This is a genomic window from Acinetobacter sp. ANC_7511 (genome assembly GCF_056779975.1).
Genome location: NZ_JBWYIY010000020.1, coordinates 1 through 53,121 on the forward strand (window position 1 = coordinate 1; position 53,121 = coordinate 53,121).

At 39.7% G+C, this 53,121-nt stretch carries 47 protein-coding genes and 5 tRNA genes; 16 read left to right on the forward strand and 36 right to left on the reverse strand.

The window, feature by feature from the left end:
* Position 1 precedes the first annotated feature (1 nt).
* The 6 genes from AC1M9L_RS12785 to tpiA all read right to left on the reverse strand — a co-directional run bounded on the left by AC1M9L_RS12785 (position 2) and on the right by tpiA (position 1,725).
* Positions 2-78 (reverse strand) — tRNA-Met (locus AC1M9L_RS12785).
* A 91-nt stretch (positions 79-169) separates the two neighbouring features.
* Positions 170-246 (reverse strand) — tRNA-Met (locus AC1M9L_RS12790).
* 81 nt (positions 247-327) lie between these two features.
* Positions 328-404: transfer RNA gene (locus AC1M9L_RS12795), tRNA-Met, on the reverse strand.
* A gap of 48 nt (positions 405-452) precedes the next feature.
* A tRNA-Leu gene (locus tag AC1M9L_RS12800) sits at positions 453-537 on the reverse strand.
* 53 nt (positions 538-590) lie between these two features.
* Positions 591-920 (reverse strand): preprotein translocase subunit SecG, encoded by a 330-nt coding sequence (gene secG / locus AC1M9L_RS12805; RefSeq protein ID WP_035266018.1) that lies wholly within the window; start codon positions 918-920, stop codon positions 591-593.
* Positions 921-933: 13 nt separating this feature from the next.
* Entirely contained in the window at positions 934-1,725 is a 792-nt protein-coding gene (gene tpiA / locus AC1M9L_RS12810) for a triose-phosphate isomerase (RefSeq protein ID WP_035266016.1), read from the reverse strand.
* 261 nt (positions 1,726-1,986) lie between these two features.
* Here tpiA and pilB point away from each other — a divergent pair, with 261 nt between their 5' ends.
* The 4 genes from pilB to coaE are packed head-to-tail and all read left to right on the forward strand — an operon-like array spanning position 1,987 to position 6,447.
* Positions 1,987-3,696: a type IV-A pilus assembly ATPase PilB gene (gene pilB, locus AC1M9L_RS12815; protein WP_481592346.1), complete on the forward strand. Its 1,710-nt coding sequence runs from the start codon at positions 1,987-1,989 to the stop codon at positions 3,694-3,696.
* 20 nt (positions 3,697-3,716) lie between these two features.
* Positions 3,717-4,943, forward strand: coding sequence for a type II secretion system F family protein (locus tag AC1M9L_RS12820; RefSeq protein ID WP_092766657.1), 1,227 nt, complete (start codon positions 3,717-3,719; stop codon positions 4,941-4,943).
* Complete coding sequence (locus AC1M9L_RS12825) at positions 4,943-5,803, forward strand: prepilin peptidase (protein ID WP_481592347.1); 861 nt, start codon at positions 4,943-4,945, stop codon at positions 5,801-5,803. Before AC1M9L_RS12820 ends, AC1M9L_RS12825 begins: the two co-directional genes overlap by 1 nt.
* Before the next feature lie 41 nt (positions 5,804-5,844).
* The gene (gene coaE / locus AC1M9L_RS12830) at positions 5,845-6,447 is read left to right on the forward strand and encodes a dephospho-CoA kinase (protein ID WP_481592348.1); all 603 of its coding nucleotides are present in this window, start codon (positions 5,845-5,847) and stop codon (positions 6,445-6,447) included.
* A gap of 16 nt (positions 6,448-6,463) precedes the next feature.
* On the opposite strand, the gene AC1M9L_RS12835 is transcribed toward coaE, so the two are convergent.
* The 3 genes from AC1M9L_RS12835 to ppnP all read right to left on the reverse strand — a co-directional run bounded on the left by AC1M9L_RS12835 (position 6,464) and on the right by ppnP (position 8,603).
* Complete coding sequence (locus tag AC1M9L_RS12835; RefSeq protein WP_092766655.1) at positions 6,464-7,390, reverse strand: DMT family transporter; 927 nt, start codon at positions 7,388-7,390, stop codon at positions 6,464-6,466.
* A gap of 6 nt (positions 7,391-7,396) precedes the next feature.
* Positions 7,397-8,143 carry a 23S rRNA (guanosine(2251)-2'-O)-methyltransferase RlmB gene (gene rlmB / locus AC1M9L_RS12840; RefSeq protein ID WP_035266007.1) on the reverse strand — a complete coding sequence of 249 codons (747 nt, stop codon included), beginning with the start codon at positions 8,141-8,143 and terminating at the stop codon, positions 7,397-7,399.
* 136 nt (positions 8,144-8,279) lie between these two features.
* Positions 8,280-8,603 (reverse strand): pyrimidine/purine nucleoside phosphorylase, encoded by a 324-nt coding sequence (gene ppnP / locus AC1M9L_RS12845; RefSeq protein ID WP_035266006.1) that lies wholly within the window; start codon positions 8,601-8,603, stop codon positions 8,280-8,282.
* A 316-nt stretch (positions 8,604-8,919) separates the two neighbouring features.
* On the opposite strand from ppnP, the gene recN reads away from it, so the two are divergent.
* The 3 genes from recN (at position 8,920) to ruvX (ending at position 11,659) form a co-directional block, all read left to right on the forward strand.
* Positions 8,920-10,587, forward strand: a complete 1,668-nt coding sequence (gene recN, locus AC1M9L_RS12850; RefSeq protein WP_035266004.1) for a DNA repair protein RecN — start codon at positions 8,920-8,922, stop codon at positions 10,585-10,587.
* Between the two features lie 81 nt (positions 10,588-10,668).
* The gene (locus tag AC1M9L_RS12855; protein ID WP_035266003.1) at positions 10,669-11,223 is read left to right on the forward strand and encodes a YqgE/AlgH family protein; all 555 of its coding nucleotides are present in this window, start codon (positions 10,669-10,671) and stop codon (positions 11,221-11,223) included.
* Positions 11,216-11,659, forward strand: a complete 444-nt coding sequence (gene ruvX / locus AC1M9L_RS12860; protein ID WP_035266001.1) for a Holliday junction resolvase RuvX — start codon at positions 11,216-11,218, stop codon at positions 11,657-11,659. The genes AC1M9L_RS12855 and ruvX overlap by 8 nt, the downstream gene beginning before the upstream one ends.
* A gap of 16 nt (positions 11,660-11,675) precedes the next feature.
* On the opposite strand, the gene AC1M9L_RS12865 is transcribed toward ruvX, so the two are convergent.
* A complete protein-coding gene (locus AC1M9L_RS12865; protein ID WP_481592349.1) occupies positions 11,676-12,299 on the reverse strand; it encodes an alpha-ketoglutarate-dependent dioxygenase AlkB family protein in 624 nt (207 codons plus the stop codon).
* 135 nt (positions 12,300-12,434) lie between these two features.
* Between AC1M9L_RS12865 and AC1M9L_RS12870 the strand changes: the two genes are divergently transcribed.
* Complete coding sequence (locus AC1M9L_RS12870; protein WP_481588591.1) at positions 12,435-14,237, forward strand: ABC transporter ATP-binding protein; 1,803 nt, start codon at positions 12,435-12,437, stop codon at positions 14,235-14,237.
* Positions 14,238-14,240: 3 nt separating this feature from the next.
* Here AC1M9L_RS12870 and AC1M9L_RS12875 read toward each other — a convergent pair whose 3' ends face one another.
* The 5 genes from AC1M9L_RS12875 to uvrC all read right to left on the reverse strand — a co-directional run bounded on the left by AC1M9L_RS12875 (position 14,241) and on the right by uvrC (position 18,697).
* On the reverse strand, positions 14,241-14,774 hold the full coding sequence (locus AC1M9L_RS12875) for a DUF4269 domain-containing protein (RefSeq protein WP_481592350.1): 534 nt from the start codon (positions 14,772-14,774) through the stop codon (positions 14,241-14,243).
* A 98-nt stretch (positions 14,775-14,872) separates the two neighbouring features.
* Entirely contained in the window at positions 14,873-15,241 is a 369-nt protein-coding gene (locus tag AC1M9L_RS12880; protein WP_481590108.1) for a hypothetical protein, read from the reverse strand.
* Positions 15,242-15,296: 55 nt separating this feature from the next.
* On the reverse strand, positions 15,297-15,884 hold the full coding sequence (pgsA, locus tag AC1M9L_RS12885) for a CDP-diacylglycerol--glycerol-3-phosphate 3-phosphatidyltransferase (RefSeq protein ID WP_035265993.1): 588 nt from the start codon (positions 15,882-15,884) through the stop codon (positions 15,297-15,299).
* Between the two features lie 103 nt (positions 15,885-15,987).
* Positions 15,988-16,782 (reverse strand): thioesterase family protein, encoded by a 795-nt coding sequence (locus AC1M9L_RS12890; RefSeq protein WP_481590109.1) that lies wholly within the window; start codon positions 16,780-16,782, stop codon positions 15,988-15,990.
* A 115-nt stretch (positions 16,783-16,897) separates the two neighbouring features.
* Positions 16,898-18,697, reverse strand: coding sequence for an excinuclease ABC subunit UvrC (gene uvrC, locus AC1M9L_RS12895; RefSeq protein ID WP_180028652.1), 1,800 nt, complete (start codon positions 18,695-18,697; stop codon positions 16,898-16,900).
* Between the two features lie 228 nt (positions 18,698-18,925).
* On the opposite strand from uvrC, the gene AC1M9L_RS12900 reads away from it, so the two are divergent.
* On the forward strand, positions 18,926-19,975 hold the full coding sequence (locus AC1M9L_RS12900) for an AAA family ATPase (RefSeq protein WP_481592351.1): 1,050 nt from the start codon (positions 18,926-18,928) through the stop codon (positions 19,973-19,975).
* A 32-nt stretch (positions 19,976-20,007) separates the two neighbouring features.
* Here AC1M9L_RS12900 and AC1M9L_RS12905 read toward each other — a convergent pair whose 3' ends face one another.
* Both AC1M9L_RS12905 and lpxO read right to left on the reverse strand, forming a co-directional pair.
* Positions 20,008-20,961, reverse strand: coding sequence for a hypothetical protein (locus AC1M9L_RS12905; protein WP_035265985.1), 954 nt, complete (start codon positions 20,959-20,961; stop codon positions 20,008-20,010).
* 129 nt (positions 20,962-21,090) lie between these two features.
* The gene (gene lpxO, locus AC1M9L_RS12910; protein ID WP_035265982.1) at positions 21,091-22,005 is read right to left on the reverse strand and encodes a lipid A hydroxylase LpxO; all 915 of its coding nucleotides are present in this window, start codon (positions 22,003-22,005) and stop codon (positions 21,091-21,093) included.
* Positions 22,006-22,510: 505 nt separating this feature from the next.
* Here lpxO and fadB point away from each other — a divergent pair.
* The 3 genes from fadB to drt2 all read left to right on the forward strand — a co-directional run bounded on the left by fadB (position 22,511) and on the right by drt2 (position 27,630).
* Positions 22,511-24,664, forward strand: a complete 2,154-nt coding sequence (gene fadB / locus AC1M9L_RS12915) for a fatty acid oxidation complex subunit alpha FadB (protein ID WP_092766638.1) — start codon at positions 22,511-22,513, stop codon at positions 24,662-24,664.
* Between the two features lie 12 nt (positions 24,665-24,676).
* On the forward strand, positions 24,677-25,849 hold the full coding sequence (gene fadA, locus AC1M9L_RS12920; protein WP_481592352.1) for an acetyl-CoA C-acyltransferase FadA: 1,173 nt from the start codon (positions 24,677-24,679) through the stop codon (positions 25,847-25,849).
* A 416-nt stretch (positions 25,850-26,265) separates the two neighbouring features.
* A complete protein-coding gene (drt2, locus tag AC1M9L_RS12925; protein WP_481592353.1) occupies positions 26,266-27,630 on the forward strand; it encodes an antiviral reverse transcriptase Drt2 in 1,365 nt (454 codons plus the stop codon).
* 241 nt (positions 27,631-27,871) lie between these two features.
* Here drt2 and AC1M9L_RS12930 read toward each other — a convergent pair whose 3' ends face one another.
* Positions 27,872-28,384, reverse strand: a complete 513-nt coding sequence (locus AC1M9L_RS12930) for a hypothetical protein (protein WP_481592354.1) — start codon at positions 28,382-28,384, stop codon at positions 27,872-27,874.
* 256 nt (positions 28,385-28,640) lie between these two features.
* Between AC1M9L_RS12930 and AC1M9L_RS12935 the strand changes: the two genes are divergently transcribed.
* Positions 28,641-29,636, forward strand: a complete 996-nt coding sequence (locus AC1M9L_RS12935; protein WP_481592355.1) for an Lnb N-terminal periplasmic domain-containing protein — start codon at positions 28,641-28,643, stop codon at positions 29,634-29,636.
* Between the two features lie 54 nt (positions 29,637-29,690).
* Here the strand turns inward: AC1M9L_RS12935 and AC1M9L_RS12940 are convergent, their stop codons facing one another.
* A complete protein-coding gene (locus AC1M9L_RS12940; protein WP_481592356.1) occupies positions 29,691-30,485 on the reverse strand; it encodes a hypothetical protein in 795 nt (264 codons plus the stop codon).
* Between the two features lie 299 nt (positions 30,486-30,784).
* Here AC1M9L_RS12940 and AC1M9L_RS12945 point away from each other — a divergent pair, with 299 nt between their 5' ends.
* Both AC1M9L_RS12945 and AC1M9L_RS12950 read left to right on the forward strand, forming a co-directional pair.
* Complete coding sequence (locus AC1M9L_RS12945) at positions 30,785-31,498, forward strand: DsbA family oxidoreductase (protein ID WP_035265969.1); 714 nt, start codon at positions 30,785-30,787, stop codon at positions 31,496-31,498.
* 428 nt (positions 31,499-31,926) lie between these two features.
* Entirely contained in the window at positions 31,927-33,123 is a 1,197-nt protein-coding gene (locus tag AC1M9L_RS12950) for a hypothetical protein (RefSeq protein ID WP_481592357.1), read from the forward strand.
* Between the two features lie 61 nt (positions 33,124-33,184).
* On the opposite strand, the gene AC1M9L_RS12955 is transcribed toward AC1M9L_RS12950, so the two are convergent.
* The 6 genes from AC1M9L_RS12955 to AC1M9L_RS12980 form a co-directional block, all read right to left on the reverse strand.
* On the reverse strand, positions 33,185-33,466 hold the full coding sequence (locus tag AC1M9L_RS12955; RefSeq protein WP_481592358.1) for a hypothetical protein: 282 nt from the start codon (positions 33,464-33,466) through the stop codon (positions 33,185-33,187).
* A gap of 220 nt (positions 33,467-33,686) precedes the next feature.
* The gene (gene htpG, locus AC1M9L_RS12960; RefSeq protein WP_180028982.1) at positions 33,687-35,606 is read right to left on the reverse strand and encodes a molecular chaperone HtpG; all 1,920 of its coding nucleotides are present in this window, start codon (positions 35,604-35,606) and stop codon (positions 33,687-33,689) included.
* Between the two features lie 92 nt (positions 35,607-35,698).
* Positions 35,699-36,046 carry a lysozyme inhibitor LprI family protein gene (locus tag AC1M9L_RS12965; protein ID WP_481587405.1) on the reverse strand — a complete coding sequence of 116 codons (348 nt, stop codon included), beginning with the start codon at positions 36,044-36,046 and terminating at the stop codon, positions 35,699-35,701.
* A gap of 131 nt (positions 36,047-36,177) precedes the next feature.
* Positions 36,178-36,762 carry an OmpW/AlkL family protein gene (locus tag AC1M9L_RS12970; RefSeq protein ID WP_481592359.1) on the reverse strand — a complete coding sequence of 195 codons (585 nt, stop codon included), beginning with the start codon at positions 36,760-36,762 and terminating at the stop codon, positions 36,178-36,180.
* 309 nt (positions 36,763-37,071) lie between these two features.
* Positions 37,072-38,442, reverse strand: a complete 1,371-nt coding sequence (locus AC1M9L_RS12975; RefSeq protein ID WP_179998816.1) for a Na+/H+ antiporter family protein — start codon at positions 38,440-38,442, stop codon at positions 37,072-37,074.
* A gap of 92 nt (positions 38,443-38,534) precedes the next feature.
* A complete protein-coding gene (locus tag AC1M9L_RS12980) occupies positions 38,535-39,413 on the reverse strand; it encodes an alpha/beta fold hydrolase (RefSeq protein WP_481592360.1) in 879 nt (292 codons plus the stop codon).
* Between the two features lie 124 nt (positions 39,414-39,537).
* On the opposite strand from AC1M9L_RS12980, the gene AC1M9L_RS12985 reads away from it, so the two are divergent.
* Positions 39,538-40,026, forward strand: coding sequence for a DUF4442 domain-containing protein (locus tag AC1M9L_RS12985; RefSeq protein WP_481592361.1), 489 nt, complete (start codon positions 39,538-39,540; stop codon positions 40,024-40,026).
* Positions 40,027-40,088: 62 nt separating this feature from the next.
* Here AC1M9L_RS12985 and AC1M9L_RS12990 read toward each other — a convergent pair whose 3' ends face one another.
* From AC1M9L_RS12990 to AC1M9L_RS13040, 11 genes are all read right to left on the reverse strand, one after another.
* Positions 40,089-40,445 carry a DNA transfer protein p32 gene (locus AC1M9L_RS12990; protein ID WP_481592362.1) on the reverse strand — a complete coding sequence of 119 codons (357 nt, stop codon included), beginning with the start codon at positions 40,443-40,445 and terminating at the stop codon, positions 40,089-40,091.
* A gap of 197 nt (positions 40,446-40,642) precedes the next feature.
* Complete coding sequence (gene rpoC, locus AC1M9L_RS12995; RefSeq protein WP_035265945.1) at positions 40,643-44,836, reverse strand: DNA-directed RNA polymerase subunit beta'; 4,194 nt, start codon at positions 44,834-44,836, stop codon at positions 40,643-40,645.
* Between the two features lie 144 nt (positions 44,837-44,980).
* Entirely contained in the window at positions 44,981-49,069 is a 4,089-nt protein-coding gene (rpoB, locus tag AC1M9L_RS13000) for a DNA-directed RNA polymerase subunit beta (RefSeq protein ID WP_481590119.1), read from the reverse strand.
* Between the two features lie 305 nt (positions 49,070-49,374).
* Complete coding sequence (gene rplL / locus AC1M9L_RS13005; RefSeq protein WP_035265942.1) at positions 49,375-49,746, reverse strand: 50S ribosomal protein L7/L12; 372 nt, start codon at positions 49,744-49,746, stop codon at positions 49,375-49,377.
* Positions 49,747-49,797: 51 nt separating this feature from the next.
* A complete protein-coding gene (rplJ, locus tag AC1M9L_RS13010) occupies positions 49,798-50,304 on the reverse strand; it encodes a 50S ribosomal protein L10 (RefSeq protein WP_035265941.1) in 507 nt (168 codons plus the stop codon).
* Between the two features lie 301 nt (positions 50,305-50,605).
* A complete protein-coding gene (rplA, locus tag AC1M9L_RS13015; RefSeq protein ID WP_035265940.1) occupies positions 50,606-51,301 on the reverse strand; it encodes a 50S ribosomal protein L1 in 696 nt (231 codons plus the stop codon).
* Between the two features lie 3 nt (positions 51,302-51,304).
* Positions 51,305-51,733: a 50S ribosomal protein L11 gene (rplK, locus tag AC1M9L_RS13020; protein ID WP_004813566.1), complete on the reverse strand. Its 429-nt coding sequence runs from the start codon at positions 51,731-51,733 to the stop codon at positions 51,305-51,307.
* A gap of 115 nt (positions 51,734-51,848) precedes the next feature.
* Positions 51,849-52,382: a transcription termination/antitermination protein NusG gene (nusG, locus tag AC1M9L_RS13025; protein WP_035265938.1), complete on the reverse strand. Its 534-nt coding sequence runs from the start codon at positions 52,380-52,382 to the stop codon at positions 51,849-51,851.
* A 7-nt stretch (positions 52,383-52,389) separates the two neighbouring features.
* On the reverse strand, positions 52,390-52,830 hold the full coding sequence (gene secE / locus AC1M9L_RS13030; protein WP_035265936.1) for a preprotein translocase subunit SecE: 441 nt from the start codon (positions 52,828-52,830) through the stop codon (positions 52,390-52,392).
* A 77-nt stretch (positions 52,831-52,907) separates the two neighbouring features.
* Positions 52,908-52,983 (reverse strand) — tRNA-Trp (locus tag AC1M9L_RS13035).
* Positions 52,984-53,030: 47 nt separating this feature from the next.
* A partial coding sequence (locus AC1M9L_RS13040; RefSeq protein ID WP_019509660.1) for an EF-Tu C-terminal domain-related protein occupies positions 53,031-53,121 on the reverse strand: 91 nt, incomplete at its 5' end.

Genomic DNA, 53,121 nt, shown 5'->3' on the forward strand with positions numbered 1-53,121 from the left:
TTGGTAGCGGGAGCTGGATTTGAACCAACGACCTTCGGGTTATGAGCCCGACGAGCTACCAGACTGCTCCATCCCGCATCAACGTGCAAAATTATATCTAAATTTGAATCATTTTTCAATCAGAAAAATTTTCTAATTAGACTTGATTAAGTTGCACCTTAATCAAAAGTGGTAGCGGGAGCTGGATTTGAACCAACGACCTTCGGGTTATGAGCCCGACGAGCTACCAGACTGCTCCATCCCGCATCAACGTGCAAAAAGTATATCTCAACTCAAACCTTGTTTAAGTTGCCTATCTTAAGTTTGCATCTTAATTATAGGATTGATTGGTAGCGGGAGCTGGATTTGAACCAACGACCTTCGGGTTATGAGCCCGACGAGCTACCAGACTGCTCCATCCCGCATCAACAGATTTTGCTGCAAACACCAACTTAAACTTCTGGATTATAAGTTGGTGCGGAAGGGGGGACTTGAACCCCCACGCCCGAAAGCACTACCACCTCAAGGTAGCGTGTCTACCAATTCCACCACCACCGCAGCTGTGACGCATTCTAGTGGTTTCAATGAAAAATTGAAAGCGAAATATTCAATTATTCAGCTGGTTTTGGTGCAGTTGATGAAGTTTCAGGCGATTTTTGATCAACTTGCTCAGTTGTGTTAATCGTTTTCAAACCATAAGCATCTGTCGTTTGCTGCTTCGCAAAGTAAGCCAAGCTAATACTTGTGATAAAGAATAAAGCAGTAAGTATCCCGGTTAAACGAGTTAAGAAGTTACCAGAACCAGAAGCGCCGAATACAGTCGCTGCACCGCCACCGCCAAAAGACGCACCTGCATCTGCACCTTTACCATGCTGTACTAGAATTAAAATAATCATCAATAACGCTAAAATGATGTGTAGCACCAGTACAAAAGATTGCATGATGAACTCCTAATTATTTTGATTGGGCAAATGCTTGCGCAATTTGAACAAATGATTCTGCATTGAGTGATGCACCGCCTACGAGGGCACCATTGATATCAGGGCATGCTGCCAATTCAACAGCATTCTCAGGTTTTACACTACCACCATAAAGAATTGCTATGTTTTGACCTTCAGGTGTAATTTGACTCAATCCTTCACGAATTTTAGCATGCATTGCTTGTGCATCATCCGGGGAAGCTGTTTTACCAGTTCCAATTGCCCAAATTGGCTCGTAGGCGACGGTAATATGCACCCATTGCTCTGGATTCACAACACCTGCAATGTCACAAATTTGTTGTAACACCACTTGCTCAGCTTGCCCACTTTCACGCTGTTCAAGGCTTTCACCCACACAATAGATGATATGTAAGTTAGCAGCTAAAGCATTTTTTATTTTTTCATTAAGAATCGCAGGCGTGTCATTAAATATTTCACGACGTTCAGAATGTCCAATTAATACATAATCGACTTGGCTATCCTTTAAAAGATCTGCGCTAACTTCACCTGTAAATGCACCAGTACCCGCAATACGTGATACATCTTGAGCGACCACAAACACTTCATGAGCATCTGTTGCAAGTTCATTTTTTACTTGGAGTAAAGCCAATAAAGTTGGCGCAACACCAATTTTACAAACATCATGAGCGATTGAAGCTTGCTCAAGCTGTTGTTTCAAATCAGCTAAAAGCTGTTGCGTGTTAGCCTGCATTGGGTTCATTTTCCAATTGCCTACAACCCACGGAGTAATTGTCGAACCCGACATAGATCTAACCTTCTATCAAAAATGCGCACATTCTACACGGATTTTAAAAAATTAACGTAAAAATTCAATGGATACAGATTCAGCACCTAGAATTCTTTAAAAAAAGACAACATAAGACACAATACCCAACAGAATAAGTGAAAAAATTCAATTTTTTCATAGTTTTCGGATAATATTAATGATTTTAAGTATAGAATTTTCTACTTATAACCGTATAATTTTAATATTCGAATTATAAAATGAATTTAAGGCGTATTGGGGATGACTTTAGATCAAAGTGGGCCAAAATTTTCTGGGTTAAGTCGTCGTTTGGTTGATGAAGGCATTTTGACCTCCCAGCAAATGCAAAATGCTATTATTAATTCAAAAAAATCTCATCAAAAATTAGTACCTTACCTCGTTGAACATCTCAAAATACGAGCAAGTACGATTGCTGAAATGGTTGCTCAAGAGTTTGGGGAGCCATTGTTCGATTTAGATGCATATAATGTTGAGTTACTACCCAAAGATATCGTTGCAGAAAATCTTGTTACAAAACACTTAATCTTACCTTTATATCAACGAGGTATATCTTTATTTGTAGCGACGAGTGATCCTACAGATATCGAAGCATTGGAAGCAATTCGATTTAATAGTAAATTAAACGTCGTTCCTATTACTGTAGAACATAATAAACTTGAAAAACTGATCGAAAAGCATTTTTCTGAAAATGAGAATTTCAATTTCGGTGATGAAGATCTTGACGTTAACGTGGTCGAGAACGATACACCGCAAAATAATAACGATGATGGTCCTTCAGGTGATGATTCCCCGATTGTTAAGTACATCAACAAGCTTTTGGTTGACGCCATTCGCATGGGTGCATCAGATTTACACTTCGAACCTTATGAAAAAACGTACCGAGTTCGATACCGCGTTGATGGTGTTTTAAGAACTATTGCAAATCCACCATTGCAACTCGCGAATCGATTAGCTTCACGCTTGAAAGTTATGTCTCAAATGGATATTTCAGAAAAGCGTATTCCGCAAGATGGCCGTATTAAGCTTAAATTATCTCGTACTAAAGCGATTGATTTTCGTGTGAACTCATTACCAACCTTATTTGGTGAAAAAATCGTATTACGTATTTTGGATCCTTCTAGTGCAATGCTTGGTATTGATGCATTAGGTTATGAAGAAGATCAGAAAGCTTTATTTCTTGAGGCACTTGAGAAGCCTCAAGGAATGTTACTGATTACGGGCCCAACAGGTTCTGGTAAAACAGTATCGCTTTATACAGGATTGAATATTTTAAATACTGAAAATGCCAACATCTCTACAGCAGAAGATCCCGTAGAAATTAACTTAGAAGGCATTAATCAGGTCAACGTCAATTATAAAGTGGGCTTAAGCTTCTCAGTCGCATTGAAATCATTCCTGCGTCAAGATCCTGATATTATTATGGTCGGGGAGATTCGAGATCTCGAAACAGCTGAAATTGCAATTAAGGCAGCACAAACAGGCCACATGGTGATGTCTACACTTCATACCAATAGTGCTCCTGAAACCTTAACCCGGTTGCGCAATATGGGGGTTCCCTCTTTTAATATTGCAACTTCGGTGAATCTCGTCATTGCTCAACGACTTGCTAGACGACTGTGTGTGCACTGCAAAGTACCTGCTGATATTCCTAAACCAAGTTTGTTAGAAATGGGATTCACAGAACAGGATTTAGCAGATCCAGATTTTAAAATTTATCAACCTGTCGGTTGTCCTGAGTGTCGTGATGGTTATAAAGGACGTGTCGGTATTTATGAAGTCATGAAAGTGACACCTGAAATTTCGAAGATTATTATGGATGATGGCAATGCATTAGAGATTGCAGCTGCATCTGAAAGACTGGGGTTTAAGAATCTTCGACGTTCGGGCTTAATTAAGGTCATGAACGGACTCACTTCTTTACAAGAAGTGAATCGTGTGACCAGTGAATAATTAAAAATAAGGAAATCATTATGGCGGTGAAAAAAGCACAGATGATGCCAACGTTTGTATATGACGGCGTGGATCGCAAGGGTACCAAAGTTAAAGGTGAAATGCCTGCGCGTAATATTCAACTTGCAAAAGTCATGCTCCGCAAACAAGGCATTACGGTGCGTAGTATCCGCGAGAAGCGCAAGAATATTCTTGAAGGCTTAATGAAGAAGAAAGTGTCTACTTTGGACATCACCATCTTTACGCGTCAGCTTGCCACCATGATGAAAGCAGGTGTACCACTTGTTCAAAGCTTTGAAATTGTTGCAGAAGGCCTAGATAATCCTGCAATGCGTGAAGTGGTTTTGGGTATTAAAACTGAGGTCGAAGGTGGTAATACTTTTGCAGGTGCACTACGCAAATATCCTCAGCATTTTGATCAGTTATTCTGCTCATTGGTAGAATCAGGTGAGCAATCAGGTGCGCTTGAAACCATGCTCGATCGAGTTGCGATTTATAAAGAAAAAAGTGAAGTTCTCAAACAAAAAATTAAAAAAGCGATGAAGTATCCAATTACTGTCATTGTGGTTGCAATTATTGTGACCATTATTTTGATGGTCAAAGTGGTTCCTGTCTTCTCTGAGATGTTTAGCTCATTTGGCGCAGACTTACCTGCGTTCACGCAACTCGTAGTGGCAATGTCTGAGTGGGTGCAAAAATATTGGTTTATTTTAATTATTGGTATCGCGCTGACCATTATCGGCTTTATTGAAGCCAAAAAACGTAGTCAAAAATTTGCGGATGCATTAGATCGCACGGCTTTAAGGCTGCCTATTTTTGGTGATTTGGTTTATAAAGCAATTATCGCACGTTATAGCCGTACACTTTCAACCACATTTGCTGCCGGCGTCCCTTTAATCGATGCACTCCAATCAACAGCTGGCGCAACGAATAACGTGGTATACGAGCAAGCAGTTATGCGTATTCGTGACGACGTTGCGACTGGTCAACAACTTCATTTCGCTATGCGCTCGACCAATTTATTCCCATCTATGGCTGTGCAAATGGTAGCGATTGGTGAAGAATCGGGTTCACTCGATGCTATGCTAGATAAGGTTGCAACCCATTATGAAAGTGAAGTCGACAATGCTGTCGATGGCTTAACCTCCATGATGGAGCCTTTGATTATGGCCATTCTAGGTGTCTTGGTCGGCGGCTTAGTCATCGCAATGTATCTTCCAATTTTTCAAATGGGTTCTGTGGTGTAATGAACGAAATAATTGCGTATTTAATTCAATCGCCTACAGCACTCTATTTAACTGTAGGAATCATCAGCTTATGTGTCGGCAGTTTTTTAAATGTTGTCATTTACCGCACACCTAAAATGATGGAGCAAGAATGGCGTCAAGACTGTCAGATGTTTTTACATCCCGACCAAGCCATAATTGATGAAGATAAACTCACGCTAAGTAAACCTGCATCGACCTGCCCAAAATGTAAAACACCTATTCGTTGGTATCAAAATATCCCAGTGATAAGTTGGTTATTTTTACGTGGAAAATGTGGTGAATGTGAAAATCCGATCAGCATTCGTTATCCACTAGTAGAAGTTTTAACTGCTGTTTGCTCATTAGTGGTCGTCGCGGTATTTGGTCCAAGCCTACAAATGCTTTTTGGCTTAATTTTAACGTGGACACTGATCGCACTCACATTCATCGACTTCGATACACAACTTTTACCCGATCGATATACTCTCCCCTTGGCTGCACTTGGTTTAGCGGTAAATAGCTATGCACTCTACACCTCACCTACCTCCGCAATTTGGGGATATTTGATTGGTTTCCTCTGTTTATGGGTGGTGTACTATTTATTTAAAATCGTGACAGGCAAAGAAGGAATGGGATATGGCGACTTCAAATTACTGGCCGCGCTTGGTGCATGGATGGGTCCATTTTTATTACCGCTCATTGTCCTACTTTCATCCTTAGTCGGTGCAATCATCGGCATCATTTTGATGAAAGTCAAAAAAGAAAATCAGCCCTTTGCTTTTGGACCTTACATTGCGATTGCTGGATGGATTGCATTCTTATGGGGTAACGAAATTATGAAGGTTTATTTAGGGGGTTAAGCTAAAATAAGCCCCATTATGATAATTACAAGGTTTTTTACATGCGCTTTATTTTGGGCTTAACAGGTGGTATTGGTAGTGGAAAAACTGCTGCAAGTCAGTGGTTTGAAAAACAAGGTATTACTGTTGTTGATGCAGATATCGTAGCACGTGAAGTGGTTGAAATTGGAAAACCTGCACTACAAAAAATTAAAGATCATTTTGGGGATTGGGTGCTATTGGAAGATGGCGCACTCGACCGCAGAGCGTTAAGAGACCATATTTTTAAACATCCTGAAGCTAGAAAGATATTAGAAAATATTACGCATCCTGCAATTCGCCTATCGATTATTGAACAACTACAACGGGCGACCAGTCCTTATGCCATTTTAGTTTCCCCACTCTTATTTGAAACCAATCAACACCAACTTACTCAACGTACTTTACTGATCGATGCATCCACAGAATTACAAATCTTGCGTGCTTCGCAACGTGATCATCAAGACATTGAGCAAATTAAAAAAATAATGAGTGCGCAAATGTCTCGTGAAGAAAAATTAAAACGTGCAGACGATGTTGTTATTAATGATGGTGAACTTGATCATCTCTATCAACAACTCGCAGTAAAACACCAATATTATCTCGATATTGCACAACAAGCTTAGATTTTAAAAAAGCAGTCTAAGAAGACTGCTTTTTTTGTTGCTCAAGTTTTTGGCTTAGTGCATCTTGGCGACCCAGCCATCGCCATGGTTGTAATGCGCCTATCGCCATACCCAACAACCCAAATAACATCGCAATACTTAAAGGTTCATTTAACAAAGGCACTGCCAAAATTGCAGCTAAAAAAGGCGCTAAATTGGTAATGCTCCCTGCTTTAAAAGCCCCGAGTCTTTTAATCGCTTCCACATAAGTTAAAGTTGCAATAATGACCACGAATATGCCATGAAATATTGTCTGAAACAGTAAATGCTGAGGCTCAGGAGTACTAAGATCTTTGGGCAAAAATAACACGTAAATGGGTACATAAATCACGGCTGACCAGATGGCAACTCCACACATCGCCTGCCATGCACTCAGTTGGAATTTACGCAGTAATACGGTAAATATTGCCCAAAAAATGGCGCTCAAGAAGAATAATCCATCACCAGCACCAAAAGGAATGCCTGATTCACGATACATCAGGAGACTCATAATACCGAGCACGGTGATCATAATGAGCAAACTTGCCCATGTATGACGATCAAAAGCCTGCTTCATCAATATAAAAGCCACGATGGCAGTACAAATAGGAATACAACCATTGAGAAAAATTGCAGCATGCGCAGTCGGTGCATAGTGAAATGCGCTATAAGCCAACAAACAATAGATCACACCACCAATCATTGCCAAAATAAATGGTTCTTTTTTAAGTAAAAAAGAGGCTTCTCTACGATAAAGTAAAATCGGCATTAAGATCAAAAAAGCCAGTGAAAAACGCAGTGCCACAATGTCCCACGTATTGATGTGCCATAGCGCATTTAATCGTGCAGTGAGGGTAAATCCCCCCCAGATGCACATGGTAGTAATAAGAAAAAAATAGCCTTGGGCTCGATCTGAAAGTGCCATCTCAAATTAGGCTTGACGTTGTCTACACGCTTCGTAAAGTGCCATGCCTGTCGCCACACTCACATTCAAACTTTGTAAATTGCCACTCATTGGAATATAAACTTTGTGATCGCATTGCGCCTGAGTAATCGGTCTTAAACCAGTATCTTCAGCACCCATAATCACTGCGACAGGACCAGTCAAATCACATTCGTGAATAGGTAGAGCATGCTCATCTAACATCGTGCCAATCACTCGAACATTAAAATCATCTTTGATTTTAGCTAAAGTACGAGCCAAATTCGTCACTTGGATAAATTTAACTTTCTCTGCACCACCAGCAGCAACCTTACGAGCCGTTGGTGTTAAGCTCGCAGAACGATCACGAGGAACAACAACCGCGTGTACGCCCATGGCTGCCGCAGTTCGAATACACGCACCCAAATTATGCGGGTCCGTCACTTGGTCAAGCGCCAGTAAAAAAACATTGTCTGTACTTTTGATTAATTGCTCAAGATCATTTTCATTCAGCGTTGGATGAGGACGAACTGCAGCAACGACACCTTGATGAAAAGGTTGTCCAGCCAGTTTTTCAAGGCTGTCTCGGCTCGCTTTTTGAATACTAATTCCGAAAGGTTCAGCCAACTCAAAAATACGTTTTAAACGTTGATCTTCACGACCTTTTAGTGCAAATAGAGTCAAAACGCGTTCAGGTTCTAACTCCAACAATGACTCCACAGAATGAACGCCATAATAATATTCGGGTTTAGCCATGAACGACCTCAACTCACTAAGACAATACAATAATATAGAAAAGAAAAATCCCGCAAAGCCAACTTTACAGGATTTTATATAGCGAATAGTTTAACCGATTTGACCATTGAATGTTGGTCAAATTTTTTTTGGGTAATTAGCCTTCGAAATGACAAACGTAGTCTAATACGTCATCTGTTTCGATTTTGAAACGGCTCTCACCAGGCACGTAAAACGACTGCCCTGCACGGAAAAGCTCATGTTCTTCATTGTCTGCAATTGTGACACGACATTCACCAGAAATAATTTCCATACGCTCTGGTACATGTGTTTCAAAAATAAGCGGTTGTTCCGTCGGTAGAATAACCCCAAGTGTTTTTTTCGTACCGTCTTCAAATTGAACAGTGTGGCTAATACACGTCCCGCCAAAATAAACATTTGATTTTTTTACAACAGATACATGATCAAATTGTGATGACATGCGTATTCTCCAAATAATGCGCATTTTATAAATTTTAATTGCCGTAGTTTAATTGCGCTCGAGCAACTAATCAATCAGTGTTTTGCAATGGTTTTTATAAGCAACTTTTGTTCCCTAATGATGAAATTTAAAGATTTTTTTGATTTCTTCTATATATCTTTTGTACACAGGTAAAAGAATATATTCAGTCACTAGTAATCAACCTAATTTCAGTTAAAATGCAAACTAAAAGTTCTCATATTCAAATGTCGTGACTTGAGACTAAAACAAAATTTCTCTATCTTAGAATCCACACTTTCGCAGCTCGGATGCGTTTATGCTGACACACCTTAATCTGATCAACTTTGCTTTAGCCGATAACTTAGCCATTGATATTGATCAAGGTTTCAATGTTCTTACGGGTGAAACTGGTGCAGGTAAATCTTTATTACTCGATGCATTATCAGCGTGTTTAGGCGAGCGTACTGATACGAATTACGTTCGTTATGGTTCAGATAAGGCTGATGTTACAGCCGTATTTAGTTATCAAGATCAAAGTCCTGAAGCTGAATGGTTAAGCACTCATGAGCTGGCAGATGAATCGGGTGAAATTCATCTAAGACGGGTAATATTTGCTACAGGTCGTAGTAAAGCTTGGATCAATGGACGTCCAAGTAGTCTGTCAGAATTAAAGGAAATAGGCAGACTCTTAGTCCAACTTTACAGCCAGCATAGTCAGCAACAACTGTTAGAACCGCCCTATCCAAAACATTGGTTAGATCGTTACAGCAACTTTGGTCAACATACGCTTGCTGTCAAAGACAGTTATAACACATGGCAAAAAAATATCCGACAGCATCAAGCTGCGCTTGATGCACAGACCACCCGCCTTCAACGCATTGAGACACTTAATCTTCAATTAGAAGAATTAGAAGAAGTGGTTCGACTTGACTATAAAGAAATTGAACAAGAGTTCGATCGCTTAAGTCATCATGAACACATCATGCAAGATTGTAGTTATGCAATCAACGTTTTAGATGAGTCTGATCAAAATATCACTCAGGAAATTTCAAGTATTATTCGCAAGCTTGAATCTCATGCAGGTCGTAGTGATTTACTCTCTGAAATTTATAACTCATTATTAAATGCGCAAAGTGAACTCGATGATGCCAGTGCGAATTTAAAACAATTCATTGACCGTCAGAGTTTTGATCCTGAACGAATGGAAGAGTTAAACACACAACTGGAAATATTCCATCGTTTAGCGCGCAAATATCGAGTACAACCCGAAGATTTAAAATCAGAATACGAACATTGGCAGGCAGAGCTAGAACAATTACATCAGCTTGAAGATCCAGAGACTTTGGCTGAACAAGTTGAAATTTCACATCAACAGTTTATAGAGAAAGCTCAATATCTGGATGATATCCGTCGTAAAGCAGCAGAACCCTTAGCCAAACTCTTAACAGAACAAGTCAAGCAACTGGCTTTACCAGAAGCTCATTTTGAATTCCGTTTTGATCCTCTGGAGCAACCTTCATCTGAAGGGTTTAGTTTTATTCAATTATTGTTCACAGCAAACAAAGGGATTCCACCTCAACCACTTGCGAAGGTTGCGTCTGGTGGTGAATTGTCACGTATTGCATTGGTCATGCAAGTCATGAATGCAGAAAAAACTGAAGCTGAAGTACTCGTTTTTGACGAAATTGATGTGGGCATCAGCGGTGGAACAGCTGAGATTGTCGGTCGCTTATTGGCTGGATTAGGTCAACATGTTCAAATTCTATGTATTACACATCAAGCCCAAGTTGCAGCGCAATCGGACCAACATTTGTTAGTGAAAAAACTGCAAACAGACCCTGCTAGCAGCACTATCGTTGAGCTTGATGAAGATCAACGGATATTAGAGCTTGCTCGCATGACTGGTGGTGTCGAAATTAGCGAGACCACCCTTCAACATGCAAAACAATTAAGGCAATTAAAGTTTCAGACCAGCACATCTTGATTATTTTAAAAGGATTGTTGAAAACCCATAAGTCTAGTATGTTGAAGTAAAGTGATACTCAAACATAGGAGAAGCCATTAGGTGAGTAAACAATTTCTAACGCACCGTTGCCTGATTGCCCCACCTGATTTAGCAGATGATTTCTTCGCAAATAGTGTGGTCTATATTGCTCGTCATGATCATGAAGGTGCGCAGGGAATTATGATCAATCGTCCAGCTGGGATTCAGGTTAAAGAACTCTTAACAGATCTTGATATCGTTGCAGATCATGTTCACCCACATGATGTCTTACAAGGTGGTCCTTTACGACCAGAAGCTGGTTTTGTACTTCATACGGGTCAACCTACTTGGCATGCGTCCATCGCTGTAGGTGAAAATCTCTGTTTAACAACTTCAAAGGATATTCTTGATGCAATCGCACACAATGAAGGTGTTGGTCGCTATCAAATTGCTTTAGGCTATGCAAGTTGGAGTAAAAACCAGTTGGAGCAAGAAATCGCTCGAGGTGACTGGCTCATTTGTGACTCTGATATGGATTTGATTTTTAACTTACCCTATGACGATCGCTGGGACGCTGCCTATAGAAAAATGGGGGTCGATCGTACATGGCTTTCATCTGAGATTGGACATGCCTGATTCAACTACCGCTCAACTCATTATGGCCTTTGACTTTGGCACACAAAAAACAGGAATGGCTGTAGGATCGTCCATTATTGAAAGTGCTACGCCACTTTCACTTTTACCGATGAAAGATGGCATTCCCAATTGGGATGATCTACTCAAAATTGTAAAACAGCATTCTCCAAATCTGTTTTTAGTCGGGCTACCACTGAATATGGATGATAGCGAATCGGAACTATCAACACGAGCACGTAAATTTGCTCGTCGTTTAAGACACCAAACCAATATAGAAACATGGATGGTGGATGAGCGATTAACAACTCGCGAAGCGCGTGATGAACTCGATCATTATCAGGCGCAAGGGCGTGGAAAAAAGTTGTCCGCAGACAGCTTGGCAGCCGCTTTATTTATTGAAAGTTGGTATCGTAATCCTCAAGGTATTCAACCTTAATAGAATATTTGCCACTTCATCTAGGATAAAAATAGCGAAAGGTTAAATTGATTCTAGGCTCTAATACTTTGGTTGATTTCGCTAAAGTGTGTTTCCAAAAACGCTGTGTTTGACCTTTCATCACAATCAACTGTCCTGATTGTAGATACATTTCAGCAGTATGAGTTTTATCACGATGTTTAAATCTAAATTTTCGGGTTGCGCCGAGACTCAGTGAAGCAATGACGGTCTCGCCATGTTCAGGATCTCTTAATGCAGCCTCATCATCACTATGCCATCCTACACCTTGAGTTCCATCTTCATACAAATTAGCCAAACAAGAATTAAATTGAACTCCTGTTATAAGTTCAATTTTTTGCTTGAGTGCTAATAATTTCAAATCCCAAATCTGTGCTTGTTTATCCATCCCTGAATAGTGATATTGATAGTTTTGGTCACCATACCATACGACTTTACGACCCGTCTTAAAATATTGGCCGTATAAAATCACTTCATCCTGTTTCCAAGCCAAAGCTTCTGAAAAATAATCGAAATAATCCTGTGATTCAGCATGAGTAAGTATAAGGCCGTAATCTTCTACAATCCCATCACAAGGTAGGAGATTTGAATTGGGTTCGGGTGCAAACAGCTCGAAGTTCATAACCAATTTGCCATGAAAATATAACCTTATATTAGCTGAATATTTCAACTGACAAATTGAAACATTGTGAACGCTTGTGACACTGGACAATCAAGCTTAGACTGGCATAAATCTAGACAATAAAAACAATCGCTTATGAATTTATGGCAACTTTTTCTAAAACTTAAACCTTTCGTTCGACCTTATCGCTTTTTAGTGATTGCCACTCTCTTTCTTACGCTCATCGGCTCTTTCACAGCTCAAGTGAATGCACTCACTTTGCAGTATGCAGTTGATGAAATTAATGCGCTGGTTGAGAATGGTTTTGGCTTAGCTGAAGGCTGGAATATCCTGATTACCATTACAGCGATATTATTGGGTAAAGAAGTAATTAATGCTTTTGTGCAATTCGGACAAAAGTTTTATGGTGAAAAACTTAGAATTTTTATTTCACAAGATCTAGCACAAGGCATCATTGAAAAATTTCTGACCTATAGATTAGCTTTTTTCAACGAAGAGAATAATCAGGCGGGCAAATTACAAACACGAATCGATCGTGGTATTGGCTCTCTGACTCGTCTAGTTCAAATATTCTTTATTGACATTTTGCCGTTATTTACCAGTGCGATCGTGGCTTTAGGATTAATGTACTACGCCAACTTTTATGTTGGCTTAGTGGCGACCACTATCGTTCCAATCTACTTCTGGTTAACTTATAAACAAGCACAAAAACTCGGAGGCTGGCGTCGGAATTTACGTGATGGTCGAGAAAAGAAAAGCCAAGGTATCCTCGGAATTATTAATTCAATTACGGTTATCAAATCTTTCAACCGCGAGTCAATAGAATCAACCAAACAACTCAAACTACAAAAAGAACTCACAGATAATCAAATGCAAACCCGTCAGGTCAGCTTTTTATTTGATGGGTTAAAAACCTTTATTGAACAAATAGGTATTGTTTTAATCATCATCCTAACTGCGTATTTTGTGCTTGATGGTCAGATGAGCATCGGTATGATCATGTTTCATGTACTGTTGTTCAATAATGTATCCGCGCCAATTCGCTCCTTACATCGTATATATGATGAAGTGAATGATGCCATGATCTATTCAGAAAGCTTCTTTAAAATTTTAGAAGCAGATGATCAAATTGAACCTACAGGTCAACTCAAACCGCAAATTCAAGGAAAATTTACGCTGAAAAATGTTGAATTCTTTTATCCAAACGGTCACCACGCACTAAAGAATATCAATATGGAGATTCGACCCAATAAAATTACTGCATTAGTTGGCTTATCAGGCGCGGGAAAATCAACCTTAATCAGTCTTTTAGATAAATTTTATGAACCTAATCAGGGGTGTATCGAACTCGATGGCATCGATCTCAATCAAATTGATACACAATATTTGAGAGATCATATTGGATTAGTCCTACAAAAAAATCATATTTTCCAAGGGACTATTCTTGAAAATATTCGCTATGGTAAAACAGATGCTACTGAAGAAGACGTGATCATTGCTGCTAAAAAAGCATCCATTCATGAGCAAATTTTACAACTTCCTGATGGCTATCATTCCGATGCATTGCAACTCTCTGGAGGACAACAACAGCGTATTGCGATTGCTCGTATGTTCTTGAAAAATCCACCGATTATCTTTTTAGATGAACCGACAGCGAGTTTGGATGCCATTGCTTCGGAACAAATTAAACAAAGCCTTGATGAGATTAAACAAGGACGTACTGTCATTATTATCTCGCACAGCCTGTCGCAAATTATTGATGCGGATTACACCTATGTCATGAAAGAAGGCGAAATTGCCGAGCATGGAGAACATGATGCTCTTTACCATCAAGACGGTGTATATAAACAAATTTTTGATGCGATGGCTAAAAGTTTGAATATCGAAAAAATTGCAAAAACTTTTGAAGACGATGGGGATGAGGAAACCCATAGTTAAAGTTTAATCTAGGTAACCTTGACATTGAAGCAGTTGAATCAACACACAGTCATCTGCTTCATAGAGCTGACTTAACTTCGTGTAAGGATCACCATCGAGCGCTAATATTTGTGCAAATGCAGGTTCAGTTTTTATACCTTTTCGCTTAAGGCGAATGATTTCCTGTTTAAATTGGTCATTTGCCAAATCTAATATTCTATGTTCAACGTAGAAGTGCTGGAATCCCGCCTGCTGATGAACTGGTGTTGTAGAACAAAATATCTCAATTGACCAAGCACAATATTCAAATCGGCAAATCCAAGTATCACGTTCAAAATAACTTCGCTCAATGCACCATGCCTTATAGGTTTGAAATAATTTTAGTATTTCAATCAAATGATTCTCTTGCTCAATCGGATAACTACAAATGAGGTCGATATCACTTTGTGCTGTTGCAATTCCTAAAGGTGGCGTACCGACCACTGTAACTTGATACCGCTTGAGTATTTCCAAAAGGTTTAAGTCATCAATAACTTTTTGAAAGTGTATTTTTTTCATTGTTATTTTTAATCTCTAAGATAATTCAACTTTAAAGCGGTTGAACACTCCAATATGAATTACTTTAACCATCACCAGAAAAGCTTAAGCAATTAAGGTTATTTTTGATTTTCAATAACATCTAACGCATAAACAGTTTTAATATAATTTCGATACTGCGTTGAATAAGAGATTTCCAAACAACGCATAAGGTATGCTTTCTCTTTTGAATATTGATAGCTGCCTAACGCTTCTTTGAGCGCTTGATCAATATAATTTTGCACTTGTTTTGCCGCCTCATGGCTATGCTCACCGAGTTGAAAATATCCACCTCTCGCAATATTTGCTTCAGCTGCATAAATCTCAGAATGAGATAGACAATACGCGATCCCATCATTATGCAAATACTCTTGTGCCCGTGATAAATCATCCGCATAAATGCTTGAACTCAACAAGATACTTAAACCAATAGCAAATTTAATTCTCATTTTTAAATCACTTTCTCAAGACAATAAAAAAGCGCCTTTTGGCGCTTTAAATACATTAGGGTTGTTTTAGATATGGCCATGCCGCTCTTAAATAAATAAACATGGACCACAGTGTTAAAATTACAGCGGTATACAATAAACCATATGCTACTAATTCAAGTGGTTTCCAATTGAGTAAGAACACGGAAATAGCAATCATCTGAAAAGCTGTTTTATATTTGCCAACCGTTGATACAGCTACATTGGTACGTGCACCGAGCTCAGCCATCCACTCACGTAAAGCAGAAACGGTAATCTCGCGTGAAATAATCACAATCGCAGCAAAAGCCATCGAAATTGTAGGTTGCCATTGCACCAAAACAATCAATGCTGCTGCGACCATTAATTTATCCGCAACAGGATCTAAAAAACGTCCGAATGCAGAAGTCTGATTCAATGTTCTTGCTAAGTAACCATCAAACCAATCTGTGACAGCAGCAATCACAAAAATTGCAGTCAGAATGATATGACGAGTCATACCCCCTTCATGCCCACCCACACCAATCGCAGGAGGCCAATAGGCAATAATTAAAAAAACAGGTATTAACGCAATACGTGCTAGCGTCAAGATATTTGGTATATTCAGGATGCGACCTGTAGACATAGACACCGCCAGTTTGCCCCAATTACAGCTAAAATTTGCAATAAAAACTTGAGCTTTGATTCTTTAATCCGCTTACTTTAAACGATTCACTACCCGCTGTCGACTAGGCAAAAATCGCGACAGTCTGTCTACAAATTGCAACGAGACGGTCATTATGGTCCCAAATATGGGCATATTCAGTAGAATAACCATGCGCAGAATGATCTGTAAATACTTTATATTTAAACCAATCTCGTCGGTCAGCTAGAATAGGCTCTACCAGCGTCACATACCAAGAAATTGAACTGCCCGGTGCTGGTTTTTTTAATATAGGAAAAATTCCTGCAGGCCAAATATCTAACATTGCTATAAATTCAGGCATGCTCAGCGGACCTGCTTCAAATTTAGATTCTGCATATCGAAACCACCCGCCAAAATCTGGCTTTTCAGCAGCCGTACAAGGGTATTTCCCTTCAGCCCAAATCAGATCATAGTTCTGATAGCATTGCGGCATAAGAGGATGATAAGGCAACTTAACTAAACTTTCAGGTGAATCATACTGTGGTGCTGAGCGAGTTTGATCCATATTCACGACTGATTCACGGTCTGAACCAAAACTTGCCAGCAGAATTCCCTGTACAGCATCATCCTGCCAAATCCGAGCTTCAATATTAGTCACAGATTTACCTTGCCTTAAAATTTCCACTGTCACTTTGACTGGCTTTTCCTGAACAGGACCCACAAATACCACACTGGTGCTCAATAATCTTTTTTGAGGGTCATGAATCATTTGTGTTGCTTTGTGTAGCATCATCGCCGTGGTTAAACCACCAAAAATGGTACGACCTTGCAACCAACCCTCAGGGATCTCCACCCATTCTTGTTGATCAATTTCTTGAAATACCTGTCCAAATGACATGCGCAACCCTTTTATTTTAAATTTCTTATCGCGCTAGCATGCTGAATTTTCAGATTGAGGTAAATGATCAATGACTCGCAGGTCAATGATCATTTTGGCAAATTGATATGCATGATTACTCATGCAAGATTTTGTACACAGTCCGAGCGAGATTTGCACCAAAACCTGGGACTAAATTCAGATCCTTTTCAGAGGCTTTTAATACCCCTTGAATCCCACCAAAATGTGTTAATAAATCACGGCGGCGTTTTGGTCCTAGCCCTGGAATGGCTTCTAAAACTGACTGTCCACGACGTTTATCGCGCTTGGCACGATGTTTAGTAATGGCAAATCGATGCGCCTCATCACGAACCTGTTGAATTAAATGTAGCGCTTTATGGTCTTCAGGCAGTTGAATCTTTGTGCCATCAGTGAAATGTAAGGTTTCCAAACCAGGCTTACGTCCTTCCCCTTTTGAAACCCCCACCATGAATGCATCCAATCCAAGATCTTGCATGACCTGCATTGCCATATGTAATTGCCCTTTACCACCATCGATGAGAAGCAAATCTGGCAGCATCGCCTTCTTATACCGTCGTGTCAAAGCCTGACGCATGGCAGCATAATCATCACCGCCAGTGATATCTTCGATAGCAAACTGACGGTAATCGCGCTTGCGAGCCCCTCCACTATCAAAGACAACACAAGAAGCGATCGTTGCTTCGCCCATCGTATGGGATATATCAAAACATTCGATACGATCAATTGGACGTCCGACCACCTCTTCTAACTGATGAAAACGTTCATTCAATTCATAATGATTAGCAAGTTGTCCTTTAATGGCATGCTGTACATTCATGGTCGCAAGCTCGAGCCATTCTGCACGGGTTTCTCGAACTTTTGATTTAATCAGAATTTTTTTGCCAAAATTTTGTTGTAGTGCCTCTTCTATGTCTTTCTTGTCTGGCAGCTCCACGTTGACGATTAATTCTGTTGGAATCTCATCGGCAACTTGGAAATAAAAGTTCGCGATAAAATCTGCCAGCATTTGTCCCAAATCATCGCCCAACATATCTGGGAAATAACTTTTTCCTCCCAACATCTTGCCATTACGCACATGCATAATCTGAACGCACGTTACCCCCGCTTGGTATGCGATCGCCAATATATCTGCTTCACCTTTGACTTTATAAATCGCTTGTTGCGTTTGTACATCACGCAATAATGCCATCCGATCACGATAAAAAACGGCTTTTTCAAATTCGAGAGCTTCTGCTGCCGCTTCCATTTTGGCAATTAATTCTTGATTAAGCTCACGTGTATCCCCTTGTAAAAAGCGAATTGAGTTATCGACATCATCTTTATAATCTTCAGGTGATATCATGCCCACACATGGAGCTGAGCAACGTTTAATTTGATACTGCAAACACGGTCTTTTACGTTGCGCAAAATAACTATTTTCACATTGGCGGACATTGAATAATTTTTGTAAGACCACCAATGTATCACGTGCATTATAAGCACTTGGATAAGGTCCAAAAAATTTACCTGCTTGATGTTTCCCCTTACCACGACCTGCTGCAATACGTGGATAAGGCTTATCACTGGACACAAAAATATAGACGTAAGATTTATCATCTCGCAGCATGATGTTATACGGCGGTCGATGAAGCTTAATTAAGTTTTGTTCAAGAAGTAATGCTTCCGTTTCTGAGCGGACCACCATGGTTTCAATATCATGAATGCGGGCAACTAAAGCCTGTGTTTTGGGATGCTCAATGGTTTTAACAAAATAGCTAGAAACACGATTTTTTAAATTCTTCGCTTTTCCCACATACAACAACTCTCCATCTTTACCTAACATGCGATAGACACCAGGCAAAGTCGTAAGATTGGCTAAGATTTTTTCAATGTGTTCACGTGCGTTTTCGTTCACAAGCAGCCTTTAATGTAGAGTCAGTCATTCATGCAACAGCATGAGCTTATTGTGATGGTAACGCGCTCTATTTCAAGTGCATTTCGGTAGACGATTTTAAAACCTTGTTGATCCAACAGTTCAGAGCAATGATCGCAAATTTTATAATCAGCTGATTGTTAAAAAGTCTGAGTTGTTAAATTCAAGTTTGATATGCTTTTCAACTGATTCATTCATGGATGCGCCAACATGACTGCGAACGATCGTGCTTTTCACGCCATACAACCTGCACTCTCATCCCATAGTCCTTCAGAAAAAGATCGACTCATTGGAAAGTCTCGCTTTCATTTTGAACCAGCCAAAGTGATGCAGTTATTGCGTGATCGTATCATTGGGCAAAATCCAGCCTTAGATGAAATCGAAAAAATGCTTCACGTGGTCAAAGCTGACTTTTCAAGTCCTGAACGCCCCTTGTCCGTCACCTTAATGCTTGGACCAACAGGTGTTGGTAAAACAGAGACTGTTCGTTTGATTGCTGAAGCGATTTATGGTCGTCCTGATGCGTTTTGTCGTATCGATATGAATACACTGGCTCAAGAACATTATGCAGCCGCTTTAACAGGCGCTCCGCCTGGATATGTCGGTTCGAAAGAAGGTCACAGTTTGTTCGATGAAACTGCGATTAATGGCTCTCATACCCGTCCTGGCATTATGCTGTTTGATGAACTTGAAAAAGCCTCTCCCGAAGTGATTCGTGGCTTAATGAATGTGTTGGATACAGGTCGCCTAACCCTTACTGCTGGAACAAAAACGATTGATTTTCGTAATTGTATGATCTTTATGACCAGTAATGCAGGAGCACGCGCAGCACAACAATATTTAGATAAATTAAATGTTTTACCGCAAAAACTTCAAAATCTATGTTTAAAACGCCTACCCACGAAAGCCATTATTGAAAAAATACTGCATCGCAGTTTTGATCCGGAGTTTCTGAATCGAATTGATCGTGTCCTTCATTATCAGCCTGTTCAAAATGATGCACTCCCTAAATTGGTAGATATTGAACTGGAAAAACTCAACATTCGTTTGCAACATCAAAAACGTCAGGTTCACTTATCAGACCTTGCCAAAGCATATTTCTATCAGGGTCATGATATCCGCTTTGGGGCACGTCATTTAGCACGGAAAATGAGAACTGAACTAGAACCCATTATTGCGATCTACTTTCTAAAGCATCCAGATCAACTTCATCTCAAGCTGGATTGCAAAGACGGTCAGCTCTCGATCATCAATCAATAAAAAAAGCCCATGATGGGCTTTTTTTAAACAAATCATCTTAAACCAGGAATCGTGACAAAGGATTCTGCTGCCGTTTTATTATAATACGTACACCCTTTTTCAATATTTGCCATTAATAACTGATAACGCTGTCTATTTTCTGCAACATCATCGTTCATTAACAATTTTTCATAGAGTTTATATTCATCATCAGTCGTACGCTTCAAAGTTTGATGATATTCAGCAGGGTATAGTTTGCTTTCAAATTCAATGGCTGTTGAATCATCTAAACTAATCTTCATACTGGTGTCAAAAATACTGCTAAAATTCATACCCATCCAACGATCTTTAGCGAGTTGAAATTTAACAATTGGATTTTTGTCATTTAAAAGATCAAGATACAGCAAGTTATCTTCATAAAATTGGTTAAAACTCTCTTCCAATGGTTCACTCGTGTTTGGATAGAGTTGTAAATAATCTACTCTGTTTTGTTCTGCTTTCTTTCTATAACAATAGCTACCTGAAGAAAAATTTTTAAGACCATCTTTGGCGATAAACAATCTCACATTAGGGCTCAAATCATTTCGATCAATGTTGCGATAACCTGGTAAAACTGTATCAAAAACATTTTTACCCGATAGGTTTACACGCTCCATTTCGATATCCGTTTGGATGTCACCAATGATATTCATCGTCCAATGACTAGGACTATTCACACTGAGCGTATTTTGGGCTTGATCATAGGTTTGATAGATACGATTTCGCGTCACAATCACACTATTCAACGGTTTAAAACTATCCGTATAAGTAAATTGTCCATTTTGAAATTCAATATAATTTAAGCCGAATCGATCATTGGAATTATAGTAAATTGAATAGAGTTGATCACCGTTTCGAAATTGTGTACTCGGTGATGATTCATACGAATCTCCCGACCCACCGCCGCCACAGGCACTTAAAAAAAACGGTAAAACACTTAGTACTAATATTGTTTTTTTGAGATTCATTTGAATTTTCTTTTGTATATTTTACAGACAAAAGCATAGCTTTTATTGAACTACTTCTCAATTTTAATTTACATCATTTTAAGTAAAATTAAAAAATGCGCCCTGAGGCGCATTTTGATCTGAATGCTCTTAAAACACATAAGGTCGAATGAAAATCAGGAAGAATATCCCTAACATCAAGAACCATTTTAAAAAGTAATATAACTGACGGTTCTTCGCCTTCAGTGCTTTTGCTTTCACACGCAAGCGATAAATATAACCAAATGCTTTGTTCAGACCACCCGTTTGATCCCCTGCTTCATTCGGTGAACTTGCCGCAGTCATTACATTTTTACCAAACCAATGATTAAACCGTTCCATCCAACGTGTCTTTAAAGGGCGCTCTACATCAGCAAAGAAAATAATACGATTTTGATCCGTCGTGTTTTCTGCATAATGAATGTAGGTTTCATCAAACACAACGCTTTCACCATCTCTCCATGAATACCGCTGACCATCTACATCAATAAAGCAACGATCATCATTTGGCGTCAACAACCCTAAATGATAGCGTAAAGATCCCGCATAAGGATCACGATGACGAACCAAGCGACTATCAGGAGCAAGCTCAGTAAACATCGCCGCTTTAATGGTTGGCAATGTTTTAAGCAATGCTGTCGTTTTAGGGCACAGTTCTGCTGCTGAAGGATGTGCAGAGTCATACCATTTTAAATAAAAACGCTTCCAACCAGTTTTAAAAAATGAGTTAAAGCCTAGGTCATCATATTTTTCAGAGGCTTTGATCCCACCCTGCTCATATAAAGCTTTGGCTTCATCACGAATCATTTCCCAATTTTCATCTAACACTTTTAAATCTTTAAAATGCTGTGTGTCGATATAAGGCTGGTTTGGCACCTTAGAGAACATATACATCAAAAAATTAATAGGTGCCAAAATGGTCGAATGATCAAAGAATTGACGATAGAACGAATGTCGTACTTTTCCACGACGTTGAATATACAGTGCCGATATGATGAATATCGCGAGAATAATCCACTTGATCATTGATTGACTCGGTTTATCTTTGGTTAGCGGGTTAAATGAGGAGATGCTGCACCTAAATTGGAAATGAATTGTTCCAATTTAGATGTATAGATAATCACGTAAATTGTATAACGACTACCCCAAACAACGAAACATTGTGTTCTACAAATAGACTTTTGATGGCTTTATATTTCAGTTTATTGACTTTTATGACGAAATTTAAAGTGCAAAATAACTTGAAATTACCTACCTACCCCAGATATAAGTTGAAGTGTTTTTAAATAAAATGCCAATTGAAACAATCGCTTTATTGTAAGAAGAACAAACTCTACATTCGCATCTGCTGTTTTATAACGCATGCTGGTGCAATAAATAGATGACCATTGCGTCACGGCTTGATACAACTTGTTATGTTCTTTTTCGATATAGTTATCGTAAGATTAGCGAAGCTTTAATGTGCGCAGGAAATACGCACTTGCTTCACAACATCAACTTAGAAGTCCTCCAAAAAAAAGGAGATCAGGGCATGATCCACGCTGGCAATGCCATTACCGTCCAAATGCTTTCGGACGGAATTGCAGAATTCCGCTTTGACTTACAAGGTGAGTCGGTTAATAAATTCAACCGCGCAACAATTGACGACTTTAAAGCTGCAATTGCTGCTGTTCAATCAAACGCTGAGATTAAAGGTCTTATCGTTACATCTGGTAAATCTACATTTATCGTTGGTGCAGACATCACTGAGTTTGGTGAAAACTTTGCGCAAGGCGAACAAGTCATTGTAGATTGGGCGATGCCTGTTCATGAAATCTTCAACTCATTCGAAGATTTAAATATTCCTAAAGTTGCTGCAATCAATGGTATGGCATTGGGCGGCGGTTTCGAAATGTGCTTGGTGTGTGACTATCGCGTGATGTCAGAATCAGCACAAGTTGGTCTTCCAGAAATTAAACTTGGGATCATTCCTGGTTTCGGTGGTACTGTTCGTCTAAGCCGTGTAATCGGTATCGATAACGCTGTTGAATGGATGGCAATGGCGAACCCGAAAAAAGCACCTGCTGCACTTAAAGATGGTGCGGTCGATGCGGTGGTTGCTGCTGATAAATTACAAGATGCTGCGATCTCTATCGTTAAACAAGCAATCGAAGGTCGTTTAGACTGGAAAGCGAAGCGTCAAGAAAAATTAGATCCAATTAAGTTGAATCCATTAGAACAAATGATGGCTTTCAACTCATCTAAAGGTGTGGTGCTTGCGAAAGCTAATCCTGCACAATACCCTGCGCCAAAATTATTGCTTGATTCTATGCAAGCGGGTTCGAGCTTAGATCGTGCTGGTGCACTTCGCCAAGAAGCTGAACACTTTGCAAAAGCAGCGGTAACGCCACAAGCAGGCGCGTTGATTGGTTTATTCATCAACGACCAAGTTGTGAAGAAAACTTCGAAAAAATATGAACAAGGCGCTCACCCTGTAAATCAAGCTGCAGTACTTGGTGCAGGTATCATGGGTGGTGGTATTGCTTATCAAGCGGCAAGCAAAGGCACACCAATTATCATGAAAGATATTGGTAACCCACAACTTGCTTTAGGAATGAAAGAAGCAAACGGTCTCCTAACTAAACAAGTTGAACGTAAGAAAATCAAGCCTGCTCAAATGGGTGAAACGCTTGCACGTATCCGTCCGACATTAAGCTATGATGAGTTTAAAGAAGTCGATATCGTGATCGAAGCGGTAACTGAAAACCCGAAAGTGAAAGGAATCGTACTCAAAGAAACTGAATCTAAAGTACGTGAAAACACGATCATTGCATCAAATACCTCTACGATCTCAATCACGCGTTTGGCTGAAAACCTTGAACGTCCTGAGAACTTTGTAGGGATGCACTTCTTCAACCCAGTGCATATGATGCCTTTGGTTGAAGTGATCCGCGGTGAAAAAACTTCACCTGAAGCGATTGCAACGACTGTCGTACTCGCTCAAAAAATGGGTAAAACCCCGATCGTTGTCAATGACTGCCCGGGCTTCCTTGTAAACCGCGTATTGTTCCCTTACTTTGGTGCGTTTGACCTTCTTCTTAAAGACGGCGCTGACTTCCAACAAGTCGACAAAGTGATGGAAAAATTTGGCTGGCCAATGGGTCCTGCATACTTAATGGACGTTGTCGGTATTGATACTGGCGTTCACGGTGCAGAAGTGATGGCTGAAGGTTTCCCTGACCGTATGAAGCCTGATTTCAAAGGTTCAATCCAAACAATGTATGAAGCACAACGTCTTGGTCAAAAGAACGATGTTGGTTTCTACAAATATGAATTGGACAAGAAAGGCAAGAAAGCAAAAACTGTTGATCCAACAGCGTATGACGTGATTGCTTCTGTCGTGACTGGTGAAAAACGTGAATTTGATTCTCAAGAGATCATTGACCGTATGATGATTGCTTTCTGTAACGAAACTGTTCGTTGCTTAGAAGACAACATCGTTGCAACACCTAACGAAGCAGATATGGCAATGATCATGGGTGTAGGCTTCCCTCCATTCCGTGGTGGTCCATGCCGTTACATCGATCAAACTGGTGTAGCTGAGTATGTTGCGCTTTGCGACAAGTATGCGCATTTAGGTAAGGCTTATGAAGCGCCACAAATGTTGCGTGACATGGCTGCTAACAATAAAAAATTCTACGGTTAAGGAGCAACGTGAATGGCTACTTTAAATCCACGTGACGTTGTCATCGTTGATGGCGTACGTTCAGCAATGGGTAAAACCAAAAATGGTATGTTCCGCAATGTACGTGCCGATAACTTATCTGCTGAATTAGTTCGTGCATTGGTTGCTCGTAACCAGTTTGATGTGAACGAAGTTGAAGATGTGATCTGGGGTTGTGTGAACCAAACTCTAGAGCAAGGCATGAACATCGGTCGTAACATCGTGTTATTGGCAGACTTACCAAAAACTGTTGCAGGTCAAACTGTTAACCGTCTTTGCGGTTCTTCAATGCAAGCAATTCATACCGCAGCTGCTCAAATTGCGACTAACCAAGGTGATATCTTCATCATCGGTGGTGTTGAGCACATGGGCCACGTTGGCATGATGCATGGTATCGACTTGAACCCACAAGCATCTAAACATTATGCGAAAGCATCTAACATGATGGGCTTAACTGCTGAAATGTTAGGTCGTATGAATGGCATTAGCCGTGAAGAGCAAGACGCTTTTGGTGTTGAATCTCACCGTCGTGCTTGGGCTGCTACTCAAGAAGGTCGTTTCAAAAACGAAATCATTGGTGTTGAAGGTCATGATGCAAATGGCTTCAAAATCCTATGTGATGTAGACGAAGTGATTCGTCCAGATGCTAACCTTGAAGCATTTAAAGCGTTACGTCCTGTGTTTGACCCTAAAGGCGGTACAGTGACTGCTGCTACATCATCAGCGTTGTCTGACGGTGCATCTGCAATGTTATTGATGTCTGCTGAGCGTGCGCAAGCATTAGGTCTTAAGCCACGTGCTGTAATTCGCTCTATGGCAGTTGCAGGTTGTGATGCTGCGATCATGGGTTATGGTCCTGTTCCTGCAACGCAAAAAGCGCTTAAACGTGCTGGCTTGAGCATTGGTGACATTCAAACTGTTGAGTTAAACGAAGCATTTGCTGCTCAAGGTCTTTCAGTATTGAAAGGTCTAGGTTTACATGACAAACAAGACATCGTGAACTTAAACGGTGGTGCGATTGCGCTTGGTCACCCATTGGGTTGTTCTGGTGCACGTATCACAACGACGTTGTTGAACGTGATGGAACAACAAGATACACAAATCGGTCTTGCGACGATGTGTATTGGTTTAGGTCAAGGTATCGCGACAATCATCGAACGTGTTTAATTCTTAAATAAGTGACCAAAAGAAACCCCGCTTAATGCGGGGTTTCTTCATTCAAAATAAATAGATATTGTAGAACATTGTTATTCTTAGTATATTAATTAAGCCTATATTATTGAATATGGGGAAGGTAATCTGTTGTCAAGTATTGCACCACATAATATTAGAACGATTTCTAATACATCTGGTGAAACAATGCAAACTGCTTGGAACCATATACAGATAATGTATGTTGAACTCCACAGAATGTAATCAATGCTTCTCATAGTATAATCCTTTCGTGATCTAAAGACGATGTAGGAGTTTTTCTTCTAGAGGGTACGTAATTTTGGGTACTTGGGTATGCTCAAGGAACTTTATTCTTAGAATAGAGCGTGTCAAAACGAGGATTATCGTCAGCCTTTTCTTGAGTTTTCTAAATGAATATTGATTATAATTTTTTTAAAAACCGTCAGAAATCTTATTTACATTTCGATTACCCTCTCCCACCTGAGAAAATATTTAGTTTCGTTACTAATCCTCAAAATATTGAAAAACATTCTTTTTTTCCCTTTATTCACTTTGAAATCAGCTCATATAAAATAAAAAAGAAAGGCTATAAAGTCGTGAACGGGAAAAAAACTACTATTGTTGAAAAGAAACCTCCAAAAATTAGACCTATAAAATACTCAGCTCATATAGATGGGCATATATATGCTTATTATGCATATTTACTGTCTGAAAATTATGAAAAAATATTGTTTGAGAAGAATATTAGTGATTCAGTATTAGCTTTTAGAAAACTTCCAGAATCTCCCAATAACATACATTTTGCTAAGAATGTGTTTGACGAGATCAAAAATAGAAAAGACTGTTCTGTTCTTTGTATTGATATACAAAGTTTTTTTGATGAGCTAGATCATCAACTTTTGAAAAAATCTTGGCAAAATATTCTTGGTTTAGAAATACTACCTAAGGATCACTATAAAGTTTTTAGATCAATTACTAAATATTCGTATGTCCACAAAAATGATGTTTATCATCATCTAAATTTGTCGCTTAATCAAAATTATAAAAATTTAAAAAGATTGTGTTCAGTCTCTGAGTTTCGCGAGAAAATTCGAAAAAAGGAAATCATAAAAACTCATACAGACTCTAAAGGAATCCCCCAAGGTTCTGCAATTAGCGCTTTTTTATCAAATATTTATATGCTTGATTTTGACGAAAAAATACATATTAAAGTAGAGAAAGTAGGTGGAAAATATTATCGCTATTGTGATGATATTTTAATAATCTGTGACAAGAAAGATCACTTATACATATTTAGAGACATCCAAGCTCTTATTCAAAAACTTAAATTAGTCATTCATTCTGAAAAAACAAAAATTGTCCATTTTGCAAATGGATTACGAGTTTCAAAGGATGAGTTGCAATATTTAGGTTTTACCTATGATGGAAAAAAAATTTTATTAAGAGACACTGGACTAGCTAAATATTCTCATAAAGTAATGAAAGCAATAAAAATGTCTAATAAACATCTTTTAAAAATAAACCAGGCTAGAATTAATCGTGGCGAGTTGCCTCTTGAACGCCACAAAAAGCATATTTATAGGAGATTCTCATTTATTGCCTCAAGGAATTATATAAGTTATGCTCTTCGTGCATCTAAAATCATGAATGAACCAGCAATTAAAAAGCAGATCAAACCTCATTGGAAAAAAATTCAACAACATATTCTGAAGTATGAAAACAATAATTACTTATATTACTGCTCAGAATTGTCTATTCAACATACTCATAGATAAATAAATATCTAAATTTTACAATTTCAAAATTTATTCATTTAAGAAGCTTGCTAACACTAATTTTACCTCATCACCCTCCATACCCGTCACTTGCTAAAAATGCACTGCATCAAAAATCACGGTATAGGCAGAATCTAACTGCTGTGCCAGTTCCACACTTATGGCATTGACACATTACGATCATTTCTAAAAACAAAAGCCAATCAAACGATTGGCTTCATTAAACAACTTTCACTGCAATTTATTTACTTGGAAAAGCAGCTTGTACTTGTTTATCTCCAAACATCAACTTGAAACGAGACAGATCTGAATTCATTTTCACTGAACCACTTTTCACAGCGTCTATTGCAGTATTAAGATCAATCCCCAAAGGTTCTAACATTCTAAAAATGCCTGAACTCGGATCATTCGACTGTAAACCAGCTGCAACAGACAAAACATACTGCTGCTGTAAAGGTGATAGATGACTCATATCAGGCACTGGAGTTTTCGGTTGAATATTCAGTGCAGGTGAACTTTGCTCTAAAGCAGCATTTTGAATATCCTGCTCTTTTTTGATCACTTGATGTTGCAAAGATTGACGCACCTTTTGATCTTCTTGAAAAGGTGTAACAGTCGTCACAACTTCATCACGTAAATCATCGTCCGCCAACAATTGAATTGAAGGCAGGCTTGCAACATCTTCAGCATGAGTCAAACTCATCAGCAAAGCTGAGATCACACCGAACATCAAACATAATTTAGAATTAGTCATAAGTAAGACTCTGACATGCATCGTTCAAATTGAGCATCAGGAACAAGAATAACTAAACAAATAGAGCTATTCTTTAATTAAACTACACCAATTTATTTACGTATTCATCAGTACTCAGATAAATGGTTTCAAGTGTTTTTTAAAAGTTTTGCTAAGTAACTGAATTTCAAGAATCGGACTGATTTTACAAATATGGACTTCAAAGCTTAACTTCAATTCATTATAAAAATAGAAAACTCATACATATCCATCAGCCATGAAAACTAAAATAAAAAACAGCCTACTCGTTATATTTTTATGTCTCACATCACTCTGGGCAATCTTATTCATCTGGACACATCAGCCTGTTAATGCCATTTTCACTTATGTACTGATCTTGTTTTGGGTTGGACTTGCCATCATTACAGGGATATTCCATTTCAAGCAACACAGCTATAAGCCCTATTTCACATGGGCGTATTTGATTATTTTTTTGATTACTATTATTAGCTTTTTTTCCTTAGAACCACGCAATGATCGCGTTTGGCAGGATGAAACCGACAAAATTATTCAATTCCAATTCAAAGATGGCAAAGTGGAATTACAGAATGTCAGAAATTTTATTTGGCACAGTGATAAAGACTACGTGACGCGATGGGAAACACGACAATACGATTTAGAAAAGTTAGATCGTATAGATTTAGTGGTATCTCATTTTATGCAAGGTCCTATTGCGCATGTTTTTATTACATTTGGTTTTGATGATGGCGAACATCTCGCATTTTCTTTAGAAGTTCGTCAGGAAAAGGATGAAGGTTTCTCCACCATTGGCGGTTTTTTTCGGCAGTATGAATTAGCACTGGTCGTAGGTGATGAAAATGATTTGATTTATACCCGCTCAAATATTCGCGAAGAAGATGTCTATATTTATCCAATTCAAATGAATCAAACCGAAATTCAGATGTTTTTTTTAGAATTCCTGAACAAAGCCAATCGGCTAAATCATACCCCAGTTTGGTATAACACCTATATTAGTAATTGTACGACCATCTTGTTTGATTTATTAGAACATGCAGTAGGACAAATTCCACGAGATTATCGCGTGACATTGCCAGGTTTAATTCCAAACTATTTATATGACAAAAAAGTCCTCGATAATGGTATTACTTTAAATCAATGGAAAGAAAAAGCACATATTAATCCTAAAATTGAGCATGTTCATGATGTACATTTACTTTCAAGTAAAGCCTTTTCTGCCTTACTCCGTGAGTAAAGCATGCGTCCATTGTTTATAACCACGCTGAAAGAAACAACCAAGAAAGTTTGTTTATTGCGTTTCTTCCTGAACAGCAGGCTCTGAACTTGGACTTTGATTCACTGTTTGTGCTTCAATCACTTCGGCATTTTGATTTTTTAACTGATCAATTTCGCGTTGTAATTGATTTAATTCGCGATATAACTCGTTAAAGCGATTCACACTGAGATCACTTTTAAATAGGATCATTTCGTTACGGCGTTGCCAGTCATGATTCTTCAAAAACTCAAACATTTCTTCAGCTTTTTTTGTGATCTTAAGTTCTAAAGCAAACAAAGCTTGATCATTATTATGCTGTCGGCTGAATTTTAACTTTTCTTTCATTGGCTCACGCAAGTCTGATTTCATCTCCAAAGCATCAAGCGCTTGTAAAGCTGTCGCATAAATTTGTTGGTCACGCATTTGATATTCAGATTGAATTTTCTTCACTTGGACAAACATCTTTTCGGTGTTTTGATATTTATTCTTTTTATCTAATTCTAGGCGACGAACGTTCAGAAACTCATCCCACTTGGCTTGATCTAACTCACGTAAATACATATTTCGTGATTCAATATTGTCTACCCAATACTTCAAAATAAATTCAGAAAGTACTTTATAGTCACCATCCAAACGCTCATCTTCAACTTTAAAATTCAGAGGGGTTTTCCAATCCTTCGCTTGAACATAAAGCTGCTCAATTTTTTCCGTCATCACCAAATCAAATTGTTGACGTTGCACTTCATCATTTTTCTCATTTTGGGCGTAGGCACAATAACCAAATAATAAGGTCACTATGACGATAACCACCGCTAAAATTCCGCGCATCTCAAACTCCTATCCTTTTTTTTGTTTGAGTAATGAATCACTTGCGAACAATGACAAGCACATGATGTGTATTGTATAGCATATTTTTTAAGCAGAAATAGGAATGAATTTAGTGGATATTGCTGTGATTTTGTCGATTTATTCGTGATTCTGTGATCAAGTTTCAATAATTTATTACGCAAAATTCATATTTTCGACAGAAATATATCGGATTGAAACTCTGCGTTTCAGATTTAGACCTTTAATTTTGTTGTCATTGCCCACACTATAGATTCATAAATGATGATTAGAGATTTTTTATGCGTGTAGATGTGTGGTCAGATGTAGTATGCCCTTTTTGCTATATCGGAAAAAAACGTTTAGAAGCAGCAGCTGCTGCAACTGGTGTAGAACTTGAAGTCCATTGGCACAGTTTTCAGCTAGATCCTGATGCACCGCCACGTCAAGAAGTCTCAAATAGCGAACGTTTAGCATTAAAATATGGGCGTACTGTCGCTGAAGTTGAAGAAATGCAACGCAATATTGCGGAAATGGCAAAAGCAGAAGGCATCGAGTTCAATTGGGAAAATGCCAACTCAGGAAATACATTCAACGCCCATCGAATTATTCATCATGCACAAAGCTTAGGATTGGGTTCGGAAGCAAAAGAAGCCTTTTTTTATAGCTATATGACCCAAGGTTTAGCCATTGGCGAGCGTGAAACCCTCGAAGATGTTGCTTCGCGCATTGGTTTAAATCCAGTTGAAGTGGATGATATTTTGGATTCTGATCAATATGCCGATTTTGTCCAATTTGATGAAGAACTTGCACGTGATCAATTAAAAGTGACTGGCGTACCATTTTTTGTATTCGATCAGCGTGTGGCTTTGGCTGGTGCTCAACCGACTCAAGTCTTCCAAGATGTGATCAACAAAGTATTAACGACTGCCAATGAACAAACAGATCAACCCACTGTTGAAGATGCAGAAACTTGTACTGATGAACATTGTGACGTGCCACCAAGTAAATCATAAAACATCTTCGAGAACCTAAATACTGGCTTAAGGTTGCATGACTTAAGCCATATTTAGACTGTTATAAAAATAGAATTCAGCGTTGCATAAACAAGCCTATTCAAGTGAATCGGAACTGAATATACTTCATGTATAGATTCACTGCATGACTCTATACATGGTAAATTTTTATAGACCTCTTTCCCCAAGGAGGTCTTTTTTTATCTATAAAACAATCATTTAATAAAATTATTACAGTTTCAAGTCTTCTCATTATCTGTTCCAATTTTAAATCACTTTAAATTCATTGTTGTTTATTGTGAATTTTGTTGAACAATTCATTAGAATAGATCAAACATTGATTTTTAATAATATCACGATGCTTAAGCCCATTTTTAATTTTATAAATAAATTCAGCGGCTTAACAATGAAAATGACTTAGAGCGAATATGAAAAGAATCATGCAGCAGTTCAAACCGTCAACCTTAAGTCTTGTCTTAAGTTGTAGCTTTTTAAGTACTTTCGTGTATAGCCAAGATCAGATAGATCACTTGACTGATCCTTATCAAACAGATGAAATCAGTGTCAGTAGCGAATTCCCTACTTTAGACTATCCTTTAGAATTTCAAAAAAAAGATTGGCCAACATCGGATGAAAATAGCTTAGGTTGGATTAACTACGTTCCTCGCATGGTAGATTCAACCCCCACACTATTCCCTGAACAATCCAATAAAAGAATATACGCCCCGACCCAAGCGACTGAAGATTTATCATGGATTGACCGACGTCAAAAATCGATTCGCCACTGGGCAGACCGAACCGCTCAGCGAATCGATGGTTGGTTTGGTGAAGGTTATGAAGATGAAACCGCCAAAGCAACGCTACGTGTAATCTTTGATAATAAATGGAATAAGTATGATGATTACGAATTCAAGCCACGTATACGCGGTAAAATCGACTTACCAACCTTAGAGCGTAAATTAAGTTTAGTCTTTGGTGATGATTCACTGGATAATGAAATTGACAACAATATTGCCATTACCAATGAAAATCCCGCTGCTGATCCCGACAAAAATGTCGACACTAAGCGAATCCGTGAAGATAACAGTTCGATCGCATTACGTTGGTCACAACTATCTGATAAGTTACCTTTCGATTTAGATGCTGACTTAGGTATTCGATCTGGAGATGACATTTATGCCCGCTTGAAGGCAAAAAAAGATTGGACTCTCGGGAATGATTTTTCCTTTCATGCTGAACAAATCTATCGTTATGGTATAGATAGCGAAAATTATCTAAGAACCAATTTGGAACTCACGCATGCACGTCCAAATGAAGCGTTTATTTCAAATCAGCTTTATCTAACTTATGCGGATGAGCAAGATGATGATTGGACTTGGGATAATCGTACCTATCGCCAACATCAGTTTTTCCATGATAACCGCTTTAACTACGGTATGTATGTGGGTGGTTATTACAACAACGATGATTTACGTATGAACAGTTGGGGACCTTTTGTTTCGTGGCGCCAACCCTTATTCCGCGAATGGTTCTTTGTTCAAGGTGATCTTAACTATTTTAATGACAAGCGTGAAGATCGATCACACTATCCTCGTGCTTTAGTTCGTCTTGAAGCTAGATTTTAGCGCTCGATAATAGTCATAAAAAAAGCCCATCACTGATGGGCTTTTTTTGGATCTTAGATTCTCAAATGACAGGCTTTTGAATCACGATACGATTATTACGTGTAATACGTTTTTTTTTAGGAGACGCTTCAGCTTCAGTTTTAGGTAAAACATAACCGACGCGATCTGTGCGTGCGATACGTTTACTATCCACAAAAGGATTAATATCAAATTGTGGAATTTGGTGCTTCACTACGGTTACACGATCATTTCGAACAATTTTCTTCACATCTTGTTCTGCATAAGTGACATTGGTTAAGCTCAGACAAAACATGCTAAATGCGAGCATCATTGAAGTTTTCATAGAATATTCCCAATATTTAATGATCGCTATTATAGATTAATTATTATTATTTAATATGTTTTGCAAATCGAAACTTGGACGTATTTTTTTATCATCAACATCGAAAAAATTTATCTAGTTTAACCCAAAGCTTAAATAGTTCCTTTTACATCCTACGACGGCGCTGCATAAAAAAAGCCTATCCGAAGATAGGCTTTCGATCACAATTTAAAATATGCGCTTATTTCAATAATAAGCTGTTAATGCGTTTTAAATATGCAGCTGGATCTTCTGGTAAACCACCTTCCGCAATCATCGCTTGATCAAAAATCACATTTGCAAGATCATCAAATTGTGCTGAACCATCCAACTTTTTCACCAATGGATGCTCAGGGTTAATCTCTAAAATTGGCTTGCTTTCTGGGACTGCTTGACCTGCCTGTTTTAACATGCGAATCAACTGTGGAGACAACTCGCCTTCACCCGTCACCAGACACGCTGGAGAATCAACCAAACGAGTGGTTACGCGCACTTCTTTGGTTTTGTCTTTTAATGACTCAGACAGCTTTTCAACCACAGGTTTAAACTGCTCAGCCGCCGCTTCTAATGCTTTTTTCTCTTCAGCATCTTGTAAATCACCTAAATCGACAGCACCTTTTGCGACATTCTGCATTGGTGTCCCGTCAAACTCATGAACAAATTCCATTGCCCATTCATCTACACGTTCAGTCATTAGCAGAACATCGATGCCTTTTTTCTTGAATAACTCAAGTTGTGGCGAGTTTTTAGCAGCAGCTAAGCTTTCCGCCGTTACATAATAAATCGCCTTTTGACCTTCTTTCATTGCTGCTTTGTAGTCAGCCAATGAAGTGGTGACCTCATCATTGTTTGAAGTTGCAAAGCGTAGAAGCTTCAAAATTCGGTCACGATTGGTGAAATCTTCACCCAAACCTTCTTTTAAGACAGAACCAAACTCAGCATAAAACTTCTTAAATTTCTCTTGATCTGCTTCATCTTCAGATTTAGCTAAAGTATCTAAAGTTGTTAAGATTCGACGTGTGTTACCTTCACGGATGGTTTTAACATCTCGACTTTCTTGAAGTAATTCACGACTCACATTCAACGGTAAGTCTGCGCTATCCACAACACCTTGAACGAATCGTAAATAGTTCGGGATGAGATTATCTGCATCATCCATGATGAAGACACGTTTCACATAGAGCTTGATACCTGCTTTCGCTTCACGTGAGAAAATGTTGTGCGGTGCTTTACTTGGGATATACAGTAATTGCGTATATTCAGTGCTCCCTTCTACACGGTTATGCGCCCAAGTAATCGGTGCTTCAAAGTCGTGACTTAAGTTTTTATAAAACTCAATATACTGTTCTTCAGTAATGTCATTCTTACTACGTGTCCACAATGCGCTGGCAGAATTTATCGCCTCCCATTCACCCGTTTTGACATACTGGCCTGGTTTCGCTTCTTCGCCCTCAGCTGCTTCTTCTTGTTGCCATACCTCTTTTTCCATTTGAATTGGTAAACTGATATGGTCTGAATATTTATTGATAATTTGCTTTACTTTATAACTTTGCAAATAATCTAATGCGTCTTCACGCAAGTGTAGAATAATATCTGTACCGCGACCTTCTTTCGTAATTTGCTCAACTTCAAATTCGCCTGTACCACCACTGATCCAACGTACACCTTCTGAAGCTTCAGCCCCTGCACGACGTGATTCAACTGTGATTTTATCAGCGACAATAAAGCCAGAATAAAAACCGACACCAAACTGACCAATTAACTGTGCATCTGACTTTTGATCACCGGTTAATTTAGACATAAAGTCTTTAGTACCAGATTTAGCAATCGTACCCAAATTATCAATAGCTTCTTGTTGGCTTAAACCAATACCGTTGTCTGAAATGGTGATGGTTTTATTATCTTTATCCAATTGTACGCGTACACGTAAATCTGGATCATTTTCATAGTATTCAGGATGATTAATCCCTTCAAAACGTAATTTATCACATGCGTCTGAAGCGTTTGAAATTAGCTCACGAAGGAAAATTTCTGGATTTGAATAAAGTGAATGCGTCACTAAATGTAAAAGCTGAGCAACTTCCGCTTGGAAACTATGTTTTTGTGTATTCTGCTCGCTCATAAACTACTCCTTAAACACATCAAAACAATTTTTTTGAATGCTTAATGAATGGTGTAGCTTCTAATTTTTTCAATGGTCAAAATTAAATTTTTTTAAAAAGGACCTTGTTTGTAAATTCGATCAAGATGTATTTCTAGTTTTTGCTGACGCATTTGATAGACATGATTTAAGCATTGCAAATTTGCTTGGCATTGATCACGTAATTCCAGCCATTTGACTTGTTCATTCTGAATGATTGATCGCATTCCCATCGGTACTAAACGACGTAGAATTTGATAAGTCGTAGCCATTTTAACATCTGCATCATTCAGGATACGATGTTCACAAACAGCTTTCTCAGTTTCGGACTGCGCCTTTTTGCAATCAAAACTCGCTGCAAATACTGGAACACTTCCACATGCAGCCAGTACAATGATGAGTTTTATGAATTGGTTCTTCATGCATACTACTCGGTTATGAGCTTTCTAGATTATTGAAAAAAATTGTTTTTTTATATGGTATTTTCTACCTGTTATAGTACAACACATAAAAAAAGCCCTATTGAATAATAGGGCTAGGCGCAACTTTATTTTTAGAATTTGTAGCTGTAACCAATGCTATAGATGACTGGATCTATATCTAGCTTGAACTTTGTTGTTCCATCTACATTCACTTCAGGGTTCAAATCTGCATAACGTACGTCAGCGAATACACCCCAGTTTTTTGCATCAGCTGGTTGGAAATTGAAACCTAACTGCGCTGCATAACCAAAATCTTCTTTTACACTTTGAACGCCTTGCTCATCCCAAGCAATAAATGCTGTTGCACCAAGACCAACATAAGGTGTAAATCCCGAGTTATTTTTAAAATGATATTTCGCAGTCAGTGTTGGTGGTAAATGTTTAATCGTCACTGCATCAGCGCCATTAATCAAAACATCATGGCGAACTGGTGTGGCTAATAATAATTCAGCAGAAATTTGATCATTAAAGAAATATTCCACCGAAGGGGTAAAAGCAAATTCATCATCGGCTTCCACTTTAGCTCCTCCTAGAGAGGCCACAGCGGTATCATGCGTTGGAGAAATTGCAGATGCACCTAACTTAAGTTGCCATTCTCCTGCCAGTGCATTTGCAGACATTCCAAGCAAAACAATCAGTGCAATTTTATTTAACATTATTATAACCTCTGGAAGATTGATCTAAATAAACCACTATTTAAATATAATAAACATGTCAAAAATTAATATGCAACTCTTAAAATTTAAATAAAATACATTGTATTTATAAACAATTGATTACAATGATAATTTATTTTAAATCATACTAATTTAGTCAATTATAAAATCATCAATTATTTTAAATAAATTATTAATCATATTATTTTACTCGGGATTTTTTTATTTAAACCCACTACTTTAATCTGATTTAAAATAAAAAAGGCGATTATATTAATCGCCTTTTATTCAATCATTTTTTAAATATAGTTATAGCACCATTGCCGCGATCCAACCAAAAATCATCAATGGAATATTGAAATGAATAAATGTCGGAATCACACTGTCTTTCATATGGTCATGTTGACCATCCATATTCAAACCTGATGTTGGACCTAAAGTCGAGTCTGAAGCTGGAGAGCCTGCATCACCTAGAGCTGCAGCAGTACCTATGAGCGCAATTGTTGCTGCTGGACTAAAACCAAACTGAATACATAATGGGACATAAATGATTGCAAGAATTGGCACTGTGGAGAATGATGATCCTATACCTAGTGTAATTAACAACCCGATGAGTAACATCCAGAATGCTGCCCAACCTTGACTATCACCAATCCATGCGACTGAAGCTTCCACTAGAGTCGGAACCTGACCAGTAGCGCCGATCACGGCTGCAAAACCTTGTGCTGCGATCATAATAAAACCCACGAGTGCCATCATACGCATACCAGTAATGATGACATCGTCAGCTTCTCTCCACTTGAAAATACCTGCACAGCTTAGGATCGCCACACCGACTAAACCAGCTAAAATCATCGAATCAGAATACAATTGCACTGCAAGCGTTGCTAAAACAGCACCCCCCGCCATATAAATCGTAAATTTAGAAACCTCCGGTCTCGCAGAACCTTCTTGAACACCCATTTCACCCGAAATGCTTTGTGGTTGTTCTTCGACATGAATGTCACGATATTCTCGTGGTTTACGATAGCTATAAAACACTGCGATTAATAAACCTACGAACATCCCAAACACAGGAATCGCCATCGCAGAAGGGATTTGATCATAATCAATTTGGAAGCCAAGTGGTTCACCAAAAGTATTGATGTTTTGACCTAAAATATCATTTAGGAAAATTGCACCAAAACCGACTGGGATCAACATATAAGTTGCACATAAACCAAATGTGAGTAGACATGCAACCAATCGTCGATCAAGCTTTAAATGGTTGAATACCATCAATAATGGTGGAATCAATACAGGAATAAAAGCAATATGCACGGGAATTACGTTTTGAGAACAAACAGCCGCTATTGCAACCGTTGCAAAGATGGCATATTTGACACGATTTTGTATTTTAAGATTAGCCTCACCTTTAAGTGAATTAATCATTTTATATGCTAGAAGATCTGGCAAACCTGAACGAGCCAAAGTTAAGGCAAATGCACCAAGTACACCATAAGCTAAAGCAATCTGGGCACCCTTGCCCAAACCACCATTAAACGCTTCCATAGTGCCTTGTAAACCAAGACCAGCCAATAGGCCTCCTGTTACAGCACCAATGATCAGTGCAAATACCACAGGCACACGAGCCAAAGAGAGGCCAAACATGACCCCAATGGCAGCAAGAATTGCAAACATAAGAAATAGGAATCAGACAAAAAAACTATTTTATCAGAATTTGTTTGTAATAAATCTGCTCATCAGGGGTTGAAACCTTCACTCGTCAGATTCTATTCGCCTTGCGCATTTTTTTTTGCAAATTGTTTAATATACGATGCGATCTCTTGTGCACGACTTAAAACTGCCCAGTGATTCGCATCTACCTCAACACGTTCAAAACCTGTCGCCCATTTTGGAATTTCGTCAATCAACTCTGGACTTACATATTTATCGCGTTTTAAGACTACCGCTTGAACGGGGCAAATCGCATGACGTTGACGAGGCATCATTAGACGTGGAATAAAGTTTGCCCGATACAGTGCCACACCATACTCACCATCCTTAGAGATATTTTGGTTTACAGGTAAGCCTTTTGTATCTTCAAGAATTTCAAATATTTTGCCCCAGCGATCTGGATTGAGAAAATTCCACATCGTCGGTGCAACTACGGGTAGCTGAAATAGTACGATGTACCAAGACTTAATCAATTGCTTAAAGAACTTTGGTTTTTGATGTTTGAATTGTTCACGCATCCAATAAGCAGCATGGTCCAAGCATGGTCCAGATATAGTGGTATATGAAAGAATACGACCTTTAAATTTAGATTCTGTTACGGATTCCCATGTTTGAATTGAGCCCCAATCGTGTGCTGCCACATGAAAGTTTCGATTTGGCAACAGACGATTTACCACACTCTCCAAATCCAAAGACAGTTGAGCTAATGCATAAGCGCGAATCTTTTTCGGTAAGCTCGATTGACCAGCGCCACGCACATCATAAGTTACAACAAAATAATCTTCGATTAAATTCGAAATGATTGGTTCCCATACTTCTTGATTGTCTGGATAACCATGCACAAGCACCAATGCCGGCTTATTCCGATCTCCCCATGTTTTAGCATAGAGTTTTTGTTGATCTGTCGTGTTAATCCAATGCGATTCAAATTGCATAATATGCTCAACCTTTTTTGTTATTGATTGACCGTTTTCTTGGTCTACGATGATTTTCGATCAATGCCAGAATATTTTTTGTACTTTAGTATGCTAACTAATGAAATAAAAATAATTGACCTAAATGAGTATTTTGAAAAAGCTAACGACAATTCCGTTAATCTCCAAGTATATGTTTAATAGCTTTGCACCCTTTCAAGGCGCAGGCATTACTATCGATAAAATCGACTTAAAAAATCATCATATTCGTGTAAAAATGCCACTTACACGAAAAAATAAAAATATTGTGGGTGTCCACTTTGGCGGTAGCCTTTATTCTATGGTTGACCCATTCTATATGACATTACTCATGTATCACTTAGGTGATAAATATATTGTTTGGGATAAGGCTGCAAGCATCGATTTTTTAACTCCTGGTCGTAGCACTGTTTATGCAGATATCCGCATTGATTCCAGTGAAATACAACTCATCAAAGAGCTCGCTAGCAATCATGCTCCTGTTTACCGTAGCTATACTGTGAATATTATGGATGAATCAGGCTTACGGATCGCAGAAGTTCACAAAACTGTGTATATCCGTCGCAAGAAGGCAAAAGCCACACGTTTCCGTTAATAAAAAAAGCGCTCTATGAGCGCTTTTTTTTATCACTTTAGCAAATTAACGATTATTTTGTTCTATCGCTTTTGCTCTATCGCTGCTCCTGCACCGCCGCCAATTGCACCACCAATTGCAGCGCCAGAGTTACCACCAAAAATACTTTTACCGACTGCAGACCCGATTGCACCGCCTACACCACTATAAGTGGCATTACGATCTGAGCCCCCTTGAGCTTTACTACCTATAGCGGCACCTGCACCACCACCAAGCGTTGCACCAACACCACCACCAACATTATTACCAACACCACCACCAAGTGCGCCACCTGCAGCAGCTGCACCAATACGCTGTTGATTCGGCGTCATGCTTTCACAACCTGCAAGTAGCATTGTAGATACGGTTGCCATCGCCATGACAGCTGTTAACTTTTTCATCTTGATGTCCCTCTTTGTCTATTTATATAAGCATATCGCGATCTAGAGAATAAAATTTTCAATTTCTGTTACAAGACAACGCGAAAATGATGCTATTTGTAAAGAGTTTTTTTCAAAATAGATATTTAGCCTCAAATTCACATTATCAAACTCAATAAAAAAAGGCACCCGTAGGTGCCTTCTTAATTCAGTTTAGATTAAAACTGATCTTCATTTAATGCTTGTGAGAACGCTTGGTCAACTTCAGAGAAGTCATTAACCAATTCGTGCTCAGCAGCTTCTGCTTCTTGACGACGACGCTCTAAGTGGTAAGCCAAGCCTGTACCCGCTGGGATCAAGCGACCAACAACCACGTTTTCTTTTAGACCGCGTAAATCATCTTCTTTACCTGTTACAGCAGCTTCAGTTAACACACGTGTTGTTTCCTGGAACGATGCAGCAGAAATGAACGAGTCAGTAGAAAGTGAAGCTTTCGTGATACCCATCAATTGACGTTCAAACTTCGCAGGGAACTTGTTCTGAGCAAGTACTGCTTGGTTTTCTTGGACAACACGGATGTAATCCACTTGCTCGCCTTTGATGAAGCTTGTATCACCACCATCGATGATCTCAACTTTACGCAACATTTGACGTACGATGACTTCAATGTGCTTATCGTTGATTTTTACACCTTGGAGACGATATACGTCTTGAACTTCATTCACGATGTAGTTCGTAAGTGCAACTTCGCCTTTCAAACGTAAGATGTCATGTGGGTTTTGCGGACCATCAGAAATCGTTTCACCACGGTTCACATGCTCACCTTCGAACACGTTAATCGTACGCCACTTAGGAATTAACTCTTCGTAAATCTCTGAGCCATCATCCGGTGTGATCACCAAACGATTCTTACCTTTAGTTTCTTTACCAAAGCTTACAACACCTGAAACTTCTGCAAGGATCGCATGTTCTTTCGGCTTACGTGCTTCAAACAAGTCAGCTACACGTGGAAGACCACCGGTAATATCACGAGTACGTGAAGTTTCTTGAGGTACACGACCAATTACATCACCCACACCAATTGTTTCGCCATCTCGGACAGTCACAATTGTATTTTGTGGTAAGAAGTAGAACTGTTCACCACCATCAACTGTATCTAATACAATCGCTGGACGTAAGTCTTTACCAGAAGCTGGACGAGACGTTACAGGTAAAATTTCAACTGTCGTCATACCAGTTGCATCATCTGTTTTCGAGGTTGCAGTTACACCATCAGCGATTTGGCTGAAACGTGCTTTACCAGCAACTTCTGTTACCAATGGATGCGTATGCGGATCCCAAGTCGCTACAATACCGCCAGCTTCTACCGCACCACCATCTTTAATCAAGATTGAGGCACCGTAAGGAAGTTTATAACGCTCACGCTCACGACCGATGTCATCAGTGATACCAATCTCACCAGAACGAGAAACAGACACTAAGTGACCTTTAGCGTGTTGAACTGTCTTCACATTATGGAAACGGACAAAGCCTGCATTACGTACTTGAACACTGTTCGCAGCAGAAGTTCGGCTCGCAGCACCACCCACGTGGAATGTACGCATCGTTAACTGTGTACCTGGCTCACCAATGGATTGAGCAGCCATTACACCCACTGATTCACCTGGATTCACCAAGTGACCACGTGCAAGGTCACGACCATAACATTTCGCACATACACCAAAAGTAGATGCACAGTTTACTACTGAACGCACTTTAACTTCATCGACACCTTGCTCTTCTAGGTAGTTTGCAAGTTTCTCATCGATGAGTGTATTACGTGGCAGTACTACTTCATCAGAACCTGGTCGCTTCGCATCTTCAGCTAATACACGACCAAGCACACGAGTACCTAAGTTCTCGATAACATCACCACCTTGAATGAATGGCGTCATTACGAGACCGTCAAAAGTACCGCAATCTGGCTCAGTAATCACTAAGTCTTGCGCTACGTCTACAAGACGACGTGTCAAGTAACCCGAGTTCGCTGTCTTCAATGCTGTATCGGCCAAACCTTTACGTGCACCGTGTGTTGAAATGAAGTACTGAAGTACGGTCAAACCTTCACGGAAGTTCGCTTTAATTGGTGTCTCAATAATCGAGCCATCCGGTTTTGCCATCAAACCACGCATACCTGCAAGCTGACGAATCTGTGCTGCACTACCACGGGCACCAGAATCAGACATCATGTAGATGGAGTTGAATGATTTTTGTTTCTCATCTTCGCCCTGTTTGTTCTTAACAGTCGTGTAAGACAAGTTATCCATCATCGCTTTCGCTACTTGGTCATTTGTACGTGCCCAAATATCGACAACTTTGTTATAACGTTCACCGGCAGTTACGAAACCTTGTTCGAACTGTTGCTCAATTTCACGAACTTCAACTTCAGCTTTCTCGATGATTGAATACTTCGCAGGTGGAATCACCATGTCTTCCATACCAACAGACACGCCTGAACGTGTTGCTTGACGGAAACCGAGGTACATCAATTGGTCAGCAAAAATAACAGTATCTTTCAAACCAAGCTTACGGTAGCAAGAGTTGATCAATTTAGAGATGTTCTTTTTGGTCATCTCAACGTTGATTTGCTCGAAGCTTAAACCTTCTGGCACAACTTCCCAAAGTAAACAACGGCCTGGCGTTGTATCAACGATAATCGTTTGTTGCTCACGCTCACCATTTTCATTGATCACAGTTTGATGTACACGAGCTTTAACGCGAGCATGTAAATCAACTTGACCTGTTGCAAGCGCACGGTTTACTTCGTGAGTATCCGCGAACACCATGCCTTCACCTTTGGCATTGATTGCATCACGCGTGATGTAATACAAGCCTAAGACAACGTCTTGCGATGGAACGATGATTGGTTCACCGTTTGCTGGAGACAAGATGTTGTTCGTTGACATCATTAACGCACGAGCTTCTAATTGAGCTTCAAGTGTTAATGGAACGTGTACCGCCATTTGGTCACCATCGAAGTCGGCGTTGAACGCAGCACATACGAGTGGGTGTAGACGGATCGCTTTACCTTCGATCAATACAGGTTCAAATGCTTGAAGACCTAAACGGTGAAGTGTTGGCGCACGGTTCAACATCACTGGATGTTGACGAATCACAGATGCAAGAACGTCCCAAACTTCTGGAGTCTCACGCTCAACCATTTTCTTCGCAGCTTTAATGGTAGTTGCTTGGCCAGACGCTTGTAATTTCGCGAAAATAAACGGCTTGAATAACTCAAGTGCCATTTTCTTAGGAAGACCACATTGGTGAAGACGTAAAGTAGGACCTACAGTAATTACCGAACGACCAGAATAGTCAACACGCTTACCAAGTAAGTTCTGACGGAAACGACCTTGTTTACCTTTGATCATGTCTGCCAAAGATTTAAGAGGACGTTTGTTCGAACCAGTAATTGCACGACCACGACGACCGTTATCTAACAATGCATCTACAGACTCTTGTAACATACGTTTTTCGTTACGTACGATGATATCTGGAGCAGCTAGATCAAGAAGACGCTTTAAACGGTTGTTACGGTTAATCACACGACGATAAAGATCGTTCAAATCAGATGTCGCGAAACGACCACCTTCAAGTGGTACAAGCGGACGAAGATCTGGTGGAAGTACTGGAAGTACAGTCAACACCATCCATTCTGGTTTGTTATTCGACTCTTTGAACGCTTCCATTAACTTCAAACGCTTAGATGCTTTCTTAAGCTTCGTTTCAGAAGTTGTATTTGGAATTTCTTCACGTAAACGAGAAATCTCAGCTTCAAGATCGATGTCTTTCAACAAATCTTGAACTGCTTCAGCACCCATTTTCGCAGTGAATTCATCACCGTGCTCTTCTAATGCTGTGAAGTATTCTTCGTCATTCAGAAGTTGGTATTTCTCAAATGGCGTCATACCAGGATCTGTTACAACGTAAGATTCGAAATACAATACACGTTCGATATCACGTAGCGTCATGTCTAAAAGAAGACCGATACGGCTAGGCAGTGATTTTAAGAACCAAATGTGTGCAACTGGTGAAGCAAGCTCAATGTGACCCATACGCTCACGACGAACTTTCGCAGTTGTTACTTCAACGCCACATTTTTCACAAATGACACCTTTGTATTTCATACGCTTGTATTTACCACACAAGCATTCGTAATCTTTTACTGGACCAAAAATTTTGGCACAGAATAAACCATCACGTTCAGGTTTGAACGTACGATAGTTAATTGTCTCTGGCTTTTTAACTTCACCATGAGACCATGACTTAATCATTTCTGGTGACGCAAGACCAATACGGATGCGATCAAACTCTACAGGAGCATGACCGTCTGAATCCGTCTTTTTGCGCATGATATCGAGCAAGTCTTTCAATTTTTTTCTCCGTGTGTTGTGGAGATTTTCACTTCACAACTGGGTCACAAATATTGTTTTTTAACTGAATTGGTAATCTCCCCTAACCCCTCTTTTTTAAAGAGGGGTTAGTCTCCCCCTTATCAAAGGGGGATTGAGGGGGATTTAGTCACCATTTTTCAGTTCAATGTTGATACCTAAAGAACGGATCTCTTTGGTCAATACGTTGAACGATTCAGGCATACCTGGGTCCATATAATGGTTACCATCTACAATGTTCTTATAGATACGGGTACGACCCTCAACGTCATCCGACTTCACAGTCAGCATTTCTTGAAGCGTATAAGCTGCGCCATATGCTTCGAGTGCCCAGACCTCCATCTCACCGAAACGCTGACCACCGAATTGTGCTTTACCACCAAGCGGCTGTTGCGTTACAAGCGAGTAAGAACCTGTAGAACGCGCATGCATCTTGTCATCAACCAAGTGGTTCAATTTCAACATGTACATGTAACCTACAGTTACAGGACGGTCAAAACGTTCACCAGTACGGCCATCATACAGTACTGTCTGACCAGTACGTGAAAGACCAGATAGTTCTAATAACTCTTTGATTTGACCTTCTTCGGCACCGTCAAATACTGGTGTTGCAAGTGGAACACCTTTACGGAGGTTGCCTGAAAGTGCCAAGATTTCATCATCAGTTAAGCTATCAAGATCTTCTTGCTCGCCACCAACTTTGTTGTAAATCTTGTCTAAGAATTCACGAAGTTCAAGTACAGTACGTTGTTCTTTCAACATTTGATCGATCTTGTCACCAAGACCTTTCGCAGCCATACCCAAGTGAGTTTCAAGAATCTGACCCACGTTCATACGTGAAGGTACACCTAGTGGGTTCAATACGATATCTACTGGAACACCATTCGCATCATGTGGCATGTCTTCAACTGGCAAGATGTTTGATACAACACCTTTGTTACCATGACGACCCGCCATCTTATCACCAGGCTGAATACGACGTTTTACTGCTAGGTAAACTTTAACAACTTTCAATACGCCAGTTGTTAACTCATCACCTGTAGAAAGCTTGCGTTTTTTCTCAGCGAATTTCTCATCAATTTCAAGACTCTTCTCTTTCAAGAATACTTGAATTTGAGTTAAACGCTCCGCGATGCCTTCATCTACTGGTTGGATATCAAGTAGATCAACAAGTTCTAGATTTGAAAGAACTTCATCAGTTAACTTATCGCCACGTTTTGTTGTACCGCCGCCATTAGACTCTTGACCATTCAACAAACGTACAACGCGCTCACGTGCAGCTTCTTCGAAGATTTTGTATTCTTCTTTCAAATCTTTACGGTATGCATCAAGTTGAGCTTTTTCAATCGCTTGAGCACGTTCGTCTTTCTCGATACCATCACGAGTAAACACTTGAACGTCGATAACTGTACCCTTCGTACCAGATGGAACACGAAGTGAAGAGTCTTTCACATCAGCTGCTTTTTCACCAAAGATTGCACGAAGCAATTTTTCTTCAGGAGTCAACTGCGTTTCGCCCTTAGGTGTTACTTTACCAACTAAGATGTCGCCAGCAGTTACTTCAGCACCGATATAGACAATACCTGATTCATCAAGCTTAGAAAGTGCAGCCTCACCTACGTTCGGGATATCAGCAGTAATTTCTTCTGAACCAAGTTTAGTATCACGCGCGACACAAGAGAGTTCTTGAATGTGAATAGACGTCAAACGATCTTCTTGAAGAACACGCTCAGATAATAAGATCGAGTCTTCGTAGTTATAACCGTTCCAAGTCATGAACGCGACACGCATGTTTTGACCAAGTGCCAATTCACCGCCATCAGTTGATGGACCATCAGCAAGTACATCACCACGACCAACTTTGTCGCCTAGGTTCACAAGCACTTTTTGGTTGATACATGTGTTTTGGTTCGAACGTGTGTACTTGATCAAGTTGTAGATATCTACACCTGCTTCACCCGCAACCATTTCATCTTCATTCACACGAATAACGACACGAGATGCATCTACGTATTCAATACGTCCACCACGTTTCGCGATCACACACACGCCTGAGTCATGCGCCACGTTCGCTTCCATACCTGTACCAACAAGAGGCTTGTCAGCAATCAGCGTAGGAACAGCCTGACGTTGCATGTTTGAACCCATTAATGCACGGTTCGCATCATCGTGTTCAAGGAATGGAATCAGTGACGCAGCCACAGAAACAACCTGCTGAGCAGATACGTCCATGTGCGTTACTTTTTCTGGCGGCATACGTACGAAGTCACCTTGGTGACGAACAGATACGAACTCTTCTGTTAAGTTGCCATCTTTATCCAATTGAGAATCGGCCTGTGCAATCACAGTACCTACTTCTTCAATTGCTGATAAATATTCAACTTCATCCGTTACACGGCCATCAACAACTTTACGATATGGAGTTTCTAAGAAACCAAAGCTATTCGCTTTCGCATATACAGATAATGAGTTGATCAAACCAATGTTTGGACCTTCAGGCGTTTCAATTGGACAAACACGACCGTAGTGAGTTTGATGTACGTCACGTACTTCGAAGCCCGCACGTTCACGTGTTAAACCACCTGGACCTAATGCTGATACACGACGTTTGTGTGTAATTTCAGACAATGGGTTGTTTTGATCCATGAACTGAGATAACTGGCTTGAACCAAAGAATTCTTTGATTGCAGCCGCTACTGGTTTTGCATTGATCAAGTCTTGTGGAGACAAGTTATCTGTCTCTGCTTGTGATAAACGCTCTTTCACAGCACGTTCAACACGAACTAGACCAACACGGAATTGATTTTCTGTCATTTCGCCAACAGAACGTACGCGACGGTTACCTAGGTGGTCGATATCATCGACTTCACCTTTACCGTTACGGATTTCAACCAGTGTTTTTAATACGTCAATGATGTCATCGTTTGAAAGAATACCTTCAACTTCACGTGACTTCTGATCTGTACCCACTTCGTAAGGACGACCTAAACGACGGTTGAACTTCATACGACCGACTGGTGATAAATCATAACGTTCAGAAGAGAAGAACAAGTTATTGAATAAGTTTTCTGCAGCTTCTTTCGTTGGTGGCTCACCTGGACGCATTACCTTGTAAATTTCTACAAGTGCTTCTTCACGACCAGAAGTCGTATCAGCACGTAATGAATCAGCTACGAATGAACCGCGATCGATATCGTTGGTATAAAGTACGTTAAATTGCTTAACGCCACCTTCAGCGATTTTAACCATAACTTCATGGCTAAGAACCGTGTTTGCAGCAATCACATCACCATTGTGTAATGTAATATCTTCAGCAGTAATACGCTCATATAAATATTCATCAGGTACTGGAAGTTTAGTTAAGCCTGCAGCTTCCATTTGACGAACATGACGCGCATTAATACGTTTACCTTGCTCAACGATTGTCTTACCGTCATTGTCTGTGATATCAAATTGTGCCATTTCGCCACGCAGACGCTCTGGAACCAAGTCAATTTGATAGCTGCCCATGTCTAGATATACAGGAACCTTTTCATAGAACATGTCTAGAATTTGTTCGTTTGTATAGTTCAAGGCACGAAGAATCACAGTCGCAAGTAACTTACGACGACGGTCAATACGAACGTATACTAAATCTTTAGCATCAAACTCAAAGTCTAACCATGAACCACGGTAAGGAATGATACGTGCTGAATAAAGCACCTTACCACTTGAATGCGTCTTACCCTTGTCATGATCAAAGAACACACCAGGTGAACGATGTAATTGAGATACGATTACACGCTCAGTACCATTGATCACGAACGTACCATTCTGTGTCATAAGTGGCATTTCACCCATGTACACTTCTTGTTCACGTACGTCTTTAATTGATTTCGTTTCGCGATCCTTAATGATCAAACGAATTTTTACGCGCATTGGTGCCGCATAAGTTGAGCCACGAAGAATACATTCGCGAACGTCAAACTCTGGTTTACCAAGGCTATACTCAACGAATTCTAAAGCAGCATTCCCAGAATAACTTTCAATTGGAAAAACTGAACGAAATGCGGCTTGGAGACCGATATCTTCGCGGTTTTTTGGTGTTTTGCCATCTTGAAGGAACGTTCTGTACGAGTCGACTTGAATCGCGAGCAGGTACGGAGCATCCATCACTTGGGGCAATTTACCAAAATTCTTACGGATCCGTTTCTTTTCGGTATATGAGTATGCCATCTGGAGTCCTCGGAAAGTAAACTAAACCCGCCTGCAGAACGGGTCTAGAAGGAATTACGCAGGTCGATATGACCACCACTTTGTTCAAATGCTGCAATGTTCAGTGGTATTAAAACGCTTAACAATATTTTTAAACATGGAAAAATATTGGTAAGCGTTTGATTTTATTCAATTATAGTTAGTATTGATGATTTTTACATCAAGTTAACAAAAATCGAGCCGATAATTGTAACGCAAAAAGGCTGATGACCCAAGAGCCATCAGCCAATTTTTGGGGTCAAATTAATAATGACCCCATGGCGAAATTACTTAACAGTAACTTGAGCACCAGCTTCTTCAAGTTTCTTCTTAAGTTCTTCAGCTTCTTCTTTAGAAACACCTTCTTTAAGAAGAGCTGGAGCGCCTTCAACTAAATCTTTAGCTTCTTTAAGACCAAGACCAGTAGCTTCACGAACTGCTTTAATTACAGCAACTTTGTTAGCACCGAAAGAAGTCAACTCTACATTGAATTCAGTTTGTTCTTCAGCAGCAGCAGCGCCAGCACCTGGAGCAGCAGCTACAGCTACAGCAGCAGCAGATACATTGAATTTCTCTTCAAAAGCAGAGATAAGTTCAACAAGTTCAAGAACAGTTTTTTCAGCAACTGCGTTTAAGATTTCTTCGTTAGTTAAAGCCATGAGAATAACTCCAAATGGATATTGAATGGTGTGGAAATTGATTTATTAAGCTTAAGCAGCTTCTGACTCGTTTTTCTCTTTGAGCGCAGTAATAAGGCGACCCAATTTCGAAATAGGAGCTTGAAGAACATTTGCAAGCATAGTAAGCGCTTTTTCTTGGTTCGGAAGGTTCGCGATTACGCTAACTTCAGCACCTTGATAAACCTTGCCATCGAATGCAGCAGCTTTAAGTTCAAATGCTTTATTAGTTTTAGCAAATTCTTCAAACAAACGAGCAGCTGCGCCCATGTCGTCTTCAGAAGTCGAGAAAGCTAAAATTGTTGGGCCAACAAGGTTGTCGTTCAAGATATCGAACTGAGTATCTTGAAGAGCACGTTTAGCTAAAGTATTACGCACGATACGTGTAGTAACACCTAGTTTACGCGCTTCAACACGAAGAGCAGTTAATTGCTCAACAGTTAAACCTTGGTAGTCAGCAACAACAGCAGTGAAAGCAGTAGAAGCAACAGCGTTAACTTCAGCTACGATCTGTTTTTTGTCTTCGATAAGAAGAGCCATTGTAAAACCTCCTAACGGTGATTTATGTACTCACGCGAAGTACACTCCCAGTTCGTTAACTCATCACTGAGTCAACACGCGGAGGATGAACTAAATCACACCACCGCGTCTACGCAGGCTGGAATATTAAGAGCGAAGCATAAAACTCCCCTCGCCTGAGGTCTTTGACGCTGATAAATTCTCATTTACCAATTCAAAGTTTGCCTAAGTTCGCAAGAAATCCAAAACCGGTATCTTGCGTAAGATTTGAAGCAGCGCTTCAAATCTTACTCAGGGCTTTAAAATTCTGTCTAAGTTAAACTTAGTTAGAAACGTTAGTTACATCAATAGTAAGACCAGGACCCATAGTTGAGCTTAAAGTGATCTTTTTGATATAAACACCTTTAGAAGTTGCAGGTTTTGCTTTCTTAAGGTCAGCTACAAGAGCTTCAACGTTTTGACGAACAGCTTCAGCAGTGAAACCTACTTGACCGATCGCAGCATGGATGATACCCGCTTTGTCTACACGGTAACGTGCTTGACCAGCTTTTGCATTTTTAACTGCAGTTGCTACGTCAGGAGTTACAGTACCCACTTTAGGGTTTGGCATTAAGCCACGTGGACCAAGGATTGTACCTAACTTACCTACAACGCGCATTGCATCTGGAGCAGCAATCACTACGTCAAAGTCAAGGTTACCCGCTTGAATGCTTTCAGCAAGGTCATCAAAACCAACTACGTCCGCGCCTTCAGCTTTAGCAGCTTCAGCAGCAGCGCCTTGAGCAAACACAGCTACACGTACAGTTTTACCAGTACCTGCAGGAAGTGTAGTCGCGCCACGAACAACTTGGTCAGATTTACGAGGATCAACACCTAGATTTACAGCTACATCCAAAGATTCTTTGAATTTAGCAGCTGGAAGGCTAGAAAGTACTGCTACAGCTTCTTCCAAAGTATAAACTTTGTTCGCTTCTACAGCAGCTGCAATCGCTTTTTGACGTTTAGTTAATTTAGCCATGTCTTAAAGCTCCACTTCCAAGCCCATAGAACGTGCAGAACCAGCAATGGTACGTACACGCGCGTCTAAGTCAGCACCAGTTAAATCTGGTTCTTTAGTAGTCGCGATCTCTTCTAATTGAGCACGAGTCAACTTACCAACTTTAGTTTTGTTAGGTACAGCTGAACCCTTTTGGATACCAGCAGCTTTCTTAAGAAGAATAGCAGCAGGCGGAGTTTTCATGATAAATGTGAACGACTTGTCGTTGTACACAGTGATCACTACAGGAATCGGAAGACCAGCTTCAAGTTTTTGTGTAGCAGCATTGAATTCTTTACAGAATGCCATGATGTTTACACCACGTTGACCTAGTGCAGGACCGATTGGTGGAGATGGATTCGCTTTACCAGCTGGAACTTGCAGCTTGATATAGCCGTCAATCTTCTTAGCCATTTCAATTACCTCTGGGTACAAACGCCGATTAAGGCTCCCCAATATTTACAAGTAACGATACCGTTACAACAACAATGCCCGATTAATAAAATCGGGCGTTTTCAACCAATTCAGATTAAATTGTTTTTTCGACTTGTCGAAATTCCAATTCAACTTGAGTTGGTCGATTGAATACATTAATCGTCAACGTTAAGCGTGACTTTTCGTACTGAACTTCTTCCACCACACCTTTAAAGTCTGTGAATGGACCATCAGTAACCAATAATTCTTCGCCTGGCTCGAACATTGTCTTAGGACGAGGTGCTTCGCCAGTATTGCGTACACGTGCAAGAATCGCGTCAGCTTCTTTTTGCGTAATTGGAGCAGGCTTTTCTGCCGTACCACCAATAAATCCGAGCACTTTTGGACATTCTTTAACAATGTGCCAAGTATCGTCATTCATTTCCATTTCAACTAACACATAGCCTGGAAAGAATTTACGCTCTGACTTACGTTTCTTACCATCCTTCATCTCTACCACTTCTTCGGTAGGAACAAGGACTTCACCAAAGCTATCGGCAACAGCGCTACGCTGGATTCGATCATTAAGCGAACGCATCACTTGTTTTTCATAACCTGAATAGGCATGAATAATGTACCAACGTTTCATAGCTCTTTTACCCGATAATAAACTTCATCAACCAACTAATAATGTAATCAAAACACCATAAACCAATAGCGGTGATTACAACAACAAGTAACACTTGCCATGATGCAGTTACTGTTTCTTGCTTTGTTGGCCAAATCACTCGACGCAGTTCAATGCGTGAGTCTTTCAACAAACGAACAAAGCCTTTGCCTTGATGGGTGGCGTATAATAAACCTAAAGCCACAACGATACAAGCCAAAATTACCCCAACACGCACCCAAATATTGTTTGCGGGAACCCAATATGCTGGAAGATGTTGATTTACCATAAGTGCACCAGCAAGTAATGCCAATGCAATAATCCATAAAATCACGTCAACTGGTGAACCAGATTTAACGACTTCAGCGGAATTGTTTCTTTGAGGAATTGGCGCGTCGCTTAATGCGTCACGCGATTTATCATTCGACATTTTTGTACTCGTCGTTGAATTCGCGACTTATTATATGACCAGTTTAGCCAGCATCAAGCTTTTTATCAAAAATAATTTGGCAGGCCAGGAGGGACTCGAACCCCCAACATTCGGTTTTGGAGACCGACGCTCTACCAATTGAACTACTGACCTATAACAAAACCGAGAATCGAAACTCTCGGTTTTCGTTTGTACTTCTATTATGCAGTTACTTTAGCAACAACACCAGCACCAACTGTACGACCACCTTCACGGATCGCAAAACGTAGACCTGGGTCCATTGCGATTGGG

Excerpts from the sequence above, each read along its gene's own strand:
- secG (WP_035266018.1), bottom strand. The coding sequence starts at position 920 with ATGCAATCTTTTGTACTGGTGCTACACATCATTTTAGCGTTATTGATG.
- tpiA (WP_035266016.1), bottom strand. The coding sequence starts at position 1,725 with ATGTCGGGTTCGACAATTACTCCGTGGGTTGTAGGCAATTGGAAAATG.
- pilB (WP_481592346.1), top strand. The coding sequence starts at position 1,987 with ATGACTTTAGATCAAAGTGGGCCAAAATTTTCTGGGTTAAGTCGTCGT.
- AC1M9L_RS12820 (WP_092766657.1), top strand. The coding sequence starts at position 3,717 with ATGGCGGTGAAAAAAGCACAGATGATGCCAACGTTTGTATATGACGGC.
- AC1M9L_RS12825 (WP_481592347.1), top strand. The coding sequence starts at position 4,943 with ATGAACGAAATAATTGCGTATTTAATTCAATCGCCTACAGCACTCTAT.
- coaE (WP_481592348.1), top strand. The coding sequence starts at position 5,845 with ATGCGCTTTATTTTGGGCTTAACAGGTGGTATTGGTAGTGGAAAAACT.
- AC1M9L_RS12835 (WP_092766655.1), bottom strand. The coding sequence starts at position 7,390 with ATGGCACTTTCAGATCGAGCCCAAGGCTATTTTTTTCTTATTACTACC.
- rlmB (WP_035266007.1), bottom strand. The coding sequence starts at position 8,143 with ATGGCTAAACCCGAATATTATTATGGCGTTCATTCTGTGGAGTCATTG.
- ppnP (WP_035266006.1), bottom strand. The coding sequence starts at position 8,603 with ATGTCATCACAATTTGATCATGTATCTGTTGTAAAAAAATCAAATGTT.
- recN (WP_035266004.1), top strand. The coding sequence starts at position 8,920 with ATGCTGACACACCTTAATCTGATCAACTTTGCTTTAGCCGATAACTTA.
- ruvX (WP_035266001.1), top strand. The coding sequence starts at position 11,216 with ATGCCTGATTCAACTACCGCTCAACTCATTATGGCCTTTGACTTTGGC.
- AC1M9L_RS12865 (WP_481592349.1), bottom strand. The coding sequence starts at position 12,299 with ATGAACTTCGAGCTGTTTGCACCCGAACCCAATTCAAATCTCCTACCT.
- AC1M9L_RS12870 (WP_481588591.1), top strand. The coding sequence starts at position 12,435 with ATGAATTTATGGCAACTTTTTCTAAAACTTAAACCTTTCGTTCGACCT.
- AC1M9L_RS12875 (WP_481592350.1), bottom strand. The coding sequence starts at position 14,774 with ATGAAAAAAATACACTTTCAAAAAGTTATTGATGACTTAAACCTTTTG.
- AC1M9L_RS12880 (WP_481590108.1), bottom strand. The coding sequence starts at position 15,241 with ATGAGAATTAAATTTGCTATTGGTTTAAGTATCTTGTTGAGTTCAAGC.
- pgsA (WP_035265993.1), bottom strand. The coding sequence starts at position 15,884 with ATGTCTACAGGTCGCATCCTGAATATACCAAATATCTTGACGCTAGCA.
- AC1M9L_RS12890 (WP_481590109.1), bottom strand. The coding sequence starts at position 16,782 with ATGTCATTTGGACAGGTATTTCAAGAAATTGATCAACAAGAATGGGTG.
- AC1M9L_RS12900 (WP_481592351.1), top strand. The coding sequence starts at position 18,926 with ATGACTGCGAACGATCGTGCTTTTCACGCCATACAACCTGCACTCTCA.
- AC1M9L_RS12905 (WP_035265985.1), bottom strand. The coding sequence starts at position 20,961 with ATGAATCTCAAAAAAACAATATTAGTACTAAGTGTTTTACCGTTTTTT.
- lpxO (WP_035265982.1), bottom strand. The coding sequence starts at position 22,005 with ATGATCAAGTGGATTATTCTCGCGATATTCATCATATCGGCACTGTAT.
- fadB (WP_092766638.1), top strand. The coding sequence starts at position 22,511 with ATGATCCACGCTGGCAATGCCATTACCGTCCAAATGCTTTCGGACGGA.
- fadA (WP_481592352.1), top strand. The coding sequence starts at position 24,677 with ATGGCTACTTTAAATCCACGTGACGTTGTCATCGTTGATGGCGTACGT.
- drt2 (WP_481592353.1), top strand. The coding sequence starts at position 26,266 with ATGAATATTGATTATAATTTTTTTAAAAACCGTCAGAAATCTTATTTA.
- AC1M9L_RS12930 (WP_481592354.1), bottom strand. The coding sequence starts at position 28,384 with ATGACTAATTCTAAATTATGTTTGATGTTCGGTGTGATCTCAGCTTTG.
- AC1M9L_RS12935 (WP_481592355.1), top strand. The coding sequence starts at position 28,641 with ATGAAAACTAAAATAAAAAACAGCCTACTCGTTATATTTTTATGTCTC.
- AC1M9L_RS12940 (WP_481592356.1), bottom strand. The coding sequence starts at position 30,485 with ATGCGCGGAATTTTAGCGGTGGTTATCGTCATAGTGACCTTATTATTT.
- AC1M9L_RS12945 (WP_035265969.1), top strand. The coding sequence starts at position 30,785 with ATGCGTGTAGATGTGTGGTCAGATGTAGTATGCCCTTTTTGCTATATC.
- AC1M9L_RS12950 (WP_481592357.1), top strand. The coding sequence starts at position 31,927 with ATGAAAAGAATCATGCAGCAGTTCAAACCGTCAACCTTAAGTCTTGTC.
- AC1M9L_RS12955 (WP_481592358.1), bottom strand. The coding sequence starts at position 33,466 with ATGAAAACTTCAATGATGCTCGCATTTAGCATGTTTTGTCTGAGCTTA.
- htpG (WP_180028982.1), bottom strand. The coding sequence starts at position 35,606 with ATGAGCGAGCAGAATACACAAAAACATAGTTTCCAAGCGGAAGTTGCT.
- AC1M9L_RS12965 (WP_481587405.1), bottom strand. The coding sequence starts at position 36,046 with ATGAAGAACCAATTCATAAAACTCATCATTGTACTGGCTGCATGTGGA.
- AC1M9L_RS12970 (WP_481592359.1), bottom strand. The coding sequence starts at position 36,762 with ATGTTAAATAAAATTGCACTGATTGTTTTGCTTGGAATGTCTGCAAAT.
- AC1M9L_RS12975 (WP_179998816.1), bottom strand. The coding sequence starts at position 38,442 with ATGTTTGCAATTCTTGCTGCCATTGGGGTCATGTTTGGCCTCTCTTTG.
- AC1M9L_RS12980 (WP_481592360.1), bottom strand. The coding sequence starts at position 39,413 with ATGCAATTTGAATCGCATTGGATTAACACGACAGATCAACAAAAACTC.
- AC1M9L_RS12985 (WP_481592361.1), top strand. The coding sequence starts at position 39,538 with ATGAGTATTTTGAAAAAGCTAACGACAATTCCGTTAATCTCCAAGTAT.
- AC1M9L_RS12990 (WP_481592362.1), bottom strand. The coding sequence starts at position 40,445 with ATGAAAAAGTTAACAGCTGTCATGGCGATGGCAACCGTATCTACAATG.
- rpoB (WP_481590119.1), bottom strand. The coding sequence starts at position 49,069 with ATGGCATACTCATATACCGAAAAGAAACGGATCCGTAAGAATTTTGGT.
- rplL (WP_035265942.1), bottom strand. The coding sequence starts at position 49,746 with ATGGCTTTAACTAACGAAGAAATCTTAAACGCAGTTGCTGAAAAAACT.
- rplJ (WP_035265941.1), bottom strand. The coding sequence starts at position 50,304 with ATGGCTCTTCTTATCGAAGACAAAAAACAGATCGTAGCTGAAGTTAAC.
- rplA (WP_035265940.1), bottom strand. The coding sequence starts at position 51,301 with ATGGCTAAATTAACTAAACGTCAAAAAGCGATTGCAGCTGCTGTAGAA.
- rplK (WP_004813566.1), bottom strand. The coding sequence starts at position 51,733 with ATGGCTAAGAAGATTGACGGCTATATCAAGCTGCAAGTTCCAGCTGGT.
- nusG (WP_035265938.1), bottom strand. The coding sequence starts at position 52,382 with ATGAAACGTTGGTACATTATTCATGCCTATTCAGGTTATGAAAAACAA.
- secE (WP_035265936.1), bottom strand. The coding sequence starts at position 52,830 with ATGTCGAATGATAAATCGCGTGACGCATTAAGCGACGCGCCAATTCCT.